This window comes from Thermostichus sp. MS-CIW-34, from assembly GCF_054060435.1.
In genome coordinates this window covers 1-54856 of record NZ_JBSSDE010000021.1, presented here as the reverse complement: position 1 = coordinate 54856, position 54856 = coordinate 1, and the positions used below count along the sequence as shown (strand labels likewise).

Genomic DNA, 54856 nt, shown 5'->3' with positions numbered 1-54856 from the left:
CTGTACGAACTCGCTCCAATAAGGCAAGGAACTTTGGTCTTTTGAAGTCGAGACCGCCGCCAATCTCTCCGACCACTTCGGCTCCAGGATAGAGGCTAACCAGCCTTGCAATCTGTCTCTCCAAGTCTGGCTTCTGCCCTCGGCTGCTGACTCGGGCGTACAAAACGACTCGTTTGACTTTTCTTGGCGTTTTGATGTAGCTGTCGAGGTCATACCTTCTCGCCCTACCGGATGGTGTGCGTATTGCCTTGATCCAACCTTTCTGTTCCCATCGCCTCAAAGTGTGGAGACATACCCCGAAATAGTCCGCCGCTTCTCTCGGTTTCACATACCTAGCCATACTAAGCAGCCATGCTGAACATACTATACGTTATTTCCAGTATAGTCCAGCATATCATTGACTAGAGTCATACTCTCCCCTCTTCCTTTGGGAAAAGGGCCGGGGGTGAGGGATCCCCGCCAATCTCCACAGGCCACAGAGCCTCTGTCGGCAAGTGGATCCACACCGTCTGCCCCGGCGCAAACACCTGATGGGGAGCCACCCAAGCCTGCAGACTGCCCCAAGGGGTTTGTAAGGTCAGCCGTCGCTGGGTGCCCGCAAAGCGTTCCGCCATCACCTGGGCCAAGAAAACATTGTCGGCCAAGCCGGGCGGCTGGGGAAGCACCTGCACCTGTTCCGGGCGCACCGTCAGCCGCACCTGACCTTGGAGTGGCGCGGCGCTTTTCAAGAGGATCCCGTTGTTGAGGCGAAGCTGGTGACCCTCCGCCTGCGCATCGAAAAAATTGACCCCGCCAAAAAAGCGGGCAATGCGCTCGGAGCGCGGCTGCTGATAGAACTCCACAGGGGATCCCACCTGGTGTAGCTGCCCCTCAAACATCAGGCCGATGCGTTGGGCCATGGCTGTGGCTTCTGCTTGATCGTGGGTAACCAGCACCGTCGTCACCCCTGTTTCCGCCTGCAGCTCCAGGATGAGGGCCTGCATCTCTTGGCGCAGGTTGGCATCCAGGGCCGATAAAGGTTCATCCAACAGCAGCACCTTGGGCCGAATCACCAAAGCCCGCGCCAGGGCCACCCGCTGCGCTTGTCCGCCAGAGAGCTGACTGGGCCGACGCTGAGCAAAGCCGGGCAATTGCACCCGCTCCAACATGCGCCAGGCGGCAGCCTCCCGCTCTGCCCGGGGAATGCCCCGCATTTTCAGGCCAAAAGCAACATTCTCCCCCACGCTCAGGTGGGGAAACAGGCGGCTGTGTTGGGACAGCAAAGTCACGCCGCGCCGTTCCGGCGGCAGAGGGTTGAGGGGGATCCCGTCCAGCCAGATTTCCCCCGGATAGGGCAAGGGATCCGGCTCCAGCAGGCCGGCGATGAGATTGAGGGTGGTGGACTTGCCGCAGCCCGACGGCCCCAGCAGGGCGAAGATCTCCCCTGCCTCCACGCTCAAAGACAAATCCCTGAGGACAGGGATCCCTCCCTTGTGGAAGCGCTTGCTGAGGTGGCGGAGAACAAGGTGGCCCATGCTTGGGTTACCGATCAAACGCTCAATAGAGCTCTCAAGCTCTCCCAAATTAGAACACCCGAATTAGAACAGAAAGTACCGTTGTGCCATGGGCAGCACCTCTGCCGGCTCGCAGGTGAGCAGCTCTCCATCGGCCCGCACTTCATAGGTCTCTGGGTTCACCTCAATGTGGGGAGTGGCGGTATTGAGTTTCAAATCCGCTTTGCCGATCTCGCGGCAATTTTTCACCGCTACGGCCCGGCGCTGGATCCCCAATTTCTCAGGGATCCCCAGGTCTAGGGCAGCCTGGGAGACAAAGAGGAGGCTGGTCTCGGTCAAGGCGCGGCCAAAGCTGCCGAACATGGGGCGAGGGTACACCGGCTGCGGGGTTGGAATGGAAGCATTGGGATCCCCCATTTGGGCATAGGCAATCAGGCCCCCCTTCAGGACAATTTCCGGCTTAACCCCAAAAAAGGCCGGCTTCCACAGACACAGATCCGCCAGTTTTCCCACCTCCACCGACCCGATGACGTGGCTGAGTCCTTGGGCGATGGCGGGGCAGATGGTGTACTTAGCCACGTAACGCTTGGCCCGGAAGTTGTCGTTGCGGCTGCTGTCTTGCGGCAGAGGCCCCCGCTGCACCTTCATCTTGTGAGCTGTCTGCCAAGTGCGGATGATCACCTCCCCCACCCGGCCCATGGCCTGCGAGTCGGAAGAGATGATGCTGAACACCCCCATGTCATGCAAGATGTCTTCGGCGGCAATGGTTTGGGGGCGAATGCGGCTTTCGGCAAAAGCAATATCCTCCGGCACATTCTTGCTCAGGTGGTGACACACCATCAGCATGTCCAGATGTTCTTCGATGGTGTTGCGGGTAAAGGGGCGGGTGGGATTGGTGGAGCTGGGCAGCACGTTGGGCTCCGAGGCAATGCGGATGATGTCGGGGGCATGCCCACCCCCGGCCCCTTCGGTGTGGAAGGTGTGAATGGTGCGGCCATTGATGGCGGCGATGGTATCTTCCACAAAAGCCGATTCATTTAAAGTATCGGTGTGGATGAGGGTTTGGACGTCGTACTCATCCGAGACTTGCAAACAGCTGTCGATCACCGCCGGCGTGGATCCCCAATCTTCGTGGATCTTGAGTCCGCAGGCCCCCGCTTCCACCTGTTCCCGCAGAGCCTCGGGGAAAGCCGCGTTCCCCTTGCCAAAAAAGCCCAAATTGACCGGAAACCCCTCCGCCGCCTGCAACATTTTGCCCAAGTTCCAAGCTCCAGGGGTGCAGGTGGTGGCGTTGCTGCCGGTGGCCGGCCCGGTTCCGCCCCCCAAAAGGGTGGTCACTCCCGAAGCGATGGCAAACTCGCACAACTGCGGACAGATGAAATGCACATGGGCATCGATCCCGCCCGCTGTCAGGATCAGGTTTTCCCCGGCAATCACCTCAGTGCTGGGGCCAACCACCATGCCCGGCGTCACCCCCGCTTGGATGTTGGGGTTGCCGGCTTTGCCAATGCCGACAATGTAGCCATCGCGAATGCCCACATCCGCCTTGACGATGCCCCACCAGTCCAGGATCAGGGCGTTGGTGATCACCAGATCCAAGGCCCCATTGGCGCGGGTGGCCGTCGGCGATTGCCCCATGCCATCGCGGATGGTTTTGCCGCCCCCAAACTTAATCTCCTCGCCGTAGGTGGTGAAATCCTCCTCCACCTCGATGATCAGTTCGGTATCCGCCAGGCGCACCCGATCCCCTACGGTGGGGCCGTAGTTGCTGACGTATTGGCGACGGGGAATCTCTAGGGTCATAGGGTGGTATCTGCAAAAGGGCTGCCAGGGTTTTACCACACATCCCCACCCAGGGGATCCCTTGCTGTCTATTGTTCAGTTCCAACCCTTCCTGAGAACGGATTGGGTTGGCTGAAAATTCGTTACATATATTTACATCTATGATCGAAAAAACAATTGCCAATCGACTCCAGCCTCGATGGGACAAGGGATCCCTCGTTTAATTATTGTGAAGCAACTGAGGGCTCACAAACCCTGACCTATAATGCCAGGTAAGTCCTGCCCTGAGGGAATCTTCTGCCAAGGGGTGGGGATGCTTCGTTCCTTGTCGCAAGAGAGGAGTTCTTGATGACAACTACGCCAAAGGAGCGAGAGCCGAAGGTCAAGGTGTCGGTTGATGTGGATCCGGTTCCCACCTCATTTGAGAAATGGGCTAAGCCGGGGCACTTCGATCGCAGCCTATCCCGTGGCCCCAAGACCACGACCTGGATCTGGAACCTCCATGCTCTTGCTCATGACTTCGACAGTCACACCAGCGACTTAGAAGACGTCTCTCGTAAGATCTTTTCCGCTCACTTCGGCCACTTGGCGGTGGTTTTCGTCTGGCTGAGCGGCATGTACTACCACGGAGCTCAGTTCTCCAACTATTCCGCTTGGCTGGCGGATCCGATCAACATCAAGCCCAGCGCCCAAGTGGTCTGGCCCATCTTTGGCCAAGAGATCCTGAATGGGGATGTGGGTGGCGGCTTCGAAGGGATCCGCATTACTTCTGGTCTATTTCACCTCTGGCGAGCTGCCGGCATCACCAATGAGTTTCAACTCCTCTGCACCGCCATCGGTGGCTTGGTGATGGCCGGGCTGTGCCTGTTTGCCGGCTGGTTCCACTACCACAAGCGGGCTCCCAAGCTGGAGTGGTTCCAAAATGTGGAATCGATGCTCAACCACCACCTGGCGGGCCTGCTGGGGCTGGGTTCTTTGGCCTGGGCTGGTCACCAAATCCACGTGGCCATTCCCATCAACAAGATGTTGGATGCGGGCGTGCCGGCGGCCCAGATCCCTCTGCCCCATGAATTCATCCTCAAGCCGGCCCTGATGAAGGAGATGTTCCCCAGCGTGGATTGGGGCTTCTTCAGCGGGGTGGTGCCTTTCTTTACCTTGGACTGGGGCAAGTACGCGGAGTTCCTCACCTTCAAGGGTGGTCTGGATCCGCAGACGGGCGCCCTCTGGCTGACGGATCAGGCCCACCACCACCTGGCCATCGCCGTGCTCTTTATCGTGGCTGGCCACATGTACCGCACCAACTGGGGCATTGGCCACTCCATTAAGGAGATCCTGGAAGCCCACAAGGGCCCCTACACGGGCGAGGGCCACAAGGGTCTGTACGAAGTGCTGACCACCTCTTGGCACGCCCAACTGGCCATCAACCTGGCCATGGTGGGATCCCTGAGCATCATCGTGGCCCAGCACATGTACGCCATGAACCCCTACCCCTACATGGGCATTGACTACGCCACCCAGATCTCCTTATTTACCCACCACATGTGGATAGGGGGCCTGTTTATCGTTGGCGGCGCTGCCCACGGGGCCATCTACATGGTTCGCGATTATGACCCGGCGGTGAACCGCAACAATGTCTTGGATCGGGTGATCCGCCACCGCGACGCCATCATCAGCCACCTGAACTGGGTGTGCCTATTCCTGGGCTTCCACGCCTTCGGCTTCTACGTTCACAACGACACGATGCAGGCCCTGGGCCGTCCGCAGGACATGTTCTCGGATACAGGCATCCAGCTGCAGCCCATTTTTGCCCAGTGGATTCAATCGCTGCACACCAAGGCCATCGCTAGCACTGCTCCCTATGTGGGCGCTTCGGTAAGCCCCATCTTTGGGGGTGATGTGGTGGCTGTGGGTGGCAAGGTGTCCATGATGCCGATGGTGCTGGGCACGGCGGACTTCATGGTTCACCACATTCACGCCATGACCATCCACATCACGGTGCTGATCCTGCTCAAGGGGGTGCTGTTTGCCCGCTCTTCTCGCCTGATCCCCGATAAGGCCAAGCTGGGCTTCCGCTTCCCCTGCGATGGCCCGGGCCGCGGCGGCACTTGCCAAGTCTCCGCTTGGGATCACGTGTTCCTAGGGCTGTTCTGGATGTACAACTGCATCTCGATCGTGATCTTCCACTTCAGTTGGAAGATGCAGAGCGACATCTGGGGCACCGTCAACCCGGACGGCACGATTGAGCACCTCACCGGAGGCAACTTTGCGGCCAGCGCTATCAACATCAACGGCTGGTTGCGGGACTTCCTGTGGGCCCAATCGGTGCAGGTGATCAACTCCTATGGCTCGGCGCTGTCGGCCTATGGACTGCTCTTCTTGGGCGCCCACTTCGTCTGGGCCTTCAGCTTAATGTTCCTGTTCAGCGGCCGTGGCTACTGGCAGGAGCTGATCGAGTCCATCGTCTGGGCCCATAACAAACTGAAAGTTGCTCCGGCCATTCAACCTCGCGCCCTCAGCATCATCCAGGGGCGGGCGGTCGGTGTGGCCCACTACCTGCTGGGCGGAATCGTGACCACTTGGGCGTTCTTCCTGGCACGGTTTGCCGCACTCGGCTAAGGCAAGGAGGAAGAGACAATCATGACCACTGCAACTCGTTTTCCCCAATTCAGCCAAGACCTGGCCAGCGATCCCACCACGCGTCGGCTGTGGTATGGCATTGCCACCGCCCACGACTTCGAGACCCACGATGGCATGACAGAGGAGCGGCTTTACCAAAAGCTGTTCGCCACCCACTTTGGCCATCTGGCAATCATCTTCCTGTGGGCCTCCGGCAACGTCTTCCACATCGCCTGGCAAGGCAACTATGAGCAATGGGTAGCCAACCCCACGGGTGTCACCCCCATCGCCCACGCCATCTGGGATCCCCACTTTGGCAAGGCAGCGGTGGAAGCCTTTACCCAACCGGGGGGCGGCGGCCCCGTCAACGCGGCCTACTCTGGCCTGTACTATTGGTTCAACACCATTGGCCTGCGCACCAACGGCGATCTCTACACCGGCGCGATTGGCCTGCTGTTGTTGGCGGCAGTGTTTCTGTTTGCCGGCTGGCTGCACCTGCAGCCCCGCTTCCGGCCTAGCCTGAGCTGGTTCAAGAACGCTGAAGCCCGTCTCAACCACCACCTGGCCGGCTTGTTTGGGGTCAGTTCCCTGGCTTGGACTGGTCACCTGGTACACGTCGCCATCCCCGAGTCCCGCGGGCAGCACGTAGGCTGGGACAACTTCCTTACCACTCTGCCCCACCCGGCAGGTCTGAAGCCCTTCTTTACCCTCAACTGGGGGGTGTATGCCCAGAACCCGGACACGGCCAACCATGTCTGGGGCACGGCAGAAGGGGCGGGCACGGCCATCCTCACTTTCTTGGGTGGCTTTAACCCCAACACCCAGTCCCTGTGGCTGACGGACATGGCCCACCACCACCTGGCCATCGCGGTGATCTTCATCGTGGCCGGCCACATGTACCGCACCAACTGGGGCATTGGCCATAGCATCCGGGAGATCCTTGGCGCCCACAACCCCCCCAAGGGCACTCCCTTCGGAGGCCTGCTGGGAGAAGGCCACAAAGGTCTCTACGACACGGTCAACAACTCCCTGCACTTCCAGTTGGCTCTGGCCTTGGCCTGTCTGGGGGTGGTGACCTCGCTGGTGGCGCAGCACATGTACGCCCTTAACCCCTACGTGTTCATGTCCATGGATCACACCACGGAGGCGGCTCTTTACACCCATCACCAGTACATTGCTGGCTTCTTGATGGTGGGGGCGTTTGCCCACGGGGCCATCTTCCTGGTGCGGGACTATGATCCTGAGGCCAACAAGAACAACGTGCTGGCGCGGGTGCTGGATCACAAGGAAGCGATTATCTCCCACCTCAGCTGGGTATCGCTGTTCCTGGGCTTCCACACCCTGGGGCTGTACGTCCACAACGACGTCATGCAGGCCTTTGGCACGCCGGAGAAGCAGATCTTGATCGAGCCGGTGTTTGCTCAGTTCATCCAGGCCTCTCACGGCAAGATGATCTACGGCATGGATGTGTTGTTGTCCAACCCCGACAGCCTTGCTTCTACCGCTTGGCCCAACTACGGCAACGTGTGGCTGCCGGGCTGGCTGCAGGCCATCAACGATCCCAATGGATCCCTGTTCCTGCCCATTGGCCCGGGTGACTTCCTGGTGCACCACGCCATTGCGCTGGGCTTGCACACCACCACCTTGATCTTGGTCAAGGGGGCGTTGGATGCCCGCGGCTCTAAGCTGATGCCGGACAAGAAGGACTTTGGCTACAGCTTCCCCTGCGACGGCCCGGGTCGAGGCGGCACCTGCGACATCTCCGCCTGGGATGCCTTCTACCTGGCCATGTTCTGGATGCTGAACACCATCGGCTGGGTTACCTTCTACTGGCACTGGAAGCAGCTTGGGGTTTGGAGCGGCAACACTGCCCAGTTCAACGAGAACTCCACCTACCTGATGGGCTGGCTGCGGGATTACCTCTGGGCCAACTCTGCTCAGTTGATCAACGGCTACAACCCCTACGGGATGAATAACCTGGCGGTTTGGGCCTGGATGTTCCTGTTTGGCCACTTGGTCTGGGCGACGGGGTTCATGTTCTTGATCTCCTGGCGCGGCTACTGGCAAGAGCTGATCGAGACCTTGGTGTGGGCGCATGAGCGCACTCCCTTGGCCAAGCTGATCCGCTGGAAAGACAAGCCGGTGGCCATGTCGATTGTCCAAGGTCGTCTGGTGGGTCTGGCCCACTTCACGGTGGGTTACGTGCTGACCTACGCGGCCTTTGTTATCGCCTCGACAGCCTCTCAGTCGGGGTAGCAAGCCCATAACCTGCTGAATAGGGATCCCTCGGCTGGTCCAGGGATCCCTTTTTTGTGAGTTGGTAGAGTGGTGATATGAAGTTTAGGGTCTGATGAGTTTGGTCGATGACTCTAGCCGCCCGATTGGATCCCTATATCAGGCGATATACCTTTGAGGAGTTTCATCGACTGATTGAGTCTGGACAGATTGAAGAGCCCAATCAGTTGGAGCTGATTGACGGGCTCCTAGTTCAAAAGATGACGAAAGGGGAGAGGCACGCCGCCTACTGTAGCCGCCTGTACCGACTGTTGGTGGGCCTTGTGCAGGAGCAAGCTATTGTGCGCACCCAGGATCCGGTCCAACTGCCCCCCAATCACGAGCCAGAGCCCGACTTTGCCATTGTGCGCTTTCAGCAGGATGAGTACCGCTCTCGGCATCCTCAGCCCGAAGACATCTATCTCATCATCGAAGTGGCTGATTCTTCCCTTACCTATGATCGGGAAGTCAAACTCGGACTCTACGCCAAAGCCGGGATCCCCAACTACTGGATCTTGAACTTGCAAGAGAACTGCCTAGAGACGTACAGCTTGCCAATAGAGTCGGGAGTTTACCAAAAAAGAGAGGCTTACACCCCCAAAGAAAAAGTTGGGATCCCAGGGATCCGGGCTGGAGAACTGAGTCTGGATCGGGTTTTTTCCATCGGTTAAGGCAGGGATCCCTTGCCGGCAGATCGAATCTTGGCTGGCAGGAGCATGACTTTAGTCAATGATACGCTGGACTATACTGAAAATAATGTACAGTATGTTCAGTATGGCTGCTTGGTATGGCTAGGTATGTAAAACCGAGAGAAGCGGCGGATTATTTTGGGGTGTGTCTCCACACCTTGAGGCGATGGGAACAGAAAGGCTGGATCAAGGCAATACGTACACCATCGGGTAGGGCGAGAAGGTATGACCTCGACAGCTACATCAAAACGCCAAAAAAGATCAAACGAGTCGTTTTGTACGCCCGAGTCAGCAGTCGAGGGCAGAAACCAGACTTGGAGAGACAGATTGCAAGACTGGTTGACCTCTATCCTGGAGCCGAAGTGGTCGGAGAGGTTGGCGGCGGTCTCGACTTCAAAAGGCCAAAGTTCCTTGCCTTATTGGAACGAGTTCGTGCGGGAGATGTCGGAACAATTGTGGTCGCTCACCGGGATCGACTCTGCCGGTTTGGATTTGAGTTCGTTGAGTGGTACTGCCGTCAATACGGCTGCGAAATCTTGGTTCTCGATGACGATCGCCTTTCTCCCCAACAGGAACTGGTTGAGGATATCCTCACCATCCTGCACTGCTTCAGCAGTCGGCTCTACGGACTCAGAAAATACCGGGCTGCAATCGAGAAAGATACGGATTTATCCGGAGCCAGCGCTGGCTAAGGTTTGGAAGCGGTGGCAAGCGGCGTGCCGGTACTGCTACAACCAAGCGATTGCCTATCAGCGTCAGCATGGCACTACTAAAACCCCAGAAAAGCTGCGGAATATTATCCTGCAATCGGACTTGCCGCAGTGGGTGAAGGAAGCCCCCTGCCACATTAAGCAGAACGCCGTCATGGAGGCATGGCAAGCGTTTCGCCAAAGCAAGGAAGCTCGGTTTCGCAGTGTGAGGGATAAGACCCACACCTTGCAGTTCAACAACAGTAATTTCAGTCAGGGCAGGTGGTATCCGAAGCTCACGAAGGGTTTGTCGTTTACGGCGTCAGAAGCGGTGCCGCAAAAGTGTGCCTATGGGACTAAGCTAATGCGGGTGAAAGATAGATGGTATGCCATCTTCCCCGAGCCCGTGAACGAGCAGTGTTCGTTAGCAAGGGGGGTGATCGCACTTGATCCTGGAGTAAGAAGCTTCCTTACAGGGTTTGATGGGGCGGGCTTTGTAGATATCGCCAAGGGAGACTTTGGCAGAATCGTTCGGCTGTGCTACCACCTAGACGATCTGCAGTCTAGGCTGAGCAAAGCACCAAGACTCAAGCGCAGACGGATGCGGCAAGCGGCGTTTCGTCTGCGGGAGAGAATCAGGAACTTGGTGGACGAGTGCCATCGTAAGGTGGCGGCGTTCCTAACGGATAACTACCGATTGATATTCCTCCCCACTTTCGAGTCAGCCAAGATGGTTGCCAAGGCAGGGAGGAAGTTTGGTAGCAAGACGGCAAGGGCGATGCTCACCTGGGCGCACTACCGGTTCAAGCAGCTCCTGAAGTTTCAAGCCAAGAAGAAAAACGTGGTTGTCGTGGAAGTATCGGAAGCGTACACCAGCAAAACCTGTACCAAGTGCGGGCACATCCACACTAAGTTGGGTGGCGCAAAGGTGTTTAGATGCCCAAAGTGCAACCATAGGCTACCACGAGATTGGCAAGGCGCTCTGGGTGTTATGCTCAGAGCTTTGCGGGATACCGCCTTTCTGTTTGGACTCCGTCCCGCTGACGCGGTCGCGTTAGCGTCGCGTAGCGACAACGGAGACGGACAGAATGCTATCGCTTCACCGCTGAGCAGTAATGATCAGCAGTGTTCAGCGTAAATGTATCAGTATTGTGGGTGGAGAAGCATTTGCAAAAGGATTGTCGATGAGCTACGACGCGGTGGTGATTGGGGCCGGCCACAACGGGCTGGTGAGCGCTTGCTATTTGGCCAAAGCGGGGCAAAAAGTGCTGGTGCTGGAGCGCTATCACACCGTTGGTGGTGCTGCCATTACGGAAGAAATTCACCCGGGCTTTCGCGTGTCGGTGGCTTCCTACTCCTGTAGTTTGCTGCGCCCGGAGATCATCCGCGATCTGCGCCTGCCGGACTATGGCTTTGAGGTCTATGCCAAGCAACCTTCCTACTTCATGCCTTTCCCGGATGGGCAGCACCTCTTTCTGTATGCCGATAACCGTGCCAAGAGCAAGGCGGAAATTGCCAAGTTTTCTCGCAAAGATGCGGAAGCCTACGACCGCTGGGAGGAGTTTTGGGATCGGGTGAACGAGGTGGTGGAGCCAACCTTAATGCAGCCGCCGATTTCACTGGGGCAACTGGCGGATCGCTTTGCAGCTGCTGGCTATGAAGACGATTTCCGCCGCATCATGCTCCTCTCGACCACTGATCTCCTGGATGAGTTCTTCGAGTCGGAGCAAGTCAAGGCGGCGATGGCTCCCCAATCTTTGATCGGCACCTCTGCCGGGCCGATGACTCCGGGTACGCCCTACATTTGGCTAGTCCATGCGGTAGGTCGGGCCATTGGCTCGCGTGGGGTCTGGGGCTATGTGCGCGGTGGGATGGGATCCATTACCCAAGCGATGGCCAAGGCAGCTCTGGACTTAGGGGTGGAGATCCGCACGTCTGCTCCAGTGGCGGAGATCTTGATGGAGAGTGGGCAGGCCGCTGGGGTTATCCTCGAATCGGGGGAAACCGTGCGGGCGCGGGCGGTTCTCTCCAATGCCCATCCCCAAATCACCTTTTTGCGGCTCTGCTCCTCTTTGCCCCCAGACTTGCGTGACCGGCTAGAACGGCACTACCGCACCTCAGGCCCGGTGTACAAGCTCAACTTGGCCCTGGAGGAACTGCCCCGCTACACGGCGGCCCCTGCTGAAGTGCCCCCAGAAGTGGTCAGTTCCGCCACGGTAGACATTGCTCCCTCGGTGGCCTATCTGGAGCGGGCTTGGGATGACTGCAAGTACGGGATCCCTTCCCGGGATCCGTTTATCGAGATCTACAGCCAATCCCCCACCGACCCGACGATGGCTCCCCCAGGCAAGCACATTCTCTCCTGCTTCTGCCAGTTTGTGCCTTACCAACCCAAAGGGCGAGACTGGAACGATGGCCTGCGGGAAGAATTTGCCGATCGGGTAATCGACAAAATTGCCCAATTTGCCCCCAACATTAAAAACGCCGTGATCGCACGGCAGATGTTGTCGCCCGTGGATCTGGAGGCCCGCTTCGGCCTTGTGGGGGGCAGCATTTTTCACGGGGAAATGACGCCGGATCAAAGCTACAACCTGCGGCCCATCTCCGGCCTGGCCGACTATCGCTCCCCCATTCCCGGCCTTTACCTCTGCGGTTCAGGAGCGCACCCAGGAGGCGGAGTGACCGGGATCCCTGGCCACAACTGCGCGCAGGTGGTGCTTGCCGATCTGCCGAAACTCTGACCGAGGAAAAGGCCAAGCCAAAGCGGATCCCTGCTCTGGGATCAAACGGGTTGCCTGGGTTACAGCCGCACCTCAGTTCCCTCAAAGAACCCACGGATGATCAAAATGGACTCTTCTCTAGCTGCAAGGTTGTTAGTAGGGAACTCCTGTTCTATGAACCACTGGCCGGAAATGCGCTCAGCAGAGGTCGTTGAATCGAAGACAAGGTTCAGATTTCCTCTTTGTGTTCCCCCACCAATATCAAGCCGGTTAAACGGCCCTGATAACTGTGCTCCGGCCAAGGTGCGGAAGACGAAATCCCCCGTTGCAGGCACGATGCCCTGCAAAACAACTGGAGTACCCCCGCCTTCTTCCCTTTCAGTTCGTAATGAGAAAAAGTAGTCAAAGGCTGTTGGAGCACCCGGTCCAGGAGTAGGGACAGGTAACTGAGGAATTGGGGTGGGGAAAGGTCGCGGTGGAGGGCTGACCTGCACAAAGTTGAGAACTGTGCTGGTGTTGGCCGGATCAAACTCCGCTTGAACACGACCGTTCAACAGGCGTCGGATGCGCACCAACTGGTTGGGCAAGATGTTCGGTCGAGTCGGATCCGGAGCAAACAGCACCGACTGCGTACCCACCTGGGCAAGACGATAGACAATCTCCGCCTGGTTGGGCCGGAAGTTCAGGCGGGCAAAGAGAGCCAAGGCATCCTCAGGAGTGCCATCGCCCGCAACCCCCCGCTGCCGCACCACAAAGCTCGCGGAGAAACTACCTGTCTGGAGAATGGCAGATACTCCTTCTGTTGGGTTCACGAAGCTTCCTGCTGGCGGGTTGCCACCTGGGCCAGGATCTTCATAGAGTACCCCCGTGGTGCGGACAATGAGAGAAGAATCTCCCTCTAGGACAACTTGGTTGCCATTCCTATTCACCAAGATTCGGCGCACGGTGAGAGTCAAGACAGTACCTTCCCTGGCAGCTCTAAAGGTTGTGTTCACTCGAATGCGCTGATCATTGGGGTTTGTCGAAATTGCAACCAGCCCGGCGATACTAAATTGCGTAGATAGCCTGCCGTCATTAGGGCCAAAGGCAATGAGATTCACCAGCGGTGTGGTTCGCCCAATTTGGATGGCCAGGGTGCTGGAGCGAAGAGTTGAGTCAATCGTCAGCTCAGTGGCTGGGATCTCGTTCACAGGCAAGATGCGGGCTTCAACATTGGCGATGCGAGCTTCACCGCTGCCTTGGAGGGGGTTGGTGCGCACAGGGATACCCCGATCAAACCTCGGATTGACATAGTCCAGCCGCAGGCTGGTGGTCTCCAGCACCGAGCCGGGGGTAAAGCGATACTCCTGGGCCGAGACAAAGGCAGCCGGATCCACCTGGACGGGCCCAGGCAAGGTCGGAGACTCATTAACTTCTCCGCAGCCGCCTAGCAGCAAGACTCCACACAAAACCGCCAACGAGCGACCTTTGAAGTTCATACGGCACTTCCTCACACACCTTAAATCTGGGCAAATCCACACACAAAATGGGGAGAAGGCACCCAACCCCTAACGCTACAGGTAAGCTGGCCGCCCCTGCTCGAGGCTATGATACCCCATATCTAGGGGATGGGCCATTTCCAGAACAATTTCTTGCATTTGCTCTGCCGCTTGCTTGACAACGCTCTAGGATGCAGTAGAACTAACAGCAGGCATCCCCCTTGAAATTGTGCAGATGCATAAGACTTGAGCAAGCTCGGTGGATCCCCGCTGGACGCTGCCTAAGACGTTTGCTGTGGTGTGAGTGAGTGGAGATTTTTCGATGAGACGACGTTTTGGCTCAGCCCTTGGCCGTGGCGGCCTCTCTCTTTGGGCAACCTGTGCTTCGGTTGCGCTAATTACCGGCTGCAGTAGCGAGACCACCAGCGGGGTGCCGCCTCTACTGGCTTCTAGCGGTGCCACGCCTCCTCCTGTGGCCGTTGCCCCCACGATTGCCCCCAATCTCACGCCTATCACCTTCCGCCCTGGTCCGGATTTCGCCCCCATCACCCCGCCGCCCATCCAGCCCGACCTACCGGATCCGCCTAGCTTGCGGCCAGCTCCAGCTGGGGAGTTTAATCTTTTGCTGCTTTCTGGCATTCCGCCAGTGGGATCCGCCTTTGTAACTATCACCTTGCGCGGCTTGCTTGCTCCAGGAGTGATCAGGAGCGTAGAGGTTCAGTTTTTTAACATCAGTCGCGGCACGGATATTACCAGCATCTTTTTGCCGACGGCAATTGAGCAGTTTAGAAATACGCTGATAGGCAGAGGCAATAGCTACGACGACCGAATCAACGGGATCACGCTTACCAACGGCTTCACCTTCCCGGCGGCTCTAGCCGCCTACAACACCAACGTTGCTGCGGGAGAAAGGGTTTTGGTAATCGTGGTCATTCGAGATTCATTTGGTCAAGCTCTGAGGCTGGAAGCGCGCGCCCAAGCCCCCTAAGCTGGAGCTGAGTAAGGCTGTTTGGGTTTGTGCCACGAGAGAGTTGAATGGCAGGAGGATGAGGGAATGAAAACGGGAAAAGTAGCTGGGGTTTTGGCTTGCCTGTGTTTGGGCTTGTTAACAGCTTGTCAACAAACTAAAGAGGGGAATCCAATCAGCTCGCTGCCAGGGCCAATCATCCCTGTGCAAAACCCGAATACAGAACCCGGAGGAACGGGGGTAGGGCTGCCATCCACTCCTCCGATTGGATCTGTTCCCACCACCCAGCCCAGCCCTCTTGTGCCCTCTCCTGTGTCGGCGCCGACGATCCCGCCCCTGCCCAGCCCGAACCCCTCTCCCAGCATCGTTGGCCTGCCTCCAGGCCCCCTGGCGACGTTTACCAAGAGCTTCAGTCCTTCCACAACCTCACCAAACGCTCCCGTAACCCTAAGCTTCACAATCACCAACAACTCTGGCATCCAACTGACTGGCCTCAACTTTGCAGACAACCTGCCTACAGGGTTGTTTGTTGCCAATCCGCCCAACTCCACCAATGCCTGTGGTGGATCATTTGCTCCGACTTCAGGCGCGGCCCTAATCACTCTAAGCGGTGGAACACTGGCTGCCAATGCAACTTGTACAGTTACTGTTCAGGTTGTTGCTGCAGGCACAGGTACCTATACTAACCCTGCCGTAACTCTGACCAGTAACCAGGCTCCTGCTGTTCAAAGCACACCTGTTAATCTGTCAGTGATCTCGGTTCCTGCTCCAACGTTCAATAAGCAGTTTGTTCCTAACTCGACTCAAAACGGCAACGTCGTGGCTGTTGTCTTCACAATTACGAACACTGCAACTGTTCCCATAACCGGCCTCAGTTTCATCGACACTTTGCCCACAGGGTTACAAATTACGAGTCCAGCAGTTACCTCAAACACCTGCAGTGGTATGCTTACCCCTGGGACCACGATTTCTCTCATGAACGGAAGCCTAGCAGCAGGCACCTCCTGCGTAGTTTCTGTATTGGTCGAACAAACGATGCCCATGCCTGCGATCTACACCAATCCACCTGTTACTCTCTTGAGCAATGGCGCGCCGCCAGCGACTTCTAGTGCAGCTACTGTAACTTTCTTTTAATTAGAGTTCTTACCCTTGACCCAAGTAAAAGTGAGGCAGATGGGTCAAGCTGTGAGCATTCCTATGCTGCTCAGCAGAGCTTGGGGGGAGAGGCCAACCCTGTAGGCTGCCGCAGTTTGGCAGCCTCTCAGTCTCTGCACTCAAGAGTCAAAGGGATCCAGCTTTGCGCAAAAGATTATCTGGGATATTAAGCTGTTGTGCTGTTCAAGCCGGCTGCCCAATCCAGCAGGCGATTCACTTCTTCCGGGGTTTTGGCTTCCGAGTACAGCCGCAGCAGAGGCTCGGTGCCGCTGCCGCGAATCATCACCCAACTGCCGTTGGCGAGGGTGAATTTGTGGCCATCTTTGTCGAAATGTTTGATCACCTGCTGCCCCAAAATCTCAAGCGGGGGATCCTTTTGCAGCCGCTGGAAGAGCTGGGTTTGTTGATTTTGATCGGCGAGGTGGAGATCGCGGCGCAGGTAAACAGAGGTGAACCCTTCCCGTTCCTGCAAAGCTCGGTAAAGGGCGCTGAGATCTTGGCCGGTTTCCGTAACCGCTTCGATGAGATACAGGGCCGAAAGCAGGGCATCCCGCTCGGGAATGTGGCCCAGGTAGCCGATGCCGCCCGATTCTTCTCCGCCCAACAGCACCTGGGTGCTCATCATGCGCTCGGCGATGTACTTAAAGCCCACCGGCATTTCCGTAACCGGCAGGCCGTAGTGCTCCGCAACTTTAACAAACAGTTCGGAGCCGCTGATGGTTTTGACAATCTCGCCCCGCAAGCCGCGTCGCCCGGCCAGGTGGTCGATCAAGATGGGGATCAGGATCTGGGGGCTGAGGAAATGGCCCTGCCCATCCAGGGCGGCAATGCGGTCGGCATCTCCATCAAAGACCAGGCCCATTTTCAAGGGGGCCGGATCCGCTGCGATGATCTGAGCGGAAGCCTGCAGGTTTTGCGGCAAAGGCTCAGGGGGAAATCCCCCAAATAAGGGATCCCGGTGGGCCTGCAATTCAATCACCTTCTCCCCCAGTAGGCGCTTGAGGCCACCGGCGCCAGAGCCAAACATGACATCCACCCAGATCTTGGCCGGGGATCCCTTGAGCTTTTCCAGATCCACAAAGCGGCTGAGCTGAGCCAGGTAGCCGGGCCAGGGATCCCAGGTGTGGATGGGGGCCTTGTGGGATCCAAGAGGTTGCAGGTGGCGCATATCCTGCTCGATGGCGGCGGTAACTTCCGGCGGCACGGAGCCACCAAATCCTCCCTTGACCTTGAGGCCGGAATAGTGGGGGGGGTTGTGGCTGGCGGTGATCACCAAAGCGCCGTGGCAGCCCCGCTCCTTGGCACCCCAGCTAAAGGCCGGCGTTGGGGCCACACAGGTGGAGAGATAGACCGGGATCCCCAATCGGGCCACCACTTCGGCAGCGTGGGCGGCAAAGCGCTCCGAGAGAAAGCGGTTGTCGTAGCCAATCAGGATCCCTTCGCCGGGATAGGTGCGGGCCAACACTTGGGCGCCGGCCTGGGCGGCAAGGGCCAAGTTTTGGAAAGTAAAGGCATCGGCAATCACGGCTCGCCAGCCGTCGGTGCCAAAGCGGATGGGGGGGGTGGGCATGGCTTGATGTATCGGATCCCGTCGCATCAACTCATAGCATGATGCCAAGGTCAATGGTTTCAAGGAGGACGAAAAAGCGGTTGATCTGCGGTTTCTCAGCCCACTCTCAGGCAAAATGGGCTGCATTCTCAGCTGGAGCGGGGGTAATAAGAGAGGAGTTTCTCTTGCAGGGTTCATCAATCCAGCTCCCAGCCTGACGGCCCAAGGTATCTGCGAGGGAGTTCCTCCGCGTATTTACGTGGGTACAGTTCTGCAAGTTGTGGTGCCAAGATGTTCAGCCTACTCCTTCTGCTGACCTTGATTGGGGTGATCTTCTTCACCCGGCGGCTACAGCAACTCCTGCACAACATTCCGCAGCGCTACTGGCTCTCTCTGGGTGGAGGGATTTCTCTGGCCTATGTGTTCACGGCTTTTTTGGCGGAAGTGACGGAGCTGCAACAACACTTGATGCCCCTAGAAGTGCCTGTGTTGGGCTATTTGATTGAACACATTCATCTGCTCATGTTGCTGGGCATTGTTACGGTATATGGGTTGGAGGGGCTGGCCCAATCTTCCAAGCAAGAGGCATTGCTGCATCCAAGGATATTTTCCGTTCACATTGGTTTCTTTACGCTCTACAGCGTAATTCTGGGTTATTTGCTAAGACACACGGTGCAAGAATGGCTCAGTTGCCTGTTGCTGACCATCGCTTTGGCTATCCACCTCAGCATCGTCTGTAAAGATCTATTTGAGCATCATCCCCACTTATTTCAGCACCAAGGGCGTTGGCTGTTGATCGGATCCCTTTTTGTCGGTTGGCTGATGGGGCAAAGGGCCATTTTGCCGGAGATAGCCTTAGCCGCCAGCATTGCCTTTGTAGCGGGGGTTTTAATCTTTCAAGTGCTGAAGCACGAGCTACCCGAAACCGAAGGGCACTTTGGGGCATTTTTGGCGGGTGTTGTCGGTTTTGGTAGCTTGCTGGTGGCCATTTCGGCCATTCGGGCCTGGGAGTGAGTTCTACGGGTAAACCCAGCGTATCAGTAGCAATCACTGGGATCCCTCTCTGAAATTCTGCGGATTTTGAGTGGAGATTACCTTTTCTGAATCTTCGCTTAACAAAAAGTTAACTCTAGCCTGCTATTTTCTATCTGTTCCTTGAAGAAACACTGAGCCCTCATTGAGGAGTCAATAGACACTATGATGAAAACTTTCTTGGCAGGCCGTCGCTCTTTGCTCGTGGGGCTAGTTGCCACCGTGGCCGGTGCTTCTGTAGCCCTGTCTGGACTGGTGCATGCCCAGGCCAAAGATTGCCCCCGTCCGCCGGAGATGGATGTGCGCTTCTGCGACCGCGATGGCGATTTGATTGCCGATGTGCCGGAAGATCCGAACGAGTGGATCAATCCGGATACCCTGATCTTTGCCTACACCCCCGTTGAGGATCCCTCAGTTTACAAGAACGTTTGGGCTGAGTTTCTCGATCACTTGGCAGAGGTAACCGGCAAGAAGGTGGAATACTTCCCAGTGCAGTCCAATGCTGCTCAGTTGGAAGCGATGCGGGCGGGCCGTTTGCATGTGACCGGCTTTAACACCGGCTCTGTCCCTTTGGCGGTGAATGCGGTGGGCTTCCGTCCTTTTGCTATGATGGCCAGCTTGGATGGCAGCTTCGGCTACGAAATGGAGATCATCGTTCCTGCCGATAGCGATATCCAATCCATCGAAGATCTGCGCGGTCGGCAATTGGCTTTCACTAGCGAAACCTCCAACTCTGGCTTTAAGGCTCCTTCGGCGCTGCTGAAAGGGGAATTTGGCATGGAGCCCGGGGTTGACTACCAAACTGTCTTCTCAGGCAACCACGAGAACTCTATCTTGGGTGTGTTTAACGGTGACTACGAGGCGGCGGCTATTGCCAACTCCGTGATGACCCGCATGGCCAAGCGGGGCACGATTGATCCCAGCAAAATTCGCACCATCTACAAATCTCAAACTTTCCCCACCACAGCCTATGGAGTTGTCTACAACCTCCACCCAGAAGTGGCGGAAAAAGTGAAAGAGGCTTTCTTCACCTTTAAGTGGGAAGGCACCAAGCTAGCGGAAGAGTTTGGCAAGAGTGGTGGGGAGCAGTTCATTACCATCACTTACAAAGAGTATTGGGAAGTGATCCGCACTATTGATAAAGCCAGCGGCGTGGAGTACAAGCTCTAAATCCTCTCCAGCAGATCTTTCACTTATGGGATCCCTTCTCGATCGGGGATCCCTTTTTGTTGTCCTGCAACAGTCAGGATCGAGCCGGACAGTATCATCGTTGCAGACCTATCCTGCAGATCCCAGCATCCTGATCCCCCATGGCCCTGTTCACCCTCAACTCCGTTCGCAAAGATTTTGGCATCAAGGAACTCCTGAGGAATGCCAGTTTCAGCCTAGAAGAAGGCGATAAAGTCGGCATCATCGGCACCAACGGTTCCGGAAAATCCACACTGCTCAAGATGATCGCTGGCCTAGAACCCATCGATGGGGGCGACCTCTGGGTCAGTTCTGGGGCGAGGATAATCTACCTACCCCAACAGCCAGAGATGGATCCCGAGCATACGGTGCTGGAGCAGGTGTTTGCGGCTGCCGGAGAAAAAATGCGCTTGATCCGAGCCTACGAGGAGCTTTCCCATCGCTTGGCCCATCAAGGTGGGGATCCCAGTCTGTTATCCCAGTTGGCCAGTATTAGCGAGCGTATCGAGGTGGAATCCGCTTGGGATCTGGAAACCCAGGCCAAAACCATTCTCAGCCGTTTGGGCATTGCAGACTTTCAGGCCCGCGTTGGCGATTTGTCGGGGGGATACCGTAAGCGGATTGCCATTGCGTCAGCCCTCTTGGCAGAGCCAGATGCTCTACTGATGGATGAGCCCACCAACCACTTGGATGCCGAATCGGTGGAATGGTTGCAAGATTATTTGAATCGTTTTGCTGGGGCAGTGCTGCTGATCACCCACGACCGCTATTTTTTGGATCGGGTTACCCAGCGCATTCTGGAAATTGATCGCGGCGATCTGTATGCCTACAGCGGCAACTACTCTTACTACCTGGAGAAAAAAGCGGCTGCTGAAGCGGTCGAAAAGGGATCCCAACGCAAGTATGCCAATCTCTTACGGCGGGAATTGGAATGGCTCAAACGAGGCGCCAAAGCCCGCAGCACCAAGCAAAAAGCCCGCAAACAGCGCATCGAAGACCTACAAAATCAAGAATTCAAGCAAGCTCTGGGACAAGTGGATATTGCGACCGCCGGGCGTCGCATCGGCAAAAAGGTGATCGAGCTAGAAGGGATCCACAAATCCTACGGCGACCAACTCCTCATTCAAGACTTTACCTATACCTTTGCCCCCGATGATCGGGTGGGCATTATTGGCCCCAATGAGGCGGGAAAATCGACTTTGATGAATATCATCATCGGCAAATTGGCTCCAGATGCGGGCCGAGTGGAGATTGGCCCCACCATCCACATTGGCTACTTCGACCAACACTCTGACGATCTCAGCCTCAACCCCGACCAACGGGTGATCGAGTACCTCAAAGAAGTGGCAGAGCTGGTGAAAACTGCCGATGGGGAGACGATCACCGCATCGCAAATGTTGGAGCGCTTTCTCTTTCCCCCCAATCAACAATATGCCCCACTCCACTTCCGGTGGTGAGCGCCGCCGCTTGTTTTTGTTGAGGGTGTTGATGCAAGCGCCGAATGTGTTGATTTTGGATGAGCCCACCAATGATCTGGATGTGCAAACCTTGGCAGTATTGGAAGACTATCTGGAAGAATTCAATGGTTGTGTGATCGTGGTGTCTCATGACCGCTATTTTTTGGATCGCACCGTGAATCGCATCTTCGCCTTTGAGGGATCCGGCCAAATCCGGCAATATCCTGGCAACTATTCTGTTTATCTGGAGCATAAGCAGCGCCAAGAGAGTGAGATCAAATCCGCCCGCCCTGAGTCTGTCCCTCTCATTCCCCAGCCTGAAAAAGAGCTTGATAGGATCCCACAAAGCAGAAAACTCTCCTTCAAAGAAAAACGGGAATATGAGCAGCTTAAAAGCCAAATTCCGCAGATGGAGGCAGAAAAAGCTGAAATTGAGCAGATCCTTTATCACAACCCTCCCAGCGGCTACAGCGAAGTGCAAAAGTTAGCCCAGAAACTGGCAGACTTAACCGCCGCCATCGACTCCGGGACCGCCCGTTGGCTAGAATTGGCCGAGCGCCACCTCAACTAGCGTCGAGCCTGCTTCCAGCATCTCTTCTGTCGAATTTGCAACAGCATCTGGGCAACAATCGTCAAAACCGGCAGCTCGATCAGGGGGCCGATCACCAAAGCCAGAAGGATCAACGGACGCTGCGGAAAAGCAGAAGCAGCAATGGCCAAAGCAAGCGGAGAATTGCGAGCCAAGGTTGTACAGGTCAAACAGACCCACTCCTCATAAGCCAAACCCAGCCAGCGGCTGACCTGGTAAGCCAAGAGGAAGTTGACGGCGAAAAAAACCAGAATGGGAGGCAGAAGCTTGAAAAGTAGGGCTGGATTCTCAGCGAGAATGCTTCCTTCAGTGGCAAAAATAAAAACTATCGCTAGATTCAAAGCCACAATCTGCATGATGCTAATCCGGTCTTGATAGCTTTCAAGGGATCCCCTCTCTCCACGTTCCGTTTTGATTTGCCGAATGGAGTATTGTGTGAGTGCTGCTGCCAGCAAAGGCAAGAAAAGGATCCAAAACAAGCCTGACAATAAAATTTCAACATTTAATTCGACTAAATCTCCTGCCAAAAGCAAAAGATAAACTGGCAAAAGCAAAACTTGCAGAACCAAATTAACAGGCAACAGGGCCGTTGCTAAAACCACATTTCCACCCGCTATCCCTGTAAAAACCAAATACCAATCCGTACAAGGAGTTACCATCAACATGAGCAGGCCAACCCACAAATCTGGCAGATCCGATAAAAAAACAGCCCCCAATCCCCAGGCAAAAATCGGAGTCCACAGAAAGTTGATCGACAAACTGGCCAACGCCACTGCCAATACAGCTTTAGAAGCGCGATTAACCTGCTCAAGTTTCTGAAAAAAAACCTTTCCCCCAGATGCGAGTGGAATGCCCAGGAAAGTGAGATAAAGCAGCAAAGCCAACAGAGGTTGTACCCAGCCTCTTAAGATTTGGACAGAGTTTGGCCATCCTGTGAGGGCCAGACCCACGCCGATCGATACCACAACGAGCAAAGGTTGAGCTCTTTCAGAGAAACGCATGGATACAACTCGATGGATAGTGAGCAGCATTTCCAGTCTCTCAGCCCCTGTCAGTGTGGGATCCCACCTCGCAAGAACCAGAGAAGCGGCTAGAGTAACCTGGAAAGCGTTCCGCTCCTGTGTGCCATGACTCAGCAACTGACTCTCGACGGACTGGGATCCGAATCGAACGGGGGGCCGCGTCAAGGGCGGGTGATTGCCACCGATTTGCAGGGGGAGATGCAGCGCTCCTACCTGGAATACGCCATGAGCGTGATTGTCGGGCGGGCCTTGCCAGATGTCCGGGATGGCTTAAAGCCGGTGCACCGCCGCATTCTCTATGCCATGCACGAGTTGGGCCTGACGCCGGATCGCCCCTACCGCAAATGCGCACGGGTGGTGGGGGATGTGCTGGGGAAATATCACCCCCACGGGGATCAGGCAGTTTATGACGCGCTGGTGCGCATGGCACAAGACTTTTCCAGCCGCTATCCCCTGGTGGCGGGACACGGCAACTTCGGCTCTGTGGATGATGACCCGCCGGCGGCTATGCGCTACACGGAGTGCCGGCTGGCGGAGCTGAGCCACACAGCGCTTCTGGAGCAGGTGTCGGAAGAGATCGTCGATTTCATGCCCAATTTCGACGGATCCCAGGCGGAGCCCACCGTTCTTCCGGCCCGCTTGCCCATTTTGCTGCTCAACGGCTCTGCCGGCATTGCTGTGGGCATGGCCACCAATATCCCACCCCACAACCTGGGGGAAGTGGTGGATGGCCTGTTGGCTTTGATCGACCATCCCGACCTCAGCCCTGAGGAACTGTTGCGCTGGATCCCAGGGCCGGATTTTCCCACCGGCGGCCAAATCTTAGACACCCAAGGGATCCGCGAAGCCTACCTCACCGGGCGCGGTTCCATCACCCTGCGGGGGGTAGCCCGATTTGAGGAGATCCAGCCGGGCAAAGGACGCCACCGGCGGCCTGCTCTGGTGATCACTGAATTTCCCTACCAGGTGAACAAAGCCGCCTGGATCGAAAAAGTGGCCGAGCTGGCCAACCAAGACCGCATCAGCGGCATCGCCGATCTGCGCGATGAGTCGGATCGCAGCGGCATTCGCGTGGTGGTGGAGCTGAAGCGAGAGGCCAACCCACAGGCGGTTTTGCAGCAGTTGTATAAGCTCACCCCTTTGCAAAGCAACTTTGGAGCCATCCTGCTGGCTTTGGTGAACGGGGAACCGCGGCAGCTGAGCCTCAAAGAGATCCTGCAGCACTTTTTGCAATTTCGCGAGGCCACCCTCAACCGGATGTTCCGTGCCGAGTTGCAGCAGGTGCAGCGCAAGGCGGAAGAGGTGGCAGGAATGTTGCTGGCGTTGGCGGATCTGGAGGGGGTGATCGAGCTGCTGCGGCAAGCGCCCGATGGCACCACGGCCAAAGCCCAATTGCAAACTCGCCTGGGCTGTACCCCCCAGCAGGCAGAGACGATTTTGGCCATGCCTCTGCGTCGCCTGACGGGATTGGAGCGGGAACGGCTGCACCAGGAACATGCCCAGTTGCAGGCCCGCATCGAAGAACTGCAGGGGCTACTCAGCGACCGCCGCAAGCTCTTGAACTACCTGAAAAAAGAGCTGCGCCACTTGAAGAAAATCTTCGGGGATCCCCGGCGCACCCAGATCCTCTCGGCCTCGGAGCTGGAAGCGGAAGTGGCCCAAATCCCCAGCGGCGAAGAGACGGAAGAGACCCACTTCTTGCTGCAATTCACCCGCAAGGGCTATGTGCGCCGCCTGCCTCTGCCTGGCCGTCGCTCCCGCAGCAACCCCGCGCAACGGGAACTGGGGGAAGATGTGCTGGTCGGCCTGGAATGCGTCACGCTGGAGCAGGAAATCTTGGTGCTCACCGCCGGCGGCAAGGCTTTTACCGTGCCCATCGCAGGGATCCCCCTCAGCACTGGGTCCTCACGGGGGGTGCCTCTGGTTACCCTTCTCCCCAACCCCGAGCCGATGGTTGCCACCTTCACGTTGGCTCCGGATCCGGGCAAGGCAAGTTTGGTGGTGCTCAGCCGGCAGGGGCGGATCAAGCGGCTGGCCCTGGCAGAGTTGATGGGCCTTACCCAACGGGGATCCACCGTCCTCAAGCTAAAAGAGGGAGATGAGCTGGGCTGGGCAGCCCTTTGGGATCCCGGCTGCCAAGGCTACAGCGTTGCTCTGGCGACTTCAGGGGGACGGGTGCTGCGGCTGGCTGCCGAAGGGATCCCTTTGATGGGTCGAGCGGCTATGGGATCGCCGGCCCTGCGTTTGGGGCGCGCCGAGCGAATAGTTGGTATGGCGCTGCTGCCCCCGCAAGGGATCCTGGTTCTGGCCAGCCGGTTGGGCCACCTGAAGCGCTTGCCCCTGAGCGAGATCCCCATCTTGGAGCGGAGTCCGGTGGGCGCGCCGGCCTTTCACTTCTCCGACCGAGGGGATGTGCTGGTGGGCTTGGTGGGTCTCCCCCCCGAGCTGGAGAGGCATTCCCATCTGCAACTGGATGTGATCACGGAGTCTGAACAGGTGTACTCCTTCTCTCCTGCCGAGATCCCGCTGCAAAGCCGCTCCGGGGGCGGATCCCTCCTGGTCAAAGGGGAGCGGGTCAGGGAGTTGCGCCTGTTCTGGCCGCAGTGGCTGCCGGAAGGCGATGTGGGATAGCTCTTGGGGGAGCAGAAGATCCCTAGGACGAAGAGCCTTCCCCAGGCGAGGCCGAATCGGTCGGCGGGGAGCCGGGATCCGTCTCCGGCACTTCGGGATGGCGAACGGGCTTGGGTAGGGTGCCACCTGACCTGATAACCAAACAGCGCACGGTTTGGTGCAGCTCCTCCAGCAAAATGCTGATGGCAGAGCGGAAGTCTCGGTGGTCATCTCGCATTTGCTCCAGCATGGCGCGGATGACTTCCTGACAATCCTTCAGGATGTGCTGCTGCTGGGCAACAATCTGCACCAGTTCGCTTTGTTCCTTGAGCAGCTCCCGCAGACAGGAGCGCAGCTCTTCCACATGGCTCTGCCAAAGGGCCTGTCCTTCCCGCAGCTCCATCACGCTGGTGCGCAAATCGGCGGTCGAGTCTCTTAGGGCTTCGCTGTGGCGGCGCTCGGCTTCCAGTTGCTTTTGCTGCTCCTGCTGCTGCTGCCGCAGCTCAGAGTTGGCCTTGAGGTTGGCTTCCGCTGCCCTGAGCAATTGAGCCAATCGAACCTCAGTAACAACCCAACGCTCTTCCGGGGAGAGAGATCGACCTCGGCCAACTCGCCTGCAGAAGTACTTCACAGTCGCTGCACCCTATACACAACTCTCTACTTTAAATCAAAGCACCATAGGACTTCAGCCCAAGCAGAGACCTGTCTATCGGGCTTTGTCCCGGCTGTTTTCTGGGTTTACCCAATGTAGCCATGATAGCGGATGCCGAATCCAGAAGTTCGGAAGACGGAGCTGCCCCTCTCCAGGGATCCCAGTCGTTCTTCTAGGATGGTGGAGAGTTTGGATAAAAGAAACCATGCCTTCACTTGCAAATCAGGTGGTGCTGATTACCGGCGCCTCTGCTGGAATTGGGGAAGCCGTCGCTCTGGAGGCGGCCAAACGCGGGGCTCGCTTGGTGCTGGCGGCCCGCCGGGAAGGGCTGCTGCGAAACGTCAAAGACTTGGTGGAGAGTCGGGGAGCGGAGGCGCTGGTGGTGCCCACCGACATGGCCGATACGGCCCAGGTGGAGGCGCTGGCCCAAAAGGCTCTGGATCACTTTGGCCGGGTGGATATCCTGGTGAACAACGCCGGCTATGGCCAGATGGGGCCGGTGGAAGAGGTGGATGTGGCGGCCATGCGGCGCCAGTTTGAGGTGAATGTATTTGGCTTGCACGCCCTCACCCGTGCCCTCTTGCCCCAAATGCGGGAACGGGGCAGTGGCCGCATCCTCAACCTCAGCTCGGTGGCCGGCCAGCTGTCCATGCCTTTCAGCGGCGTTTACAACGCAACCAAGTTTGCTGTCGAAGCCCTCAGCGACGCCCTGCGGGTGGAAGTGGCCCCCTTCGGCATCAAGGTTATCTTGATCGAGCCGGGGCCGGTAGCCACCGAGTTTGGCCGCGTGGCGGAAGAAACCTTTGCTGCCGTTGTCAACCCCAACGGCCCCTACAAGGCGATCTTGGACAAGACCGCCGAGCTGGCCAGCTCGTTCAGCAAAATGGCCTGGCCGGTGGAAAAAGTGGTGGAGCCGATCTTGAGGGCGATGACCGATCCTCACCCTTCCGACCGCTACACCGCTTTCACGGGGGGTAAGGTGGCGTTGGGGCTGATGCGGCTCATGCCCGCTGCTCTGGCTGACTCCATGTGGCGGCGCGTCTATGGGCTGGATGGTCTGGGATCCCCCGGCTCGGCCTAACTGCAGGCTGGTGGCGGGCATCGGATGGGGCAGGGATCCCTCAGGAGCTCATCCTTGCGGGGGTAGGGTTGTGCCTTCCAGGAGGGACAGGTTAAGTTTGTTAAAGGACTTTTAATAACCGAGCGTTCTCTTCCCTATGAACAAGCCTCTATCTCCCCAGCGCTGGCTGATCGCCCTCCTGCTGGGCTTTTGTCTCTGGCAGGGATCCGGCCTGGTGCTGCAGCCTGCACCCGCCCATGCAGCTTTGGCCTCGGCCCTCACCTACGATCGCTTTTTGCGCTACGTCGAGGAGGGGCGGGTTACGGATGTGCGCCTCACGGACAACAATCTGGTAGCTGAAGTTACGGCTGTGGATCCCCAGACCCAGCATTCCACCCGCTACCGAGTGAACCTGCTGCCCAACACCGTACCGCAACTGGTGGACCGCCTCACCGAGCAGGGGATCGAAGTGGCAGTGGTACCCACCCGCAATGGCAGCGCCTTTTGGGCGCTTCTGGGCAACCTGGTGATCCCGCTGTTGCTGTTGGGAGGGTTGTTCTTTTTCCTGCGGCGTGCCGGTGCTGGAGCGGGCGGCCCTGGGCAGGCAATGAACTTCGGCAAATCGCGGGCCCGCTTTCAGATGGAAGCCAAAACCGGCGTTAAGTTCGACGATGTGGCCGGGATTGAAGAAGCCAAAGAAGAATTGCAAGAGGTGGTTACCTTCTTGAAGAAGCCGGAGCGCTTCACCGCTGTTGGGGCCAAGATCCCCAAAGGCGTGTTGTTGGTGGGGCCGCCGGGGACGGGCAAAACCCTTCTGGCCAAGGCCATTGCCGGCGAGGCAGGAGTGCCTTTCTTTAGCCTGTCCGGCTCTGAGTTTGTGGAAATGTTTGTCGGGGTGGGTGCCTCTCGCGTACGGGATCTCTTCAAGAAGGCCAAGGAGAATGCGCCCTGCATCGTCTTCATCGACGAGATTGACGCGGTGGGCCGGCAGCGGGGGGCCGGCATTGGCGGGGGCAACGACGAACGCGAGCAAACCCTGAACCAGTTGCTCACCGAGATGGACGGCTTTGAGGGCAACACCGGCATTATCGTGATTGCCGCCACCAACCGCCCTGATGTGTTGGATGCCGCTCTCTTGCGTCCGGGCCGCTTCGACCGCCAGGTTACGGTGGATCGGCCTAGCTTTAAGGGGCGCTACGAGATCTTGCGGGTGCATGCCCGCAACAAGAAGCTGGCGGAAGAGGTCAGCCTGGAGGCGATTGCCCGCCGTACCCCTGGCTTTGCCGGTGCGGATCTGGCCAACCTGCTCAATGAAGCGGCCATTTTGGCGGCCCGCCGTCAGCGCATGGCCATCACCAACCAAGACATTGAGGACGCCATTGACCGCATCACCATTGGCCTGACCAAGCCGCCGCTTCTGGACGGCAAGAGCAAGCGCCTGATCGCCTACCACGAGTGTGGCCATGCCCTGTTGATGACACTTTTGCCCCACGCGGATCCCTTGAACAAGGTGACCATCATCCCCCGTTCCGGCGGCGCAGGTGGCTTTGCCCAGCAACTGCCCAACGAGGAGCAGATCGACTCCGGCATGTACAGCCGCGCTTGGCTGCTGGATCGGGTGGTGGTGGGCTTTGGCGGTCGGGCGGCCGAAGAGATCGTCTTCGGCTACTCGGAAGTGACCACCGGAGCCAGCAACGACCTGCAGCAGAACACGAATCTGGTGCGGCAGATGGTGACCCGCTTTGGCATGTCTGAGCTGGGGCCCTTGATGCTGGATCCCCCCAACAACGAGGTATTCTTGGGCGGCGGCTGGATGAACCGCGTCGAGTACTCGGAGGATGTGGCCGCCAAGATCGACCGCCAGGTGCGGCAGATCCTGGAGAGCTGTTACCAGAAAGCCAAGCAGATTTTGCTGGAGCACCGCCCTCTGCTGGATCGATTGGCCGATACCTTGGTGGAACGGGAAACCCTGGATGGCGACGAATTCCGGGCGATTGTCTCGGAGTATGTGCCCATCCCGGAGAAGGTCGGCCTACCCAGTCCATTCCCGGAAGCGGGACGGAGTCCAAAGCTGGTCTAAGGGATCCCATCTCCATTGCCAGATAGACAACTGGGGGGGTTGTTGGGGCTGGATCCCGGCAGCTGCCCCCTTTTCCTCGCGAGTTTTGGGTTGCGTTGGGCTGTCGCATGCTCTCTTCGCTCTCTGCTTTGCCGGTTCACCTCTATCGCTGCCTGAGCTGCGGTCGGGAAGGGCTGACCCAAGCACCAGGGCGGGAGCAGGGATCCGCGGCAGATCGGGTTTATTGTCCCAGTTGCGGCCAAATTTACCCCATCACCGCTTCTGGGGCTGTGGATTTTATCGGCAGCTCATCGGACCTGCATCTCACGCCGGCCCAAGCCATTGCCCATCTGCCTGGGTTTGCCTGGGGCTACGATCGCCTCTGGCGGCCCTGGGCTCTGTCGCTGCTGACGGGGGAGAGCTTTGGGAGCGAGCGGGAGAGTCAACTGCTGGCCGAGTTGGTGGGGGAGGGGGATCCCATCTTGGATTTGGGCACTGCCGGGGGGTACTGGAGCCGCTTGCTCCTGGCCAAGGATCCACAACGGACGGTGATCGGCCTGGACAATGCAGCAGGGGTATTGGCGGAAGCCGCTCAACAAGCGCAGCCCCACTGGCAGCACTACAGCCTGATGCGGGCTCGGGCTGAACAGCTTCCCCTCGCCTCTGGAACTTTTGGGGCGGTGATCAGCGGGGCCACCTTGAACGAATTGCCTTTGGATCCCTGTTTGCGGGAAATTGCCCGTGTGTTGAGACCGGGAGGAGCCTTTGTCTCGATGCACAGCCAGCAGGTACAGGGATGGGGGCAGATGGTGCAGCAATGGCTGGAAGCCACCGGCCTTCATTTTTTCTCGGAAACCCAGTTGCGCGAGCACCTTCAACAGGTGGGGCTGCAGTTGGAGCGTTATCTCAGCTTGGGTTGGGTGGCCTTTGTGCGGGCAGTGCGCCTCTGATCTGGGCTGGGTTGAGGTGGCCATTCATTGAGTCCAGAGCGGAGCCATCACCCAAATCCAAGTCGCGTCGATCCCCAGCCCTCCTCTTCCACCAAGAGAGAGACTAAGAGTGAGGGCGCACTCTATGGGATCCACTCTAGCCCAACGCCAAAGCTAAACTCCCGATCCAAGGTCGAGTTGCGCAGGCTATAGCGAGCAGAAAGACGAAAAGAAGGGCTAATGGCATAGGCAGCGGTGATCTCCGCCAGGGTGGCCTGTCCTTCTTCCGGCTCCTGGGGGGCAACCCAACTGTAGCTACCGGTCAAATCTGCAGCTCCGGGAGCCAAGGCCAAAACAGCAAAAGCCCCATAGCTAACTCCACTGAGGCTGCGGTTCTTTTGTTCCAAAGCCCGATACCCCAGTTGTGGCGCCAGATTAAAACGGGATCCCATGGGGGCCAGAAAGTAACGCATCTCCGACCCGTACTGGCGCACTTCGGGATGTTCGGAAGATTGGCGATAGTCACCGCTGAGGGTGAGGCGATCTCCCAGGCGCAAATCCTGCAGGCTGATTCGCCAGTGCGAAGAGGACTCAAAGCCGGCCTGCAAGCGGGTGGGCAAGACAGGGGTGTTGCGGATTTCTTCCAGGAGATTGGGCGGGTTTTGCAGCCAGCGGCGCAACACGGGGCTGTCTTCTAAAATTCGGTCATCCAAGCCCAAATCCAAAGCGGCTGAGAGGATGGCCGGCACCGGATCTGGAATAGGGGCTTGCTGGGAATTGGCCCAAACCGGCCGCTCAGGCACCAGTCCAGCCCAGAGGAGCAGCATACCCAGGCGAAGCCCTTTGCCAGACTGTCTCACCACCTGCAACCACATTCATTGCGTCCCTACTGTAGCTGCTTTCCGAGGGATTCTCCACGCAGACGGGCAGAGCCAAAGGGCGGCAACAACACCTCAAAGACGGCTCAACGACAACAGAAAGCCTAGCTGTTCCGGCTGTTGGCAACCACCCGCAAGCGCTCGACCAATTTTTGCAGTTGCCGTTCAAATTGCAGACTTTGCCGCTGTAGCTGACTGACTTTCTCACAGCTATAGAGGACGGTGGTGTGATCTTTTCCCCCAAAGTAGTCGCCAATTTTGGGCAAGCTGAGGTTGGTGTAGTGGCGCATCAAAAACATGGCAATTTGCCGTGCTTGGCTGATGTCGCGCTTGCGGGAGGATCCCAGTAAACTGTCTCGGTCGATGCCGAATTCTTCACAGACCACATCGGTAATCATGTCGGCGGTGATCTCTTTCGGCTCGCTGGGGGGATTGAGGATGGGCTGAATCGTCTCTACACTCATCGGCAAGCCGGAAATGGAAACATAGGCGACGGCGCGGATCAGGGCGCCTTCCAGTTCGCGGATGTTGCTGGTGTAGGTGGTGGCAATGTACTCGATCACCTCTGCGGGCAAGTTCATTCCCTCGTACTCGGCTTTCTTCTTGAGAATGGCCATGCGGGTTTCGATATCGGGCGATTGAATTTCCGCAATCAAACCCATGGAGAAACGAGAACAAAGCCGCTCCTGCAGACGCGGGATCAGATGAGGAGAGCGGTCGGCGGCCAGTACGATCTGTTTGCCGGACTCGTGCAGGGTGTTAAAGGTGTGAAAAAACTCCTCTTGGGTGTACTCTTTGCCTTCGATAAATTGAACGTCATCCACCAATAAAATATCCACATCCCGATAGTGCTCCCGGAAAGACTGCATGCTGTCTCGCCGGATGGCATCGATTAAATCGTTGGTAAACCGTTCGGTGGACACGTAAAAGACTTTGGCCTGTGGATTTGCCTCTAGCTGGTAGTGGCCAATGGCCTGCATCAGGTGGGTTTTGCCCAGACCCACCCCACCGCAGAGAAACAGGGGGTTGTAGGCGCGCCCAGGCTTGTCGGCCACAGCCAGAGCTGCAGCGTGAGCCATGCGGTTGTTGGGGCCAACCACAAACCGCGAGAAGGAATACTTGGGGTTGAGATCCGGCGCCCGCATGGGCAGGCTGCCGCCGACTTCCAGTCCTAGGGTGGTGGAGGCAGGTAAGCTGCCGGCTCTGCCCGATGTTGGGGAAATCGCCCTTGAAGGGGGTTCTGCCTCGACAGAAGCGTGGGGGGAAACGGAAAACTCCACCTGCAAAGGGATCCCGGCTACCCGCTGCACCACCTCGGTGATGGTGGAAGCGTAGTGCTTTTGCAGCCAGCCCCGTGCCCATTCGCTGGGGGTACAGATGGTGAGGCGGTTGTCCACCAACGATTCAGCCCGCGCCGTTTTGATCCAAGCCTCAAAGGTTGGGCGGCTGAGCTGCACCTGCAGATGACACAGGGCTTCATCCCAGAGCTGATCCAGGGAAATATCCACACCACACACTCAGAGCGACACAGCAGAAGCCCAGAGGAAACAGCGGCGGCTTCCTCGACAGGAGCTTCGGGATTCCCAATTTAACTGCTCGGCGCGGGGTGGCCAATCTAGCAATTTTCCATTGAGTCTGCTAAGATTAACCACCTGTGATCAGTTGCCAGCAGGCTGAATGGCAGTCTGGTCAGCTCTGGCAGATGATCTTGGCTTCATAAGTTGGCTTCTCACCATGACTCAGCGTACCCTTCGTGGCACCAATCGCAGACGCATTCGCGTCTCTGGGTTTCGGGCCAGAATGCGAACGGCAACCGGGCGGCAGGTCTTGCGGCGACGGCGGGCCAAGGGGCGTTATCGCCTGGCGGTTTCCTAAGCCCTTTGGTCAGAGATTTGATTTGTCTTGGTTTTTTGGAGCGTTGCAGCCCAAAACTCGCTGACTTCTGGGGCAGACTCTCCTCGGTGCCCAATGTTGCCGGCTCCTCATCGATTGCGGGATCGACGAGCTTTTCAGGCGCTCTACCAGGGGGGCCAACGTCGTTCCGGTGCAGGCTTGACCCTGCTGTTTCAGCCGATGCCCGCAGGGTGCGAAGGGATCCCTAGCCAAGTGGGGCTGGTGATCGGCAGAAAGGTGAGCAAATCTGCCGTAAAACGGAATCGGCTGCGACGCCAGTTGCGAGAAATCTTGCGCCCCCTGTGCCCAAACCTGAAACCCGGCTACCGGCTGCTGTTTATCTCCAAGGCAAACCTGCTGACCTACCGCTGGCCGGAGCTGAGGGCGGAGGTGCATCGTCTTCTCCAAAAGGCCGACCTGCTCGTCGGCACAGATGTAGACTCAACAGGTGCAGACTCAGATGCCAAGCCGTCCTAAGAAACTTGAGCTGCACAGGTTTTTGCTACCCATGCTAGCCTGTTGCCATCATCTGCCGGTGGTCACGCTAGATATGGGGTGTCATGTACGTCAAGCGGATTGAGCTGACCCGATTTAAGTCGTTTGGCAGCACCACCTCGTTGCCCCTGCTGCCGGGCTTTACGGTCATTTCCGGCCCCAATGGCTCCGGTAAGTCTAACATCCTGGATGGGATCCTGTTTGCGCTGGGGTTATCGTCCTCGCGAGGGATGCGGGCAGAAAGGCTGTTGGATCTGGTGCATTCCGGCAGCCTCAACGGCAATCGGCAGGTGGAAACCCATGTTTCTGTCACCTTTGAGCTGGGGCCGGGAGAAGATGGTCAGCCCAGGGAATGGAAAGTCAGTCGCCGGCTGCGGGTCAAGCCCGGAAAGGCTGAGGATCCCACTCGCGATAGCGGGACGGATTCTCTCCCCTACACCAGCACTTTCTACATCAACGATGTGCCCTGTACCCTGAGCGAGCTGCACGAACAACTGGAGGCGATGCACATCTACCCCAACGGCTACAACGTTGTTTTACAGGGGGATGTCACCAGCATCATTTCCATGCACCCCAAGGAACGGCGGCAGATCATCGACGAATTGGCGGGGGTGGCCACCTTCGACCGCAAGATCGCCCAGGCCAACAGCAAGCTGGAGGCGGTACGGGAACAAATTGAGCGCTTTCGGCTCATCGAACAGGAATGGCAAGCTCAAGGAGAGCGGCTGCTCAGAGAGAGCGAAAAGGCCCAACACTATCAGCAACTGCGGCTGCAGTTGCAAACGCTGGAGCAGCAGCAACAGGTGTTGCTTTGGCGGCATTTGCAGGCCCAAGTGGAAGAAACCCAGGCGGCCATTCAGCAGCTTCTGGAGGCTCAGGAGCAGGCCACCGCTCAGGTGCAGACCTTGAGCGAGCATTTGCAGCAAGCCGAAGCCGCCCTGACCGAGTTGCAAAGCCGCATCCATGCTCTTGGAGAGGAGGAATACCTGCACCTGCAAGCCCAGATTGCTGCCGCCGAAACACAACGGCAACAGGTCAGCCAACAGATCGCAGCCTGGCAGCAGGAGATCGAGCAAGCGCAGCGCCTACATCAGGAGCGGCAAACCCAACAGCAGCATCTGCAGGCGGAGCTGGAACACCTGCACAGCCAACAGGAGCAACTGGCCCAAGCCCAGGGATCCCTGCAGGCCCAGGTTCAGAAAGCCCAAACCAGCCTGGAACAGAGCCGCGAACAACTGCGCGCCCTAGCCCAATCCGCTGATGCCTGGGTGAAACAGCAGCGCTACCTCACCCGCCACATTGAGGAACTTCGCGCCGAACAGGAGCCTCTCCAACAGGAGCAAATTCGCCTGCAAGAGCGACAACGGCAACTGGAACGGCAAAGCCAAGAGATCCAGGCGGAGATTGCCCAGATCGAGGCGTGGCTGGGATCCCACCTGGCCCTCACCGCCGAGCTGGAACACACTTGCCGACAGTCGGAAGCTCAGGTTCAAACTTTGGCCCAAGAGCTGGCCCAACTGCAGGCCAGCCTGGAGTTGGATCGCGCCACCCACGAGCGCCTGGCCGCCGAGCTGCACGCCAAGCAGCGGCAACTGGACAAATGGGAAACCCGCCGCCAAGTGTTGCAAGAGTCCCAGGGATCCCGAGCGACCCAAGCCATCCTGAGTGCCCGTCTGCCGGGGGTTTTGGGGTTGGTGGCCCAGTTGGGGCAGGTGGATCCCCAGTATCAACTGGCGCTGGAGATCGCGGCAGGCAACCGGCTGCACTTTGTGGTGGTGGAGGATGACACCGTGGCCGTGAGCGCCGTCAACTTTTTGAAGCGGGAAAAAGCCGGACGCGCCACCTTTTTGCCCTTGAACAAGCTCCAGCCCACCCGCCCCCCCAGCCCCCTGAAATTGGACGGCCTGATCGACTACGCCATTCGTTTGGTGCGTTTTGAAGAGCGCTACCGGGATGTTTTCGGCTTTGTGTTCGGCTCCACCCTGGTTTTCCAAAGCCTAGAGCTGGCCCAGCCCCACATCGGCAAGCACCGCATGGTTACTCTGGAAGGGGAGCTGTTGGAAACCTCAGGAGCCATCACCGGCGGCAGCGGCCCACAGCGAGCTGGGATCCACTTTTCTGCCGGCGAACCTTCCGAGGAGGCCGCCTTGCGCTCCCGCTTGGCCGAGCTGGAGGAACTGCTGGCCGCCCTCACCCTGCGCCTACAAGCAGCCCAAGCCCGCGAAAAACAACTGGCCCAAGCCCTGCTCCTGGCTCGCCAAGACGCCCTGCAAGCCCAGCAATATCTGGAGCGGCACCAAGCCGACTGCCAAAAGCAACAGGCCCGCCTGCAACACCTGCAGGGATCCCTGGCGCAAAGGCAAAGCGAAAGCCACCAGATCCAGCAGCGGCTCCAGCAGATTCAACTGCGCTGGGATCCCTTGCAACAGCGCCTAGCCGATCTCGCCCTCAAGCTCAGCCAACTGGAGGGATCCCCGGTGAACCAGCATTGGCAGCAACTGCAGCAGGCGGTGCAGCAGCAAGAAAGTCGCTTGGCAGAGCTGCAGCAGCAACTGGCCCAACTGGAGCGGCAACAGCAGGAGAACTCCGGCCAACAACACCTGAAACAGGCCCAAATCCAGCACCACCAGGAGCGCCTGCAGGAGAGCAAACAGCGCCAAGCCTATCTGCAGGAGCAAATCGTCCAAGCCCAAGCCACCCTTGGTCACATCCAGCAGCACCTTGCCGAGCAACGGCAACAGATAAGCCAGATCGAGGCCCGACTTTCCCACCTGCGCCAAGAGCGGGATCGGCAAGAATTCCAATTGCGGGCCCAACAACAGCAAATCCAACGCCTGGAGTGGGAACGCTACAACGCCCTCACCCAACAACAGGAAAAAGAGGCTCTGCTGGCCCAACTGCAAACCCAACTGCAAGCGGTGGTTCAAGAGCTGCCGGATCCGCTGCCGGACTTGCCCGCCACCCTGACCTTAGACGAGCTGCAACGGCAAAAACGCAAAACCGAAGAGCAATTGCGATCCCTGGAGCCGGTAAACATGCTGGCCATTGCCGAATACGAACAGACCCAAGCTCGCCTGCGGGATCTCAGCGCCAAACTGGAAACCCTGCACCAAGAGCGCACCGAGTTGTTGCTGCGCATCGAGAACTTTTCCACCCTGCGTCGGCAAGCCTTCTTGGATGCCTTTCATGCCGTCAACGGCCATTTTCAAACCATCTTTGCCCAACTTTCCGATGGGGATGGTCATTTGGAATTGGAAAACCCAGAGGATCCCTTCGCAGGCGGTCTAACCTTGGTGGCCCACCCCAAAGGTAAGCCGGTGCGCCGTCTCAGCGCCATGTCGGGAGGAGAAAAATCCTTGACAGCCCTCAGCTTTATTTTTGCTCTGCAGCGATTCCGCCCTTCCAGCTTTTACGCCTTTGATGAAGTAGATATGTTTTTGGACGGGGCCAATGTGGAAAAATTGGCCAATATGATCTGGCAGCAATCTCGTCAGGCGCAGTTTTTGGTGGTCAGTTTACGCCGCCCCATGATCGAAAAAGCTGAGCACACCATTGGTGTAACCCAGGCCCGCGGTGCATACACTCAGGTGATCGGCCTGACCAAACCCGCCCCTCACCCCAGTTAAGATGTGGCTTGGTTAAGAGCAGAGGGCAAATCCTGAGGTCCCATTAGACTCATTCTAAGAATGGTTTAGGAGTGTCCAAACGCCTGCCATGGTTGCTCTGACTCTGAATCTATCCCCCCTGACAACCCTGAGCCGAGCAGATTTTATTCGGCTTTGTGCCGCCAATCCTGACCTGAAGCTGGAGCGTACCGCTCAAGGAGAATTGGTTATCATGTCTCCAACCGGCGGGGAAACCGGCCACTGGAATGCCGAAATCACCACAGACTTAACCCTTTGGAATCGGCAATCGGGCCGAGGGAAAAGCTTTGATTCTTCCACCGGATTTTCCTTGCCTTCAGGCAGCGACCGCTCCCCTGATTTGGCCTGGATCCCGATTGAAAAGTGGGAAGCTTTGGATCCCTCAGTCCGTCAAGGATTTTTGCCCTTGTGCCCCGATTTTGTGGTGGAGATCCTCTCGCCCACCGATTCTTGGATCCAAACTCAGGCCAAGATGCAAGAATACATGGACAACGGCTGCCGGCTGGGGTGGCTGCTGGATCCCAAGGCCAAGCGGGTGATGATCTACCGACAAGGGCAAGCGCCGGAATTGGTCGAAGATCCGGAAACCTTATCGGGAGAGGACGTGCTGCCGGGCTTCACCTTGCCCATCCGCAAGATCTGGTCGGCTTGATATGAGTAGCTTTCACGGATTTACGATCCCTGATACAGCTTTTTTCCACACCCTTAACCCAGCCAACTCTGATGGATCTCTTGCATGACAGGGATCCCACGCAATTGCAGAACTCTCCCAACCTTGGAAACAGCTGCAGTAAAAATGTTGAGCGATAGGCCAAAAACAGGCGGAGTCACACTACCATGGCTGCTCTGACTCTGAATCTATCTCCCCTGATAACCCTCAGCCGAGCAGATTTTATCCGGCTTTGTGCCGCCAATCCTGAGCTGAAGCTGGAGCGTACTGCCCAAGGAGAATTGGTCATCATGTCTCCAACCGGTGGGGAAACGGGCAATCTTAACTTTGAAATTGCCGGGGAAGTTTATCTTTGGAATCGGCAATCGGGCCGAGGGAAAAGCTTTGATTCTTCCACCGGATTTTCCTTGCCTTCAGGCAGCGACCGCTCCCCTGATTTGGCCTGGATCCCGATTGAAAAGTGGGAAGCTTTGGATCCCTCAGTCCGTCAAGGATTTTTGCCCTTGTGCCCCGATTTTGTGGTGGAGATCCTCTCGCCCACCGACTCTTGGATTCAAACTCAGGCCAAGATGCAAGAATACATGGACAACGGCTGCCGGCTGGGGTGGCTGCTGGATCCCAAGGCCAAGCGGGTGATGATCTACCGACAAGGGCAAGCGCCGGAATTGGTCGAAGATCCGGAAACCTTATCGGGAGAGGACGTGCTGCCGGGCTTCACCTTGCCCATCCGCAAGATCTGGTCCACCTGACATTCTACGGTCGTTTTATAGTCATTTTAGACAGGAATGAAACATTTCTGTTGTATTGTGTATTGGTTCCTAACTCCCCTCTCCCAAAGGAAGAGGGGCTGGGAGTGGTCGCAGAAGCTGCACGGAATGCTTGAGGAGTGTCTCAATCTAGTTTGGAATGACTATAGTCCTCAGATTGGGGTCTTTCGCGCAATTCTGGCGAGACTGGGATCTTGGCCAGGCTGGATAAGGCCCACCGATGCCTTTTGCACCTGCTGGACTTCTTGCAAAAGCTGCAAGTAAAAAGTCCGTCGTTCCCAATCCAGATCTCGGAGCCCACAGCCCGGCTCTCGATGGTGCAGGCAATCGCGAAACTGACAGGCGCCCAAGCGATCCCTTACTTCGGGGAAGCACCGTATCAACTGCAAAGGATGCACCGGCGGGATCCCTTCGCCAGCATTGAATCCCGGCGAATCGGCGATCCAACCGCCTTCCGGCAAAGGAAACAGCTCCACATGGCGGGTGGTGTGCCGACCATGGCCCAAACGTCTGGAGACGGCCTGAGTGGCCAGCCGAACGTCCGGCAGCAGCCGATTGAGCAAGCTGGATTTGCCCACCCCGGAAGGGCCTGTCACCACCGAGATCTGATCTCGACAGCACTGTTGCAACTGGGGGATCCCAGCTTGGGTGTGGGCACTGACCAACAGAGGCTCATATCCCCACCTCTGCAGACGCTCCACCCAAGTTGTCGCCACTTCTGGATCCACGCAGTCGCATTTGTTCAACACCACCTGAACCCGCAGTTGGCTGGCCTCGGCTTGCACCAGCAGACGACTGAGGGCGTTGGGCTCAGGGTCGGGCTCGGCCAGGGCCACCACCACCAGAACTTGGGTCGCGTTGGCAATAGCGGGTCGAGGCAGCTGAGTGCGCCGCGGCAGGATCGCCTCGATCACCCCCCGCTCCGGCCAGAGGTCGGCGGCAGCAGGCGGCAAGCGCACCTCCACCCAGTCCCCCACCATCACCTGCTGACCCATTTTTTTCAGCTTGGCCCGACTGGTACAGAGAATCTCTGCCGGCGTGGGCTTTTCAACCGGAAACCGAGCCGGGATCTCGGGAAAAAGGGCAGCCAAACTTGGATCGATCCGCACGCGATAAAAGTTGGCCTGCGCTGCTCGCACCCAGCCGGTACAACTGGATCCCGGATCCCCCTTTCCTTCTGGTTTCACCGGGCTCATGGCGACGCAGGCGTGCCGCGACGCACCCAGAGAATGTAATGGCCTTCGGGGGAAGCTGCCTGTCCCTCAATCCGATGCCCGGCCATGGCTAGACTGTTGGGCACCTGCTCCAGGGGTTCTCCCGCATCCAGCCATAGCTCCAGCAATTCTCCAGGAGCCATGCGCTCCAGGCGCAGCTTCGCCCGCACGTAGTTAAGTGGGCAAGGGATCCCGCGCTGGTCAAGGATAAACTTGACCTCTTCCGACGAAACAGCCTCTGCAGTCATTCTTCCTCACGCTCCCGGTTGCCAGGCATCTGGGCCAGCCCCCGCAACAACCCGCCCAAGAAACCATCCCGCTTGTTGATGCGTTCTCCGTGCAGCTCAGCCAGGCGCATGAGCAATTCCCGCTCTTCTGAGCTGATGCGGGTGGGGATCTCCACCACCAGCGTGATTTGGTGGTCGCCCCGAGACATCGGGTTGCCAATGCGAGGTACCCCCTTGCCCTCCAGAGTCAGCACTGTACCCGGCTGGGATCCGGCTGGGATGGTCAGCTCCACCTCCTCCTCCAGGCCGGCTTTCGAGTCCACGGTGGGCACAGAGACCTTGGCCCCCAAGATGGCCTGCAAATAGCTCACCCGCACCTCCGAGAGAATGGTCAGGCCATCTCGCTGGAAGTCGGGATCCGGCTCCACGAATAGGTAGACGTAGAGATCCCCGGGCGGGCCACCGCGTCGACCGGCATCGCCTTCCCCAGAAACCCGCAAACGGGTGCCACTATCCACGCCGGCTGGAATGTTAATGCGCAGTTTCTTCGTGGTTTGGGCCAAGCCCTCGCCATTGCAGTTGTAGCAGGGCTCCTCCAACACCTGACCGCTGCCACCACAGGTGGGACAAACCGAGACCTGGGTAAAGTTGCCGAACGGCGTGCGGGTTGCCCGCCGCACCTGACCACTGCCCCCGCAGGTGGGGCAAGTTTTCACCTCCGTACCGGGCTTAGCCCCGCTGCCTCCACAGACGTTGCAGACTTCCAAGTGGCTGATGCGAATCTGCTTTTCGCCGCCGAAGATGGCTTCCAGAAACTCCAGTTTGAGGTCAAAGCGCAGATCATCGCCCCGTACCGGCCCCTGGCGACTGCGGGCATAGCTGGCTCCTGCCCCTGCAAAGTTGGTGAAAAAGCTCTCGAAAATGTCGGCAAAGCCACCCATCCCCGCAAAATCCTGGAATCCACTTGCTGCCGCGGCAGCTCCACTCAAACCCGCCTCTCCAAAGCGATCGTAGCGGGCTTTCAGCTCATTATCAGAGAGCACCTCATAGGCACGGTTGATCTCCTTGAAGCGCTCCTCGGCGCCTGGCTCCTTGTTGACATCCGGGTGGTACTTACGAGCCAACCGTCGATAGGCGCGCTTGATCTCCTCTTTGGAGCTATCGCGGCTAACCCCCAAGATTTCATAGTAGTCGCGAGCCATAGAAGCGCTTCAGAAGAGGTTAAAGATCAAAACACTCAGACACACTTGAGATGCAACTTGTCAGGCAGCACAACCGAAGCAGACCTACAAGGCACCGGAGCTGGGGGAGAGCAAGCAGTTGCCTAGAATCCTCAGCGAGCTCCATAGATCTCGCTACCCATCTCCAGCAGGACAGCCCGCAGTTCTTCCATTGCGTTCCGTAAAGTTGCTAAGTCTACGTTATCATTTGCCAGCAATGCCCTCAATGTGCCCGCCACTTGAGCCCCCCGCTGGATTCGAGCTTCGCTGAGGCGATTGCCATGCTCCTGCAGGGTTTTGTCGTAGTTGTAGAGCAGGCTATCTGACTGGTTGCGGGCTTCCACCAACTGCCGCCGGCGCTGATCTTCTTCGGCATAGGCCTCCGCTTCCCGACGCATTCGCTCGATCTCGCTGCTGCTCAAGCCACCGTTGTTGGTGATCTTGACGCTCTGCTCGATTCCTGTCCCCTTTTCCCGAGCCGAGACTTTCAAGATCCCGTTGGCATCGATGTCAAAAGAGACTTCGATCTGGGGCACCCCACGGGGAGCCGGCGGGATCCCGGTCAGCTGAAAGCGGCCCAAGGTTTTGTTGTCTTTGGCCATGGCCCGCTCTCCCTGCAGGACGTGAATCTCCACCACACTCTGGCCATCGGTGGCAGTGGAGAAAATCTGGGTTTTACTGGTGGGAATGGTGGTGTTGCGCTCGATAATGCGGGTGAAGACTCCCCCCAGCGTTTCCACCCCAATCGAGAGAGGGATCACGTCCAGCAGCAGTAGATCTTTCACTTCTCCACCCACCACGCCTGCCTGGATGGCAGCGCCAAGGGCCACCGCCTCGTCCGGGTTGACGGAGCGATCTGGGTTTTTTTTGAAGATTTGCCGAATTTTCTCCTGGACAGCGGGAATACGAGTAGAGCCGCCCACCAGCAGCACGCGGTCGATGTCTGCAGGGGAGAGGCCAGCATCCCGCAGCGCCTGTTCTGTAGGCTCCACGGTGGCCTCCACCAGATCCCGCACCAACTCCTCAAACTTGCCGCGGGTCAGCTCCACTTCCAGGTGCTTGGGCCCCGAATCGTCGGCGGTGATAAAAGGCAGGTTAATGAGTGTAACCTGGGTGCTGGACAGCTCAATTTTGGCCTTCTCAGCAGCCTCCCGCATCCGCTGCAGGGCCATGCGATCCCGCGAGAGGTCGATCCCTTCCGTCTCCAAAAACTGACGGATGAGCCAATCGACAATTCTTTGGTCGAAATCATCCCCCCCCAGGTGGTTGTTGCCGGCAGTCGCCTGCACCTCAAACACGCCGCTGCCCAGTTGCAGCACCGAGACATCGAAGGTGCCGCCACCCAAATCGAAAACCAGAATGCGCAGGTCTTGATCTTGTTTGTCTAGGCCATAGGCCAGGGCGGCTGCTGTCGGCTCGTTGATGATGCGCAGCACCTCCAGGCCGGCAATGGTGCCCGCATCTTTGGTGGCCTGCCGCTGGGCATCGGTAAAATAGGCGGGAACGGTGATCACGGCTTGGGTCACCGGCTCCCCCAGATAGGCCTCCGCATCGGCCTTCAGCTTTTGCAGGATCATGGCGGAGATCTCCTGCGGAGTGTAGGCGCGATCTTGCACCGCCACTTCCACCATGTTGTCTCGACCGGGGATGACTTTGTAGGGAACCCGCCTCCGCTCATCTTCGGTCTCGGCAAAGGTGCGGCCAATGAAGCGTTTGATGCTGAAGATGGTGTTTTCGGCATTGGTAACCGCCTGGCGCTTGGCCAGTTGGCCCACCAAGCGGGTGTTGTTCTTGGCGAAGCCGACAATGCTGGGGGTGGTGCGCCCTCCCTCGGCGTTGGTGATCACAACGGGCTGACCACCTTCCAAAACCGCCACGCAACTGTTGGTGGTTCCCAGGTCAATCCCGATGACTTTACCCATAGCCCCCTCTCCCCGTGTGCCAAGTCTCAACCCAAGAACGCGATTCCACGGATCTTAAAAGCATTCTGCCCAGAATCCCGCAGAAACCTTCAGACGGTGCTTTCGTCTCCGTAGCTTTACTGTAGCGTTTCTGAGACTGCTCTGGCTCTGTTTGTCAAGGTTCAAGTGAGCAAGTTCGGCTAGGAAGGTTGGGGGTTTTGGGGAGAGGCAGGAGTGCTCTCCGGGCCGGGTTCGCTGGTGGCCTGGGCTGGCGGGGATGGTTCAGAGCTGGGGCTGCCCGCCGAGACGGCCACCATGGCATGACGGATCACCAAGTCCCCCAGCTTGTAACCTGGCTGATATTCGATGGCTACCACATCCTCGGGATAGTCTGGGCTGGGCTGACGGGCTATGGCTTCGTGCAGGTTGGGGTCGAAGGGCTGGCCCACCGATTTCATGCGGGAGACGCCCATCTTCTTCAGGCATTCCACCAGCAGGCGGTAGACGCTCTGGTAGCTGTTGTGCAACTCCCGCTCGCGGTCGGTTTCCAGCTTCAGCTGCTGCTGAGCCCGCTCAAAGCTGTCCACAACAGGCAAGATCTCCAGCACAAATTTCTGCCGTTCTTTTTGGCTGAACTCTTCTTTTTCCCGCTGGGTACGCCGCCGGTAGTTTTCAAAATCGGCGTAGAGGCGCAGGTAGGCGTCTTCTTTCTCTTTGAGTTGCTGGCGGACAACTTCCAACTCGTGCTGGAGCTGCTTGAGAGCTTCACCGGGATCTGGAGAAGGCTCAGCTGCGGTTTCTCCGGAAGAGGTACCGGCTTCTGCTTCGCTATCTTCCAAAATCAGCTTCTCCAGCTCTGCCTCTACGTCGATCTCTTCTTCCTGTAGTTCAGGATAGGTATCTTCTGGGGCCATCGGTTGCTTCTCTTCGGCAGTCATGGGCGATGTCGGCAAGTGTGAGCAATGAGCAGTGACTCGGATATCCCCAGTTTGGCAGTTTCAAAACCGCCGCTGCACTCAGCCAAACCAGGCTCTGTGTTGATCGTATTCTACCGGGTTCTCTTTCAGCCAGTTGAAGTCAATATCTTTTCTTTCCTAGCCGACCAGCAGATGTTCCCGTGGCCGGCCCAGGCAATCGGGGAAGTAGATCTTGGCCAAGTCGGGGATTAGGCGCCAGTTGGGGCTGTAGATGGGTTGAATGGGGGAGTGGGTGTGAATATAGTAGACCAGAAAGTCGCGGATGCTATCGGCTGAGATCCACAGGGTTTGGGCTTCTTGGAACATGCTGTAACCGCCGCCGCCGCCGGCTCGGTAGTGGTTAATGGCCAGGCGAAAGGTCTGTGCTGGTTCCACCGGCTGTCCGCGGAATTGTAAGGTCACCAGGCGCTTTCCTACGGGGCGGGTGAGATCGAAGCAGTAGTCGATGCCGTGGTAGAGGTCGAAGGTGTAGCCGCGGGCTTCGGGGGCCACGACGGCAGCAGGATCGGCGGGAAGGTGATTGGGATCCAACTGGCGAAAATAGCCGGCAGTCTGTTCCAGGGCGCGCCGCAGAATATCTCCGGTGATCTCCAAAACGCAGAGGGTGTTGTCGTAGACGGTGAGGCTGTAGGCATCTTGCAGGGAGATGGGGCCTGCTGACAGGCCGGCGCTACTGCAGATGTTGACCAGGGAGAGCTCTGCGGGGAATCCTGCCTCCCGCACTGCTTGCAATTGGGCCTGATGGAGCAGCTCTGCCAGAGGGTTGGCCCCCAGACGGGCTGCCAGACCGCCGCTATAGGCAGAACGGGCTTGGCCAATGGGCTGACGGATGTAGCGCAAGGTGGCTTGATGGTAGGGCTCTGTCAAGGCCAAGAGTTCGGGATCGGGAGGGATCCCTTCGGCGGAGAGGAGCTGTGCGCTTTTGCTGATGATTTGCCAGCGGCTGCCCTGGCGCTCCAGCTCCAGGGATACCTGGGAGAGGTGGCTGCCCCAATAGCCGGGCTGAACTACCAGAGCTTGGGATCCCCCCAGACCGGCGATGGTCTGGTGGGTATGGCCGGAGAGGATGACGTCAATGCCGTCCAGTTCGGCCAGGGCCAACAGTTCGTTTTCCCCTGCCAGGCTTTTGTTGCTGCACCAGCCGGAGCGATCCGGGTTGTGCCAATGCTCAGGGGTGCGCAGGGGGGGCAATTGGTTGGGGCCGCTGTGCAGGATCAAGATCAAGACATCCACCTGAGGTCGCAGCAGCGACAGGTAGTGGCGGGCGGTCTCCAGCAAGGGGGCAAAGCGTAGGCCCAAGATGTAGTCCGGGCGCTCCCAGGTGTCGATGCGGGGGGTGGTCAGCCCTAGCAAGCCAACGCGAACCCCGGCCAATTCCCGGATCAGGTAGGGCTGGAAGAGGGGATCCCCATTCTGGCGGAGGATGTTGGCGCAGAGCACCGGACAGCGGAGATCGCCGACAAAATCCCGGAGAACTTGCAGCCCAAAGTTAAAGTCGTGGTTGCCGGGGGTAAAGGCGTCGTAGCCCAAGGCGTTGAGAGCATGGGCCAAGGGGTGAGGAGAGACGCGCTCCACTTGCGCATAGTAGGTGCCCAAGGGGGATCCCTGAATGGTGTCGCCGCTGTCGATGAGCAGGACGGGATCCTCACTGGCTGCTCGCACGCGCTTGATGAGGGTGGCCAGCTTGGCTAAACCGTGCTCCGCAGGGATCCCGGTGAAGTAGTTCCAGGGATGTAGATTGGCATGGAGATCCGAAGTGTGGAGAATTGTTAATCGCATTCTCATATCATAGCCAAAGTCAAAGCCCAACCCAAACTCGTCAGCCCAGCAAGAACAGCACCTGCACACAGCCCACCAAAAAGCCGAGGAGGCCGCCTAAGTTGACGATGGCCTGGAGTTCTTGGCGCACGATCTGCTGGATGGCCTGCTCCAGGTCGGCAGGGGAGGTGGCGTTGACTTTATCGGCAATGACCTGATCCAGGTTCAACACCGGGATCACCTGCATCATCAGGGATTCGAGATCCCGTTCTAGGTAGCGCTCCAAGACCAAAGCCAGGTCGGCGCTGATCTGATCGATGGAGGTGATCAACGCCTTGGAGTTGCGCAGGCGTCCCAACACCAGGCTGGCCACTTTTTCCCAATCGATGGTCTCCCCCAGCCCTTTGATAACCTCTGGCCCTTGGCTGCGCAGGTAATCTTGGATCCCGTCGCGGAGGGCACGGCGCAACTGACGCACGGCGGAAACCGGCAGGTTTTGCAGCGAGAGGTTCTGCAGGATCTCGGTCAGGCGGCGGGAGGCGTTGATGTCTTTGAGCAGATCTTCCAAGATGGCTTCTGCCCCTTCCGGCTCTTCTAGACAATAGGTGCGCAGGCGCAACAGGGCATTTTTCAGGCCGAACAAGTTGGCCACCACCCAGTAGGAGCCGGTCGCTCGTTCACGAAACTCCTCGTCAAGGGATTCGATGTTGCGATCGGTGAGAAAGTCCACCAAGTTCTGCCGCAACACCTTTGGGGGCAGCGCCTGCTTCAAGATCCACTCCGAGAGCTGCTTAGCCTGCTCGCTGCTGAGGCGCAGCTCCAGCAACACTTGGTCGAACAGTTGGTTAATGGGCCCTTCCAAAAAGGTTTCTTGGCGGGCCAGCACCTTCACCAGGCGGGGCAACGACTCGTTAAACAGGTCGGCTAAAATGCGCGCCAACACCTGAGCAGTTTGCTGCTGTTGCTCAGGGTTTTGCAGCCGATCCAGGGCTACCCCCAGCAGCCAGCGGATCCCTGCTTGCATGCGCTCGGTTTGCAGCAGCTTACGGGCCAGATTGTGCAGTTCCTCCGGCGTGAGCAGGGATCCCATGATGGTCTTGGCGATCTGCTTGGCCAGACGAGGCTGGTTCTGCGGGATCAGGCCGGGGGTAAAGGGGATGCGCCAGCCGAAAACCCGATAGGGGCGGTAGGGCCGGAACAGCATTTTGATGGCAATGTCGTTGGTGAAATAGCCGATCACCAGCCCGGCCAGCGGGGGCACAACGTAGATCCAGAAGGCCATGGAAGCAATTGAGGGTGCTCTCTTCTACTCTACTGACCTGCCCCAGCGCAAGAGAGCGTTGACCAGTTATTGGATGATCAGGCTATCGGTCAGTTCCAGCTCCACCAACGTATTGGGCTGCAGCGTCACCACCCGGTCAATATTGGTACTGCCTGCCGCAGCGCCGGCCAAGCTGCCGGCCAAGATCGGCAAAAAGCCCCATCCCCCCGTGAGGATCCCCAAGGCCAACCCACCTGCTGCCCCATAGCCTGCCCCGCGGGCTACAGTTGTGCCGACGTCGGCGTTGCGATCCAACCCGACTGGTAGCGGCGCAGATTGGCCTCTCACCAAGTAGGTGGAAGAGCCGATGGTGAGGCGGTTGGCCACAAAGCGGCTGCCGACGACCCGCTCTTGGGGATCGGCGCTCTCCGCCTCCCGGCCAGACAACTTCAGTTCTCGGTAAACCGGCTCAAAAGTGCCCCACACTACACTCCCTGCCGGGATCACCACCTGGCCAAAGCGATCCACCACCGGCTCGGAGACTTCCAGGTGGCCGTTAATGGCCTGGTAGGGCTGGAAAGTGATGGGGCGGTAGACCGTGAGGAGAATACGGGTGCCGGCAGGCAGCTCGCCCCGCGTGGCTCCAGGGAGATCCCCACCTGGGCTGAGGTCGGGCCGACGTTGATAGGAATAGGCCTCGCCTTGGGGGAGTTGTCCACCTGGGGCCACTGGAACGGGCACCACCGGGATCGGATCCAAAACCGGAGCCGTGGGATCCAGCGGCATTTGCGGCACCTGAGGTACAGGCGGTAGGGCCGGTGGGGCGGCAGAGCTGGGGGAGGGCGGAGCACTCAGCAAGGGCAAGGTAGGGACGGGATCCCCCCTGGGGGGCACCGGCTGAGGGGTGAACTCGAACTGCTGAGCAGCAACCGGGGTAACGGCACCGGCTATCAACACCCCCCAAAAGGAACTCCTCTGCAACAAATGCAGGAACGGCTGCAAGGTTGAGCTCATGGATCCCATCCGGTCACAACTGGCAGTAGCTTAACATCCTGCCCCGCTTGTGCCCACTAGATTTAGTAGGTATTAAGGGATCGGAAGCTCTTAAAACACTATTGAGCCTGTTCGGGGTCTGGATCGAGTTTTCCCTAGGGGCTGGGGGAAGGAGAAGGAGTCGGTCCGCCGGGATCCCCTGGCTGGGGGGCTGGGGATTCTGGCTTAGGAGACTCTGTAGCCTCACTCTCCTGAGCCTCGGGGCTGGACTCCGGCTTGGGTTCTGCAGGAGACCGTCCTTCTGGAGAAGGAGAAGGTGAAGGCTGATACATTTACGCTGAACACTGCTGAACATCACTGTTCAACTATGCAGCGATAGCATTCTGTTTGTTTCCATTCGCGTTAGCGGGACGGAGTCCAAACAGAATGGCGGTATCCCGCAAAGCTTTGAGTAGAATACCCAAAGCGCAGTTTCCGTGTCGTCTTACTACCAATTTTCTGCTTTGCTTTGGCTACCATGTTGGCAGACTCGAAAGTAAACAGAAAGATCAACTGGTAGTAATCCGTACTGAACATATTATACATTATTTTCAGTATAGTTGAGCTTATTATTGACTAGAGTCATGCTCCCCGCCAGGCTGTGGAGTGGGAGTGGGTGTAGCTTCCGGCGTGGGTGTGGGAGTAGGCGTAGCTACCGGTGTTGGGGTTGGCGTTGGGGTCAGAGCTGGAGTCGGCGTTGGGGTCGGTGTGGGCGTGGCTGTCGGTGTTGGGGTTGGTGTTGGGGTCGGTGTGGCAGTGGGCTGGGCGGCCTGCACCTGGAAAGACCACTGCTGGATGGTGGTGTTGCCGCTGGTATCGGCAATTTGGACGGCGATCAAGGTCGGTCGATCGGTGGGCAGCGGCTCGGCTGGGGTGTAGGCGAAGCCGGTGCGGGTGAGCTGGGCTTGGGCGGTGACATCCACATTGTTCACCAGCAAGGTAAAGCTATTCAGGTCAATTCCTTGGTCATCTTGGAAACGGGCTGAGATGGAGGGGCGAGGGTTGTCTGTTAGGGATCCGTTGGGAGGGACCAGTTCGCTGATGGTGGGGAAGGTGGTGTCGGTCACCCGCCCGATGGTGATGGTCTTATCCGGCAGCTGCACCAGGGTTACCAGTCCATCCCGCTCCAAGCGGGCAAAAACAGGCGCTTCTGAGGCCCGGTCTTGGCTGCGGAAGGTGTAGCTGCCCTCGTATTGCCCTGGGCGGGTTTCCTGCAGTGGCAGGTTGTAGGCAATGCCGGGGATGGAAAACGATCCCTGCGCCCCTGGGGATCCCAGCAAAAACACGGTAACGGTATCCCCTGGGTTTACGGATCCCAGCTCTTCGCGGGCAAAGAAGGTTCTCACCTCTGGAGCGGCGGGCAGCGTTTCCACCAGAGGCTCAATGGGAATGTCCGGCGTGGCCAGGGGTTCGGGCGTAGGGGTGACCTGGGCAAGGAGCTCGGTACGGATCCCAGGGCCGGGAATGGCAGCCCCCACCGGCGGATCCAAATTGGGCACCCGGCCCACCTTGGCCAGCGCTTGGTAGGTAAGAGCAGCCACTTCCCCCCGCGTGGCCACCGCCTGGGCATTCAATTGGGTGGGGTTGGGGTAGAGCACCAACAGCCCTTCCTGAACTGCTGTCGCGATGGGGGCGCGGGCAAAGTTGGGAACCAAATTGGCATCGCCGAACGCGGATAGGATCGCGTCAATTTGGCCGGCATCTTCGATGAGCCTGCCGTTGGTGGCTGCACGGGTCAGGACAGTGATGGCCTGCGCACGGGTGAGCACATCGTTGGGGCGAAAGGTGCCGTCCGGAAAGCCGGAAACAAACCCTGCCGCTGCCGCCGCGCCGATGGAGGGAGCCGCCCAACTGGGAATCGGATCGGCAAAGGAGCGCACAGGAACGTTGGTATCTAGGCCAAAAGCTTTGGTGACAATGACGGCAAATTGGGCACGGGTGATGGATTCATTGGGACGAAAGGTGCCATCCGGGAAGCCGCCGATGATCTGCCGTTCATTCAACCCAGCAATGTACTGGGCACCCCAATAGGTGCTGATATCAGAAAGTTGGGCCCAAGCGGGATCCCCAAGCCAGGCCAAGCTGCTGCAACTGATCACCAGAGCGGCGGTTTTCCAGCCCTGCCAAAGGGAAAGCTCACGCATCGTTCACACCTCAGGTTCTGGGTACGGGATTTACAGTCTTGGATCCCCACTCTCGGTTGGGAGGGGCCCTGGAAGTTGGCCGGACAGAAGTGTAGGAGAGGATGATCCAAACCGCACACCCAGACGAGGAAACCTTCCGAAAAGTTCTATTTGGCCGTCGGTTTCGCCAACCTCTTAAGGGGCAGGATTGGGGTAGCGCTGGTGAACCGCTTCGATCTCCGCCAGGAGCTGCGGGGACAGCTCCACATCCAGGCAACTGAGGTTCTCTTTGAGTTGGGTCAGGCTGGTGGCCCCAATGATGGTGCTGGTGACAAACCAGCGGCTGCGCACAAAGGCCAAAGCCAACTGGGCCGGTGTCAGACCGTGCCGGCGGGCAATTTGCACATAGGCGGCCACCGCTTCTTCCACATTGGGCTTGCGGTACCGCTGGCCAAAGCCTTCAAACAAGGCCAAACGGGATCCCGGCGGCTTCACCCCCCCCAGATATTTGCCCGTCAGCAGCCCAAATCCGAGCGGGCTGTAGGCCAGCAAGCCCACCTGCTCGTGGCGGCAGACTTCCGCCAGGCCCATTTCAAACGTGCGGTTGATGAGGCTGTAGGCATTCTGAATCGAGACCACCTTGGGCAACCCCAGTTGCTCGGCCACCTGGCAGAACTTGCTCACCCCCCAAGGGGTTTCGTTGCTCAGGCCGATGTAGCGAATGAGACCCTCTTGCACCAATTCCGCCAGAGCCTGCAACTGCTCGGCAATGGGAACGGTGGGCCGCTCCTGGCTGGGATCGTAGGCAGCGCCCCCAAACAGAGGCACATAGCGATCCGGCCAGTGGATCTGGTAGAGGTCGATGTAGTCGGTCTTCAGGCGTTTGAGGCTACCGGCCACCGCCTGCTTGAGGTTGTCGCGGGTAATGGACAGGGATCCGTTGCGAATCCAATGCCAGGGCCGACCAGGGCCGGTGATCTTGGTGGCCAGGATCAGGCGATGCCGCGGTTGGTGTTGCAGCCACTCGCCGATGTAGCGCTCGGTGGATCCCTGGGTTTCCGCCCGCGCCGGCACCGGGTACATCTCGGCGGTATCGATGAAGTTGATCCCGTGCTCCACCGCGTAGTCGAGCTGTTCGAAAGCCTCAGACAAAGTATTCTGCTGCCCAAAGGTCATGGTGCCCAGGCAGATCTCCGAAACTTGCAAAGGGCTGTGGCCAAGCTGGCGGTAGCGCATGGGGAATCTCCGTCTCCAACCCTAGACAGCGCGCCAGTCCCTATTGTGCCCAAAACCTGTCGGCCTACGGGATCCCCCGCTATGCCCCCGTTCCTATTTCGGTGCGGATCCCAGCAGGGGAACGTACTCGCGGTAGAGCTGACCCAAAATTTCCAGACCGATGCGGGTGCGGTTATCGGGGGGGCGAGCCTCAATGGCCGCCTTGACTTGCAAAATCGTGCCCACCGGATAGGGGGAGCGCAGCTCCTCCCGCTTGCCCAAAAACACATCCGTAAAGTAGTCGATCAGCCGCTTGACTTCCCCCACGTCTTTGCGGGAAATGTCCATATCCAAAACGGTGGTCAACTTGGCCCGCATAGCCTGAAAACTTTGCTGGCCGGTGTTGAGGGCCACCCGCTTGGCCAGGCTATCCACCACAATTTGGGTGATCTTCTCCACATTTTGGGTGACGATTTCTCGGTGGCGGGCGGCAAAGCGCAACTGAACCTCATCCAGAAATCGTTCTCGTTCCAGAATCTGGATGCCCTGTTGCTCCAAATCCACCCCATAGCTCTGCAATTGCTTATACTGATTCAAAACCCATTGGTTGTAGAAGGAATCGGCCAAAACTCGCCAATAGCTAATGAGGGTGGCCTCGGCAAAGGGAACGCTGACCAAATAAGCTTCGCTGGTGATGTGGCGCAAATGCTCTGTCAGCTTGTCTCGCTCCTTCTCATCCAAGTAGGAGGTGCGCGGCACCCAAACTGCCCCGTACTCGCTTTTCACCTCTCCGGGCAGGGTTCCGAAGAGGGTGTCAAAAAACTGATGAATGCTGAAGAGAAGAAACTTTCCCGGATCCTGAAGGCGGTTGAGCAGTTCCTGTTTTTTCTCCTCCTGATATTGGGCCACCAATTGCTGGGCCTCGGCGATCTGGCCGCGGGCCACCTCCACATCTTGCCGCAGCTTTTCAATCTCCTCCGAGCTCACCATCTCAACACCAGTAGGCTCCCGTTCCCCGCTGAAATAGCTGCCCCCCAGCCCGCTGCCCCCAATGCCCACCAGGGGAGCGTCGCTGTCGTTGTCCAGGGTTAGAAGGCGAGCAAGAGCCTGGAGTCGAGCCTGCCGATTGGAGGAGCGCAGGGATCCCAGCTCCACCGGATCCCCACTTTCCCAACCGTCCAGCCCGCCGATGCGGTAGAGCGTGTAAAAATACTTGCTGAGCAGAAGCGCCAGCAGATGCCTGTTCTTGACCTCGTTGTACTCCAGGTAGGCTCGCAGACACAGTTGGAAGGCGATGTTGGGCAAGCTGCGACACACCTTCATAATCTGGGTGTAGACCCTTTGCAGGTGAGGCCGAAAGCTGCGTGGGATCGCCTCGGGCCGTAGGCCGCGCAACAAGAACTCCTGCTGGCGCAGATCTTGAGGGGTAAAGTAAAAACTTTCTTGCCAAAGCAGCTCATCCAAGTCACGGGCAAAAATCGGTTTCAAATGGTCGATGATTTGCACCACAACCGACTCGGTGAAGACCGGTATAATCTTTTCGATGTGAAGCTGATCGTAAACGGAGCGCAGCCGCTCGCTGCGGAAGTCTTCGATGGAGATCAGCCCCTTCATGGTTCCGATCCGACCATCGCTCAGCAGGAACTTATAGACCACTTCGGCAGTGGCCCCTGGGGAGAGAACAAGAGTTCCCGTCAAGTCAGGGCAGATTTGCAGGGGGCGTAGCAGGCGGCTGGTTTCACTGACGCTGAAGCAACTCCAAGCTGCCGGGTTTAACACCACCGACGATAGGGAGGCCAACAATTGCTTCTCGTCCAAGTCCTCCAGCCGAATTTCTCCCCTGTGAGCTTCGCTAGGTCCCGGAGGCAAGCTCGCCCGCGAATCCTGAACGGCGGAAGGAGATAAGGATGGGGGAGATGTGCTCATGCGGTAAAGGCTATTGAATCTTAACGTTCACTCTAAGTCGGCGAAGGATGGATGAGTGTGATCTGTATCTCTGTATCCAATGAAAGTCTCTCAAGAAGAATCTGCCCAGAATCTGCCTCGAATTGTCTCCCGCCACCAGTATCTGGAAACGGTTAGCTTTTGGGTAGCGTGCAACCACGGTTTTGAGGATCCACAAATCGATACGTACCTTCAGCTCTGATGGATGAGGCTGCTGAGGCTTCACCCCTTTGTCGTGGACTGCTTGCCGAGCTGGTTTTCCTGACGCAACGCCTAAGCTACGATAAAAGGTCTGCCTACCAGTATGGGGTATTGGGCTGGAGTTGGGTTTGGATGCGTTTTGACTTTGGGATTGGGGTGCAGCGGTCATGGCGGCCATTTTGATTGTCGACGACGATCCGACGATTCGGCTGGTGTTGAAGCGATCCCTGGAACGACAGGGCTACACCGTGGAGATGGCCAGCAACGGTTCCGAGGGGCTGGAGCAAGCCCACCTGCTGGTGCCGGGGCTGATCATCTGTGACTGGATGATGCCGGACATGGATGGGCTGGAGGTTTGCCGACGCATCAAAGCCGATCCCAAGTTTTCCACGACGTTTTTTATTTTGCTCACCGCCCGCACTGAGGTGGAAGACCGCATCCAGGGCCTGGATGCCGGAGCAGATGAGTTTCTAAGCAAGCCCATCGACCCCAATGAGTTGCGGGCACGTGTGCGAGCCGGATTACGCTTACACCAGCTCAGCTATGACCTGCAGCAGCAAACGGCCAGGTTACGGGCAGAATTGGCCGAGGCGGCCAGCTATGTGCGTTCCCTCCTGCCGGAGCCAGCCTATTTCCCCGACTGCAAAGTGGCTCTCGAGTGGCGCTTTTTGCCCTCCCAGGAATTGGGGGGAGATTCGTTTAACTATCATTGGCTGGATGAGGAGCACCTGGCCATCTATCTGCTGGATGTGTCGGGGCATGGGGTGGGATCCGCTCTGTTGTCGGTGTCGGTGATGAACCAGTTGCGCACTCAAGGCTTGGCCGATGCCGATCCCCGCCAGCCGGACGCGGTCTTGCGCGCCCTCAACCACTCTTTTCAAATGGGATCCCACCATGAGATGTACTTCACCCTTTGGTATGGGGTTTATCAGCCGGGATCCCGTCTGCTCTCTTTTGCCAGTGCCGGCCACCCACCTGCCCTGCTCATCCAGGGTCAGGATTCGCTCCTGCTGAAGACTGCCAACTTGCCCATTGGCATTTTGCCCGACCTCACTTTTCAAAGGGATCAGGTGCGGATCCCGGAGAACAGCCATCTCTACCTGTTCAGCGATGGAGTTTACGAAGTCATAAACCCGCAGAGAGAACTCTGGGGGCTGGACAATTTGATAGCCCTGCTGAGCAAGAGCGCTGACGGTGGCCTGGATCAGGTGATCCATGAGGCCCAATCCTTTCAGGGGCGGACGGACTTTGAGGATGATTTCTCCCTGCTCCGGATCAGCTTTGGTTAGAGGTGGGTTGTGGCTGTTTCAAGCTGCTTTGAGGCGATCCCCTGACCAAAAGGCGCGGCAAGCCCCGTCCTTCAGGGCGGGGAAGGATAGCGCCGACCGTAGCCGACGCCCTTTAAAAACGCAGTGTCGGCCATGTG

General features: G+C 58.1%; 41 protein-coding genes and 1 pseudogene. 21 read left to right on the top strand and 21 right to left on the bottom strand.

Annotated features, from left to right (window positions below; translation table 11 throughout):
- The 3 genes from ACVWYY_RS08825 to ureC all read right to left on the bottom strand — a co-directional run.
- Window positions 1–340: IS607 family transposase (locus ACVWYY_RS08825; RefSeq protein ID WP_457404314.1), on the bottom strand; the 340-nt coding region annotated here is incomplete at its 3' end.
- Window positions 341–407: 67 nt separating this feature from the next.
- On the bottom strand, window positions 408–1514 hold the full coding sequence (locus ACVWYY_RS08820; RefSeq protein ID WP_457404316.1) for an ABC transporter ATP-binding protein: 1107 nt from the start codon (window positions 1512–1514) through the stop codon (window positions 408–410).
- 63 nt (window positions 1515–1577) lie between these two features.
- Window positions 1578–3296, bottom strand: coding sequence for an urease subunit alpha (ureC, locus tag ACVWYY_RS08815; RefSeq protein WP_457398220.1), 1719 nt, complete (start codon window positions 3294–3296; stop codon window positions 1578–1580).
- 327 nt (window positions 3297–3623) lie between these two features.
- Here ureC and psaA point away from each other — a divergent pair, with 327 nt between their 5' ends.
- From psaA to ACVWYY_RS08785, 6 genes are all read left to right on the top strand, one after another.
- Window positions 3624–5891 carry a photosystem I core protein PsaA gene (gene psaA / locus ACVWYY_RS08810; RefSeq protein WP_457404318.1) on the top strand — a complete coding sequence of 756 codons (2268 nt, stop codon included), beginning with the start codon at window positions 3624–3626 and terminating at the stop codon, window positions 5889–5891.
- A 21-nt stretch (window positions 5892–5912) separates the two neighbouring features.
- The gene (gene psaB / locus ACVWYY_RS08805; RefSeq protein ID WP_414332634.1) at window positions 5913–8147 is read left to right on the top strand and encodes a photosystem I core protein PsaB; all 2235 of its coding nucleotides are present in this window, start codon (window positions 5913–5915) and stop codon (window positions 8145–8147) included.
- 107 nt (window positions 8148–8254) lie between these two features.
- The gene (locus tag ACVWYY_RS08800) at window positions 8255–8836 is read left to right on the top strand and encodes a Uma2 family endonuclease (RefSeq protein WP_457440285.1); all 582 of its coding nucleotides are present in this window, start codon (window positions 8255–8257) and stop codon (window positions 8834–8836) included.
- A gap of 116 nt (window positions 8837–8952) precedes the next feature.
- On the top strand, window positions 8953–9546 hold the full coding sequence (locus tag ACVWYY_RS08795; protein WP_457440283.1) for an IS607 family transposase: 594 nt from the start codon (window positions 8953–8955) through the stop codon (window positions 9544–9546).
- Window positions 9434–10681 (top strand): RNA-guided endonuclease InsQ/TnpB family protein, encoded by a 1248-nt coding sequence (locus ACVWYY_RS08790; protein WP_457440287.1) that lies wholly within the window; start codon window positions 9434–9436, stop codon window positions 10679–10681. Before ACVWYY_RS08795 ends, ACVWYY_RS08790 begins: the two co-directional genes overlap by 113 nt.
- A gap of 46 nt (window positions 10682–10727) precedes the next feature.
- Window positions 10728–12284: a phytoene desaturase family protein gene (locus ACVWYY_RS08785; RefSeq protein ID WP_457440281.1), complete on the top strand. Its 1557-nt coding sequence runs from the start codon at window positions 10728–10730 to the stop codon at window positions 12282–12284.
- A gap of 59 nt (window positions 12285–12343) precedes the next feature.
- On the opposite strand, the gene ACVWYY_RS08780 is transcribed toward ACVWYY_RS08785, so the two are convergent.
- Window positions 12344–13741 carry a hypothetical protein gene (locus ACVWYY_RS08780; RefSeq protein ID WP_457440279.1) on the bottom strand — a complete coding sequence of 466 codons (1398 nt, stop codon included), beginning with the start codon at window positions 13739–13741 and terminating at the stop codon, window positions 12344–12346.
- Between the two features lie 322 nt (window positions 13742–14063).
- On the opposite strand from ACVWYY_RS08780, the gene ACVWYY_RS08775 reads away from it, so the two are divergent.
- Window positions 14064–14729 carry a hypothetical protein gene (locus tag ACVWYY_RS08775; RefSeq protein ID WP_457387853.1) on the top strand — a complete coding sequence of 222 codons (666 nt, stop codon included), beginning with the start codon at window positions 14064–14066 and terminating at the stop codon, window positions 14727–14729.
- 66 nt (window positions 14730–14795) lie between these two features.
- Window positions 14796–15842 carry a DUF7933 domain-containing protein gene (locus tag ACVWYY_RS08770; RefSeq protein ID WP_457440277.1) on the top strand — a complete coding sequence of 349 codons (1047 nt, stop codon included), beginning with the start codon at window positions 14796–14798 and terminating at the stop codon, window positions 15840–15842.
- A gap of 187 nt (window positions 15843–16029) precedes the next feature.
- Here ACVWYY_RS08770 and ACVWYY_RS08765 read toward each other — a convergent pair whose 3' ends face one another.
- Window positions 16030–17433 (bottom strand): phosphoglucomutase/phosphomannomutase family protein, encoded by a 1404-nt coding sequence (locus ACVWYY_RS08765; protein ID WP_457403981.1) that lies wholly within the window; start codon window positions 17431–17433, stop codon window positions 16030–16032.
- Between the two features lie 270 nt (window positions 17434–17703).
- On the opposite strand from ACVWYY_RS08765, the gene ACVWYY_RS08760 reads away from it, so the two are divergent.
- The 3 genes and pseudogenes from ACVWYY_RS08760 to ACVWYY_RS08750 all read left to right on the top strand — a co-directional run bounded on the left by ACVWYY_RS08760 (window position 17704) and on the right by ACVWYY_RS08750 (window position 21660).
- Window positions 17704–18426 carry a hypothetical protein gene (locus ACVWYY_RS08760; protein ID WP_011431684.1) on the top strand — a complete coding sequence of 241 codons (723 nt, stop codon included), beginning with the start codon at window positions 17704–17706 and terminating at the stop codon, window positions 18424–18426.
- Window positions 18427–18609: 183 nt separating this feature from the next.
- Complete coding sequence (phnD, locus tag ACVWYY_RS08755; protein WP_457403980.1) at window positions 18610–19614, top strand: phosphate/phosphite/phosphonate ABC transporter substrate-binding protein; 1005 nt, start codon at window positions 18610–18612, stop codon at window positions 19612–19614.
- A 140-nt stretch (window positions 19615–19754) separates the two neighbouring features.
- Window positions 19755–21660: pseudogene (locus ACVWYY_RS08750) on the top strand (ABC-F family ATP-binding cassette domain-containing protein).
- Here ACVWYY_RS08750 and ACVWYY_RS08745 read toward each other — a convergent pair.
- The gene (locus tag ACVWYY_RS08745; RefSeq protein WP_457387856.1) at window positions 21657–22679 is read right to left on the bottom strand and encodes an arsenic resistance protein; all 1023 of its coding nucleotides are present in this window, start codon (window positions 22677–22679) and stop codon (window positions 21657–21659) included. The pseudogene ACVWYY_RS08750 and the gene ACVWYY_RS08745 overlap by 4 nt on opposite strands.
- A 126-nt stretch (window positions 22680–22805) precedes the next feature.
- Here ACVWYY_RS08745 and ACVWYY_RS08740 point away from each other — a divergent pair, with 126 nt between their 5' ends.
- Window positions 22806–25331 (top strand): DNA gyrase/topoisomerase IV subunit A, encoded by a 2526-nt coding sequence (locus ACVWYY_RS08740; RefSeq protein ID WP_457403979.1) that lies wholly within the window; start codon window positions 22806–22808, stop codon window positions 25329–25331.
- Window positions 25332–25353: 22 nt separating this feature from the next.
- Here the strand turns inward: ACVWYY_RS08740 and ACVWYY_RS08735 are convergent, their stop codons facing one another.
- Window positions 25354–25863: a hypothetical protein gene (locus tag ACVWYY_RS08735; protein WP_457403978.1), complete on the bottom strand. Its 510-nt coding sequence runs from the start codon at window positions 25861–25863 to the stop codon at window positions 25354–25356.
- Window positions 25864–26167: 304 nt separating this feature from the next.
- On the opposite strand from ACVWYY_RS08735, the gene ACVWYY_RS08730 reads away from it, so the two are divergent.
- The 3 genes from ACVWYY_RS08730 (at window position 26168) to ACVWYY_RS08720 (ending at window position 30031) form a co-directional block, all read left to right on the top strand.
- The gene (locus tag ACVWYY_RS08730) at window positions 26168–27043 is read left to right on the top strand and encodes an SDR family NAD(P)-dependent oxidoreductase (protein ID WP_457395729.1); all 876 of its coding nucleotides are present in this window, start codon (window positions 26168–26170) and stop codon (window positions 27041–27043) included.
- Window positions 27044–27179: 136 nt separating this feature from the next.
- A complete protein-coding gene (gene ftsH / locus ACVWYY_RS08725; RefSeq protein ID WP_457440275.1) occupies window positions 27180–29102 on the top strand; it encodes an ATP-dependent zinc metalloprotease FtsH in 1923 nt (640 codons plus the stop codon).
- A gap of 107 nt (window positions 29103–29209) precedes the next feature.
- Window positions 29210–30031, top strand: coding sequence for a class I SAM-dependent methyltransferase (locus ACVWYY_RS08720; protein WP_457440273.1), 822 nt, complete (start codon window positions 29210–29212; stop codon window positions 30029–30031).
- A 122-nt stretch (window positions 30032–30153) separates the two neighbouring features.
- Here the strand turns inward: ACVWYY_RS08720 and ACVWYY_RS08715 are convergent, their stop codons facing one another.
- Window positions 30154–30885 (bottom strand): hypothetical protein, encoded by a 732-nt coding sequence (locus ACVWYY_RS08715; protein ID WP_457440271.1) that lies wholly within the window; start codon window positions 30883–30885, stop codon window positions 30154–30156.
- Between the two features lie 107 nt (window positions 30886–30992).
- Window positions 30993–32396 (bottom strand): chromosomal replication initiator protein DnaA, encoded by a 1404-nt coding sequence (gene dnaA, locus ACVWYY_RS08710; RefSeq protein ID WP_457440269.1) that lies wholly within the window; start codon window positions 32394–32396, stop codon window positions 30993–30995.
- A gap of 226 nt (window positions 32397–32622) precedes the next feature.
- Between dnaA and rpmH the strand changes: the two genes are divergently transcribed.
- From rpmH to ACVWYY_RS08685, 5 genes are all read left to right on the top strand, one after another.
- A complete protein-coding gene (gene rpmH, locus ACVWYY_RS08705) occupies window positions 32623–32763 on the top strand; it encodes a 50S ribosomal protein L34 (protein WP_011434477.1) in 141 nt (46 codons plus the stop codon).
- Between the two features lie 93 nt (window positions 32764–32856).
- The gene (gene rnpA, locus ACVWYY_RS08700; protein ID WP_414355543.1) at window positions 32857–33258 is read left to right on the top strand and encodes a ribonuclease P protein component; all 402 of its coding nucleotides are present in this window, start codon (window positions 32857–32859) and stop codon (window positions 33256–33258) included.
- Between the two features lie 83 nt (window positions 33259–33341).
- A complete protein-coding gene (gene smc, locus ACVWYY_RS08695) occupies window positions 33342–36902 on the top strand; it encodes a chromosome segregation protein SMC (RefSeq protein WP_457440267.1) in 3561 nt (1186 codons plus the stop codon).
- Window positions 36903–36990: 88 nt separating this feature from the next.
- Window positions 36991–37572 carry a Uma2 family endonuclease gene (locus ACVWYY_RS08690; RefSeq protein ID WP_011434474.1) on the top strand — a complete coding sequence of 194 codons (582 nt, stop codon included), beginning with the start codon at window positions 36991–36993 and terminating at the stop codon, window positions 37570–37572.
- A 185-nt stretch (window positions 37573–37757) separates the two neighbouring features.
- The gene (locus tag ACVWYY_RS08685) at window positions 37758–38339 is read left to right on the top strand and encodes a Uma2 family endonuclease (RefSeq protein WP_457440265.1); all 582 of its coding nucleotides are present in this window, start codon (window positions 37758–37760) and stop codon (window positions 38337–38339) included.
- Between the two features lie 170 nt (window positions 38340–38509).
- Here the strand turns inward: ACVWYY_RS08685 and rsgA are convergent, their stop codons facing one another.
- The 12 genes from rsgA to ACVWYY_RS08625 all read right to left on the bottom strand — a co-directional run bounded on the left by rsgA (window position 38510) and on the right by ACVWYY_RS08625 (window position 53154).
- The gene (gene rsgA, locus ACVWYY_RS08680; RefSeq protein WP_457384982.1) at window positions 38510–39553 is read right to left on the bottom strand and encodes a ribosome small subunit-dependent GTPase A; all 1044 of its coding nucleotides are present in this window, start codon (window positions 39551–39553) and stop codon (window positions 38510–38512) included.
- On the bottom strand, window positions 39550–39819 hold the full coding sequence (locus tag ACVWYY_RS08675; protein ID WP_414329168.1) for a sulfurtransferase TusA family protein: 270 nt from the start codon (window positions 39817–39819) through the stop codon (window positions 39550–39552). The genes rsgA and ACVWYY_RS08675 overlap by 4 nt, the downstream gene beginning before the upstream one ends.
- A complete protein-coding gene (gene dnaJ / locus ACVWYY_RS08670; RefSeq protein ID WP_011434470.1) occupies window positions 39816–41000 on the bottom strand; it encodes a molecular chaperone DnaJ in 1185 nt (394 codons plus the stop codon). Before dnaJ ends, ACVWYY_RS08675 begins: the two co-directional genes overlap by 4 nt.
- 131 nt (window positions 41001–41131) lie before the next feature.
- Entirely contained in the window at window positions 41132–42940 is a 1809-nt protein-coding gene (dnaK, locus tag ACVWYY_RS08665; RefSeq protein WP_414329166.1) for a molecular chaperone DnaK, read from the bottom strand.
- 179 nt (window positions 42941–43119) lie between these two features.
- Entirely contained in the window at window positions 43120–43857 is a 738-nt protein-coding gene (gene grpE / locus ACVWYY_RS08660) for a nucleotide exchange factor GrpE (protein WP_457403966.1), read from the bottom strand.
- Between the two features lie 156 nt (window positions 43858–44013).
- Window positions 44014–45675, bottom strand: coding sequence for a bifunctional metallophosphatase/5'-nucleotidase (locus ACVWYY_RS08655; protein WP_457395721.1), 1662 nt, complete (start codon window positions 45673–45675; stop codon window positions 44014–44016).
- Window positions 45676–45715: 40 nt separating this feature from the next.
- Entirely contained in the window at window positions 45716–46936 is a 1221-nt protein-coding gene (locus ACVWYY_RS08650) for a DUF445 domain-containing protein (RefSeq protein ID WP_011434466.1), read from the bottom strand.
- A gap of 66 nt (window positions 46937–47002) precedes the next feature.
- Window positions 47003–47929, bottom strand: a complete 927-nt coding sequence (locus tag ACVWYY_RS08645) for a hypothetical protein (protein ID WP_457440262.1) — start codon at window positions 47927–47929, stop codon at window positions 47003–47005.
- A gap of 134 nt (window positions 47930–48063) precedes the next feature.
- On the bottom strand, window positions 48064–48240 hold the full coding sequence (locus ACVWYY_RS08640; RefSeq protein ID WP_414424808.1) for a hypothetical protein: 177 nt from the start codon (window positions 48238–48240) through the stop codon (window positions 48064–48066).
- A gap of 276 nt (window positions 48241–48516) precedes the next feature.
- On the bottom strand, window positions 48517–50091 hold the full coding sequence (locus ACVWYY_RS08635) for an S-layer homology domain-containing protein (protein WP_457440260.1): 1575 nt from the start codon (window positions 50089–50091) through the stop codon (window positions 48517–48519).
- Window positions 50092–50265: 174 nt separating this feature from the next.
- Complete coding sequence (locus ACVWYY_RS08630; RefSeq protein ID WP_457440257.1) at window positions 50266–51306, bottom strand: NADP(H)-dependent aldo-keto reductase; 1041 nt, start codon at window positions 51304–51306, stop codon at window positions 50266–50268.
- Window positions 51307–51399: 93 nt separating this feature from the next.
- Window positions 51400–53154 carry a hypothetical protein gene (locus ACVWYY_RS08625; RefSeq protein ID WP_414522521.1) on the bottom strand — a complete coding sequence of 585 codons (1755 nt, stop codon included), beginning with the start codon at window positions 53152–53154 and terminating at the stop codon, window positions 51400–51402.
- 443 nt (window positions 53155–53597) lie between these two features.
- On the opposite strand from ACVWYY_RS08625, the gene ACVWYY_RS08620 reads away from it, so the two are divergent.
- Entirely contained in the window at window positions 53598–54719 is a 1122-nt protein-coding gene (locus ACVWYY_RS08620) for a PP2C family protein-serine/threonine phosphatase (RefSeq protein ID WP_457403957.1), read from the top strand.
- Window positions 54720–54856 lie beyond the last annotated feature (137 nt).

Coding starts and splice junctions, on each gene's coding strand:
- ACVWYY_RS08820 (WP_457404316.1), bottom strand. CDS start 1,514: ATGGGCCACCTTGTTCTCCGCCACCTCAGCAAGCGCTTCCACAAGGGA.
- ureC (WP_457398220.1), bottom strand. CDS start 3,296: ATGACCCTAGAGATTCCCCGTCGCCAATACGTCAGCAACTACGGCCCC.
- psaA (WP_457404318.1), top strand. CDS start 3,624: ATGACAACTACGCCAAAGGAGCGAGAGCCGAAGGTCAAGGTGTCGGTT.
- psaB (WP_414332634.1), top strand. CDS start 5,913: ATGACCACTGCAACTCGTTTTCCCCAATTCAGCCAAGACCTGGCCAGC.
- ACVWYY_RS08800 (WP_457440285.1), top strand. CDS start 8,255: ATGACTCTAGCCGCCCGATTGGATCCCTATATCAGGCGATATACCTTT.
- ACVWYY_RS08795 (WP_457440283.1), top strand. CDS start 8,953: ATGGCTAGGTATGTAAAACCGAGAGAAGCGGCGGATTATTTTGGGGTG.
- ACVWYY_RS08785 (WP_457440281.1), top strand. CDS start 10,728: ATGAGCTACGACGCGGTGGTGATTGGGGCCGGCCACAACGGGCTGGTG.
- ACVWYY_RS08780 (WP_457440279.1), bottom strand. CDS start 13,741: ATGAACTTCAAAGGTCGCTCGTTGGCGGTTTTGTGTGGAGTCTTGCTG.
- ACVWYY_RS08775 (WP_457387853.1), top strand. CDS start 14,064: ATGAGACGACGTTTTGGCTCAGCCCTTGGCCGTGGCGGCCTCTCTCTT.
- ACVWYY_RS08770 (WP_457440277.1), top strand. CDS start 14,796: ATGAAAACGGGAAAAGTAGCTGGGGTTTTGGCTTGCCTGTGTTTGGGC.
- ACVWYY_RS08765 (WP_457403981.1), bottom strand. CDS start 17,433: ATGCCCACCCCCCCCATCCGCTTTGGCACCGACGGCTGGCGAGCCGTG.
- ACVWYY_RS08760 (WP_011431684.1), top strand. CDS start 17,704: ATGTTCAGCCTACTCCTTCTGCTGACCTTGATTGGGGTGATCTTCTTC.
- phnD (WP_457403980.1), top strand. CDS start 18,610: ATGATGAAAACTTTCTTGGCAGGCCGTCGCTCTTTGCTCGTGGGGCTA.
- ACVWYY_RS08745 (WP_457387856.1), bottom strand. CDS start 22,679: ATGCGTTTCTCTGAAAGAGCTCAACCTTTGCTCGTTGTGGTATCGATC.
- ACVWYY_RS08740 (WP_457403979.1), top strand. CDS start 22,806: ATGACTCAGCAACTGACTCTCGACGGACTGGGATCCGAATCGAACGGG.
- ACVWYY_RS08730 (WP_457395729.1), top strand. CDS start 26,168: ATGCCTTCACTTGCAAATCAGGTGGTGCTGATTACCGGCGCCTCTGCT.
- ftsH (WP_457440275.1), top strand. CDS start 27,180: ATGAACAAGCCTCTATCTCCCCAGCGCTGGCTGATCGCCCTCCTGCTG.
- ACVWYY_RS08720 (WP_457440273.1), top strand. CDS start 29,210: ATGCTCTCTTCGCTCTCTGCTTTGCCGGTTCACCTCTATCGCTGCCTG.
- ACVWYY_RS08715 (WP_457440271.1), bottom strand. CDS start 30,885: ATGTGGTTGCAGGTGGTGAGACAGTCTGGCAAAGGGCTTCGCCTGGGT.
- rpmH (WP_011434477.1), top strand. CDS start 32,623: ATGACTCAGCGTACCCTTCGTGGCACCAATCGCAGACGCATTCGCGTC.
- rnpA (WP_414355543.1), top strand. CDS start 32,857: ATGTTGCCGGCTCCTCATCGATTGCGGGATCGACGAGCTTTTCAGGCG.
- smc (WP_457440267.1), top strand. CDS start 33,342: ATGTACGTCAAGCGGATTGAGCTGACCCGATTTAAGTCGTTTGGCAGC.
- ACVWYY_RS08690 (WP_011434474.1), top strand. CDS start 36,991: ATGGTTGCTCTGACTCTGAATCTATCCCCCCTGACAACCCTGAGCCGA.
- ACVWYY_RS08685 (WP_457440265.1), top strand. CDS start 37,758: ATGGCTGCTCTGACTCTGAATCTATCTCCCCTGATAACCCTCAGCCGA.
- rsgA (WP_457384982.1), bottom strand. CDS start 39,553: ATGAGCCCGGTGAAACCAGAAGGAAAGGGGGATCCGGGATCCAGTTGT.
- ACVWYY_RS08675 (WP_414329168.1), bottom strand. CDS start 39,819: ATGACTGCAGAGGCTGTTTCGTCGGAAGAGGTCAAGTTTATCCTTGAC.
- dnaJ (WP_011434470.1), bottom strand. CDS start 41,000: ATGGCTCGCGACTACTATGAAATCTTGGGGGTTAGCCGCGATAGCTCC.
- dnaK (WP_414329166.1), bottom strand. CDS start 42,940: ATGGGTAAAGTCATCGGGATTGACCTGGGAACCACCAACAGTTGCGTG.
- grpE (WP_457403966.1), bottom strand. CDS start 43,857: ATGACTGCCGAAGAGAAGCAACCGATGGCCCCAGAAGATACCTATCCT.
- ACVWYY_RS08655 (WP_457395721.1), bottom strand. CDS start 45,675: ATGCGATTAACAATTCTCCACACTTCGGATCTCCATGCCAATCTACAT.
- ACVWYY_RS08650 (WP_011434466.1), bottom strand. CDS start 46,936: ATGGCCTTCTGGATCTACGTTGTGCCCCCGCTGGCCGGGCTGGTGATC.
- ACVWYY_RS08645 (WP_457440262.1), bottom strand. CDS start 47,929: ATGAGCTCAACCTTGCAGCCGTTCCTGCATTTGTTGCAGAGGAGTTCC.
- ACVWYY_RS08640 (WP_414424808.1), bottom strand. CDS start 48,240: ATGTATCAGCCTTCACCTTCTCCTTCTCCAGAAGGACGGTCTCCTGCA.
- ACVWYY_RS08635 (WP_457440260.1), bottom strand. CDS start 50,091: ATGCGTGAGCTTTCCCTTTGGCAGGGCTGGAAAACCGCCGCTCTGGTG.
- ACVWYY_RS08630 (WP_457440257.1), bottom strand. CDS start 51,306: ATGCGCTACCGCCAGCTTGGCCACAGCCCTTTGCAAGTTTCGGAGATC.
- ACVWYY_RS08620 (WP_457403957.1), top strand. CDS start 53,598: ATGGCGGCCATTTTGATTGTCGACGACGATCCGACGATTCGGCTGGTG.